At 64.3% G+C, this 42,552-nt stretch carries 41 protein-coding genes (1 of these 41 running past the window's edge); 18 read left to right on the top strand and 23 right to left on the bottom strand.

The genetic code is table 11. The features are described from left to right. Nucleotides 1–32: 32 nt before the first annotated feature. From B2W22_RS08050 to B2W22_RS08000, 11 genes are all read right to left on the bottom strand, one after another. Nucleotides 33–1,202, bottom strand: a complete 1,170-nt coding sequence (locus tag B2W22_RS08050; protein ID WP_175121169.1) for a CMD domain protein — start codon at nucleotides 1,200–1,202, stop codon at nucleotides 33–35. A gap of 24 nt (nucleotides 1,203–1,226) precedes the next feature. Beyond that, nucleotides 1,227–2,561: an acyl-CoA thioester hydrolase/BAAT C-terminal domain-containing protein gene (locus tag B2W22_RS08045; protein ID WP_286937112.1), complete on the bottom strand. Its 1,335-nt coding sequence runs from the start codon at nucleotides 2,559–2,561 to the stop codon at nucleotides 1,227–1,229. 4 nt (nucleotides 2,562–2,565) lie between these two features. Continuing rightward, the gene (locus B2W22_RS08040; protein ID WP_286937110.1) at nucleotides 2,566–4,137 is read right to left on the bottom strand and encodes an ABC transporter substrate-binding protein; all 1,572 of its coding nucleotides are present in this window, start codon (nucleotides 4,135–4,137) and stop codon (nucleotides 2,566–2,568) included. A 74-nt stretch (nucleotides 4,138–4,211) separates the two neighbouring features. Further along, nucleotides 4,212–5,231 (bottom strand): ABC transporter ATP-binding protein, encoded by a 1,020-nt coding sequence (locus B2W22_RS08035; RefSeq protein WP_286937108.1) that lies wholly within the window; start codon nucleotides 5,229–5,231, stop codon nucleotides 4,212–4,214. After that, complete coding sequence (locus B2W22_RS08030; protein ID WP_286937106.1) at nucleotides 5,228–6,241, bottom strand: ABC transporter ATP-binding protein; 1,014 nt, start codon at nucleotides 6,239–6,241, stop codon at nucleotides 5,228–5,230. Before B2W22_RS08030 ends, B2W22_RS08035 begins: the two co-directional genes overlap by 4 nt. Beyond that, the gene (locus tag B2W22_RS08025) at nucleotides 6,238–7,155 is read right to left on the bottom strand and encodes an ABC transporter permease (RefSeq protein WP_286937104.1); all 918 of its coding nucleotides are present in this window, start codon (nucleotides 7,153–7,155) and stop codon (nucleotides 6,238–6,240) included. Before B2W22_RS08025 ends, B2W22_RS08030 begins: the two co-directional genes overlap by 4 nt. Beyond that, a complete protein-coding gene (locus tag B2W22_RS08020; RefSeq protein WP_056566643.1) occupies nucleotides 7,152–8,126 on the bottom strand; it encodes an ABC transporter permease in 975 nt (324 codons plus the stop codon). The genes B2W22_RS08025 and B2W22_RS08020 overlap by 4 nt, the downstream gene beginning before the upstream one ends. Next, entirely contained in the window at nucleotides 8,123–9,598 is a 1,476-nt protein-coding gene (locus B2W22_RS08015) for a flavin-containing monooxygenase (protein ID WP_286937102.1), read from the bottom strand. Before B2W22_RS08015 ends, B2W22_RS08020 begins: the two co-directional genes overlap by 4 nt. Beyond that, entirely contained in the window at nucleotides 9,595–10,572 is a 978-nt protein-coding gene (locus B2W22_RS08010) for a LysR family transcriptional regulator (protein WP_286937100.1), read from the bottom strand. The genes B2W22_RS08015 and B2W22_RS08010 overlap by 4 nt, the downstream gene beginning before the upstream one ends. Before the next feature lie 256 nt (nucleotides 10,573–10,828). Then, nucleotides 10,829–11,131 carry a hypothetical protein gene (locus tag B2W22_RS08005; protein ID WP_286937099.1) on the bottom strand — a complete coding sequence of 101 codons (303 nt, stop codon included), beginning with the start codon at nucleotides 11,129–11,131 and terminating at the stop codon, nucleotides 10,829–10,831. Between the two features lie 67 nt (nucleotides 11,132–11,198). Beyond that, nucleotides 11,199–11,492, bottom strand: a complete 294-nt coding sequence (locus B2W22_RS08000) for a hypothetical protein (protein ID WP_175136209.1) — start codon at nucleotides 11,490–11,492, stop codon at nucleotides 11,199–11,201. 170 nt (nucleotides 11,493–11,662) lie between these two features. On the opposite strand from B2W22_RS08000, the gene B2W22_RS07995 reads away from it, so the two are divergent. Next, nucleotides 11,663–11,944 carry a hypothetical protein gene (locus B2W22_RS07995; RefSeq protein ID WP_254594126.1) on the top strand — a complete coding sequence of 94 codons (282 nt, stop codon included), beginning with the start codon at nucleotides 11,663–11,665 and terminating at the stop codon, nucleotides 11,942–11,944. Nucleotides 11,945–12,004: 60 nt separating this feature from the next. Here B2W22_RS07995 and B2W22_RS07990 read toward each other — a convergent pair whose 3' ends face one another. Together B2W22_RS07990 and B2W22_RS07985 are read right to left on the bottom strand one after the other, a co-directional pair. Next, nucleotides 12,005–12,970 carry a 2-hydroxyacid dehydrogenase gene (locus B2W22_RS07990; protein WP_286937097.1) on the bottom strand — a complete coding sequence of 322 codons (966 nt, stop codon included), beginning with the start codon at nucleotides 12,968–12,970 and terminating at the stop codon, nucleotides 12,005–12,007. A 57-nt stretch (nucleotides 12,971–13,027) separates the two neighbouring features. Continuing rightward, the gene (locus B2W22_RS07985; protein WP_286937096.1) at nucleotides 13,028–14,023 is read right to left on the bottom strand and encodes a Bug family tripartite tricarboxylate transporter substrate binding protein; all 996 of its coding nucleotides are present in this window, start codon (nucleotides 14,021–14,023) and stop codon (nucleotides 13,028–13,030) included. Between the two features lie 175 nt (nucleotides 14,024–14,198). Here B2W22_RS07985 and B2W22_RS07980 point away from each other — a divergent pair, with 175 nt between their 5' ends. Next, on the top strand, nucleotides 14,199–15,110 hold the full coding sequence (locus B2W22_RS07980; RefSeq protein WP_286937094.1) for a LysR family transcriptional regulator: 912 nt from the start codon (nucleotides 14,199–14,201) through the stop codon (nucleotides 15,108–15,110). Nucleotides 15,111–15,123: 13 nt separating this feature from the next. Here the strand turns inward: B2W22_RS07980 and B2W22_RS07975 are convergent, their stop codons facing one another. Next, nucleotides 15,124–15,507 carry a hypothetical protein gene (locus B2W22_RS07975; RefSeq protein ID WP_286937092.1) on the bottom strand — a complete coding sequence of 128 codons (384 nt, stop codon included), beginning with the start codon at nucleotides 15,505–15,507 and terminating at the stop codon, nucleotides 15,124–15,126. A 42-nt stretch (nucleotides 15,508–15,549) separates the two neighbouring features. Then, nucleotides 15,550–16,032, bottom strand: coding sequence for a DUF4189 domain-containing protein (locus B2W22_RS07970; RefSeq protein WP_175121183.1), 483 nt, complete (start codon nucleotides 16,030–16,032; stop codon nucleotides 15,550–15,552). Nucleotides 16,033–16,191: 159 nt separating this feature from the next. On the opposite strand from B2W22_RS07970, the gene B2W22_RS07965 reads away from it, so the two are divergent. From B2W22_RS07965 to B2W22_RS07955, 3 genes are all read left to right on the top strand, one after another. Next, nucleotides 16,192–16,614 (top strand): CopG family transcriptional regulator, encoded by a 423-nt coding sequence (locus B2W22_RS07965; protein ID WP_175121184.1) that lies wholly within the window; start codon nucleotides 16,192–16,194, stop codon nucleotides 16,612–16,614. Nucleotides 16,615–16,642: 28 nt separating this feature from the next. Further along, complete coding sequence (locus B2W22_RS07960; RefSeq protein ID WP_286937091.1) at nucleotides 16,643–17,740, top strand: alpha/beta hydrolase family esterase; 1,098 nt, start codon at nucleotides 16,643–16,645, stop codon at nucleotides 17,738–17,740. Between the two features lie 133 nt (nucleotides 17,741–17,873). Beyond that, entirely contained in the window at nucleotides 17,874–18,275 is a 402-nt protein-coding gene (locus B2W22_RS07955) for an Imm1 family immunity protein (protein ID WP_286937090.1), read from the top strand. On the opposite strand, the gene B2W22_RS07950 is transcribed toward B2W22_RS07955, so the two are convergent. The 4 genes from B2W22_RS07950 to B2W22_RS07935 form a co-directional block, all read right to left on the bottom strand. Then, complete coding sequence (locus B2W22_RS07950; RefSeq protein ID WP_175121186.1) at nucleotides 18,265–18,765, bottom strand: hypothetical protein; 501 nt, start codon at nucleotides 18,763–18,765, stop codon at nucleotides 18,265–18,267. The genes B2W22_RS07955 and B2W22_RS07950 overlap by 11 nt on opposite strands. A 123-nt stretch (nucleotides 18,766–18,888) precedes the next feature. Then, nucleotides 18,889–19,266 carry a DCC1-like thiol-disulfide oxidoreductase family protein gene (locus B2W22_RS07945; protein WP_286937087.1) on the bottom strand — a complete coding sequence of 126 codons (378 nt, stop codon included), beginning with the start codon at nucleotides 19,264–19,266 and terminating at the stop codon, nucleotides 18,889–18,891. Between the two features lie 125 nt (nucleotides 19,267–19,391). Continuing rightward, nucleotides 19,392–19,601 carry a hypothetical protein gene (locus B2W22_RS07940; protein ID WP_218344186.1) on the bottom strand — a complete coding sequence of 70 codons (210 nt, stop codon included), beginning with the start codon at nucleotides 19,599–19,601 and terminating at the stop codon, nucleotides 19,392–19,394. A gap of 100 nt (nucleotides 19,602–19,701) precedes the next feature. Then, the gene (locus B2W22_RS07935) at nucleotides 19,702–21,075 is read right to left on the bottom strand and encodes an HdeD family acid-resistance protein (protein ID WP_286937084.1); all 1,374 of its coding nucleotides are present in this window, start codon (nucleotides 21,073–21,075) and stop codon (nucleotides 19,702–19,704) included. A gap of 221 nt (nucleotides 21,076–21,296) precedes the next feature. Here B2W22_RS07935 and guaB point away from each other — a divergent pair, with 221 nt between their 5' ends. The 3 genes from guaB (at nucleotide 21,297) to B2W22_RS07920 (ending at nucleotide 26,048) form a co-directional block, all read left to right on the top strand. Then, the gene (gene guaB, locus B2W22_RS07930; RefSeq protein WP_175121189.1) at nucleotides 21,297–22,757 is read left to right on the top strand and encodes an IMP dehydrogenase; all 1,461 of its coding nucleotides are present in this window, start codon (nucleotides 21,297–21,299) and stop codon (nucleotides 22,755–22,757) included. A 100-nt stretch (nucleotides 22,758–22,857) separates the two neighbouring features. Next, a complete protein-coding gene (gene guaA, locus B2W22_RS07925) occupies nucleotides 22,858–24,450 on the top strand; it encodes a glutamine-hydrolyzing GMP synthase (RefSeq protein ID WP_286937082.1) in 1,593 nt (530 codons plus the stop codon). Nucleotides 24,451–24,908: 458 nt separating this feature from the next. After that, complete coding sequence (locus tag B2W22_RS07920) at nucleotides 24,909–26,048, top strand: hypothetical protein (protein WP_286937080.1); 1,140 nt, start codon at nucleotides 24,909–24,911, stop codon at nucleotides 26,046–26,048. A gap of 179 nt (nucleotides 26,049–26,227) precedes the next feature. On the opposite strand, the gene B2W22_RS07915 is transcribed toward B2W22_RS07920, so the two are convergent. Then, entirely contained in the window at nucleotides 26,228–27,025 is a 798-nt protein-coding gene (locus tag B2W22_RS07915) for an aminoglycoside adenylyltransferase family protein (protein WP_286937343.1), read from the bottom strand. 210 nt (nucleotides 27,026–27,235) lie between these two features. On the opposite strand from B2W22_RS07915, the gene B2W22_RS07910 reads away from it, so the two are divergent. The 3 genes from B2W22_RS07910 to B2W22_RS07900 all read left to right on the top strand — a co-directional run bounded on the left by B2W22_RS07910 (nucleotide 27,236) and on the right by B2W22_RS07900 (nucleotide 31,570). After that, nucleotides 27,236–28,048 carry an SDR family NAD(P)-dependent oxidoreductase gene (locus B2W22_RS07910; protein WP_286937079.1) on the top strand — a complete coding sequence of 271 codons (813 nt, stop codon included), beginning with the start codon at nucleotides 27,236–27,238 and terminating at the stop codon, nucleotides 28,046–28,048. Between the two features lie 140 nt (nucleotides 28,049–28,188). Beyond that, nucleotides 28,189–28,809 carry an imm11 family protein gene (locus B2W22_RS07905; protein ID WP_286937342.1) on the top strand — a complete coding sequence of 207 codons (621 nt, stop codon included), beginning with the start codon at nucleotides 28,189–28,191 and terminating at the stop codon, nucleotides 28,807–28,809. 58 nt (nucleotides 28,810–28,867) lie between these two features. Beyond that, nucleotides 28,868–31,570: an AAA domain-containing protein gene (locus tag B2W22_RS07900; RefSeq protein WP_286937076.1), complete on the top strand. Its 2,703-nt coding sequence runs from the start codon at nucleotides 28,868–28,870 to the stop codon at nucleotides 31,568–31,570. Between the two features lie 50 nt (nucleotides 31,571–31,620). Here the strand turns inward: B2W22_RS07900 and B2W22_RS07895 are convergent, their stop codons facing one another. Together B2W22_RS07895 and B2W22_RS07890 are read right to left on the bottom strand one after the other, a co-directional pair. After that, nucleotides 31,621–33,234 carry an NAD(P)/FAD-dependent oxidoreductase gene (locus tag B2W22_RS07895; protein ID WP_286937074.1) on the bottom strand — a complete coding sequence of 538 codons (1,614 nt, stop codon included), beginning with the start codon at nucleotides 33,232–33,234 and terminating at the stop codon, nucleotides 31,621–31,623. A gap of 104 nt (nucleotides 33,235–33,338) precedes the next feature. Continuing rightward, nucleotides 33,339–34,394, bottom strand: coding sequence for an MBL fold metallo-hydrolase (locus B2W22_RS07890; RefSeq protein ID WP_414631943.1), 1,056 nt, complete (start codon nucleotides 34,392–34,394; stop codon nucleotides 33,339–33,341). A 110-nt stretch (nucleotides 34,395–34,504) separates the two neighbouring features. Here B2W22_RS07890 and B2W22_RS07885 point away from each other — a divergent pair, with 110 nt between their 5' ends. After that, the gene (locus B2W22_RS07885; protein WP_286937070.1) at nucleotides 34,505–35,149 is read left to right on the top strand and encodes a TetR/AcrR family transcriptional regulator; all 645 of its coding nucleotides are present in this window, start codon (nucleotides 34,505–34,507) and stop codon (nucleotides 35,147–35,149) included. Between the two features lie 25 nt (nucleotides 35,150–35,174). Here B2W22_RS07885 and B2W22_RS07880 read toward each other — a convergent pair whose 3' ends face one another. Continuing rightward, nucleotides 35,175–35,966: an APH(3')-II family aminoglycoside O-phosphotransferase gene (locus B2W22_RS07880; protein WP_286937068.1), complete on the bottom strand. Its 792-nt coding sequence runs from the start codon at nucleotides 35,964–35,966 to the stop codon at nucleotides 35,175–35,177. A 342-nt stretch (nucleotides 35,967–36,308) separates the two neighbouring features. Here B2W22_RS07880 and B2W22_RS07875 point away from each other — a divergent pair, with 342 nt between their 5' ends. The 6 genes from B2W22_RS07875 to B2W22_RS07850 form a co-directional block, all read left to right on the top strand. After that, a complete protein-coding gene (locus B2W22_RS07875; protein WP_286937066.1) occupies nucleotides 36,309–37,022 on the top strand; it encodes a gluconate 2-dehydrogenase subunit 3 family protein in 714 nt (237 codons plus the stop codon). A gap of 3 nt (nucleotides 37,023–37,025) precedes the next feature. Further along, the gene (locus B2W22_RS07870) at nucleotides 37,026–38,801 is read left to right on the top strand and encodes a GMC family oxidoreductase (protein ID WP_286937064.1); all 1,776 of its coding nucleotides are present in this window, start codon (nucleotides 37,026–37,028) and stop codon (nucleotides 38,799–38,801) included. A 12-nt stretch (nucleotides 38,802–38,813) separates the two neighbouring features. Beyond that, a complete protein-coding gene (locus B2W22_RS07865) occupies nucleotides 38,814–40,133 on the top strand; it encodes a cytochrome c (RefSeq protein WP_286937060.1) in 1,320 nt (439 codons plus the stop codon). Nucleotides 40,134–40,224: 91 nt separating this feature from the next. Then, nucleotides 40,225–40,365, top strand: coding sequence for a hypothetical protein (locus B2W22_RS07860; RefSeq protein ID WP_175183730.1), 141 nt, complete (start codon nucleotides 40,225–40,227; stop codon nucleotides 40,363–40,365). Between the two features lie 37 nt (nucleotides 40,366–40,402). Further along, nucleotides 40,403–42,049, top strand: coding sequence for a VRR-NUC domain-containing protein (locus tag B2W22_RS07855; RefSeq protein ID WP_175183729.1), 1,647 nt, complete (start codon nucleotides 40,403–40,405; stop codon nucleotides 42,047–42,049). After that, nucleotides 42,046–42,552: the start of an ATP-dependent DNA helicase gene (locus B2W22_RS07850; RefSeq protein WP_286937056.1), read on the top strand. The gene runs 1,764 nt beyond the window's last position; the window shows 507 of its 2,271 coding nt (coding positions 1–507); the start codon lies at nucleotides 42,046–42,048; its stop codon lies off the right edge, out of view. Before B2W22_RS07855 ends, B2W22_RS07850 begins: the two co-directional genes overlap by 4 nt.

Raw genomic sequence — 42,552 nt, 5'->3', positions numbered from 1 at the left:
CCGGCGCCAGACACGCAGGTCAAAGGAGCGCCTCAGACCGTCACGAGGACAGGCTCACCCAGATTCAGCATCAACCGATTCGCCCACGCAAAGATCGCGTCCGAATGCAGCAGATCCAGGATCTCACCGTCATTCAATCCAACGTCCTTCAGCGCCTGGATGCTGGCCGCGTTCACGTCAGCCTGCGCTTCGGTGATCTGGATCGAGAACTTGCCAATCGCCTGTTCACGCTTGGTCGTGCCAGCCGTGATCGGATCCTCGAACACCTGCCCAATCACGTCATTGCGCTTGGCCAGTTGCTCGAACCGCTGCGCATGCACCGATGCGCAGTACACGCAGCCGTTGACGCGCGACACGACGGTGGCGCCCAGTTCGCGTTCGGCGCGCGACATGCCGCCCGGGGCGTACATGATGGCGTTGAAGGCCGTGGAGCGTTGGCGCAGGATTTCCGGCTGGTGGACCAGGAACAGGTAGTAGTCCGAGACCTTGGCCTTGGGGTGGCTTTCTTCCAGGACGGCGATCTGTTCGGGCGTGGCGGTGTCGACGTTGACGACGTCGAGCCAGGCCTTCCACTCCAGGACTTCGTTCGTGAAACCGTGGGCCTTGATGACGTCGCCGGGTTCGGTGTTGCCGGGGTTGATGACGGCAGTCGCTTCCGCGGCAGCAGAACCGGCGCCTTGACCCTCAGCGGCTTTCATCGCCACCAACCCCGCCACCAGACGCGTCTGATACGACAGGAAGGCGATGAGCTGCGACAGGGTGACGACAGCGGGCGTCGAAACCCCCGCCGCCGGCAGCGTCTTCAGCGCCGCCTCGTCGCCTTCGACAGGCTTTTCAATCAGTTTGCGCGTGAATTCCAGCACGGCGGCCAGTTGCGGGTTGGCGGCGTCGGCCGGTTTGCCCGATTCGGCGACGGCGATGTCCGCTGCCGCGGCGCCGGCTTCCACGGCGCGGGCACGATAGTGCGCAGCCAGCAGCGGCGACGGCGTGATGCGCGTGGCATACAGCGCGACCAGCAGCCGGTCGGCCAGCGACAGGCCGGGCAGGGCCGGGTCGAACAGGGCGTCGTAGCTGCCTTGCGTGGCGGCGGCGACCTTGTCGCGCTTGTGGCGCACGTCAAAGGTCTGGCTGCCGGGCGTCAGGCCCACGAGCTGGTCGACGAGGTCTTTGTTGATGTCGTAGACGATGGGTTGTTGTGCCATTGACGAATTCTCCTAAAGTTTCTTTCAGCCGGCGTTGCGCTTGTCGACCGCAGTCGCAACCGCCGCACCCTTGGCCTTCACCGCCGCATCCAGGAACGACGTCACGCCTTCCCAGGATTCCTGGTCGGCGCGGGCGTTGTCCTTGGGGTTGCCGCCGCTGGTGCTGATCTTGCCCGACACCGGGTGGGCGTACACAAGCTGCGTGGTGGGCACGTAGGGGAACAGGATCGAGTGGCCGCCGTTCTCGTAATCCAGCCACTTGACCGGGTACGGGTGCTGCACCTCGACCAGCTTGTCCTGCACCATCTTCGAATACAGGCTGGACGGCCACGAGCCGTCGTCGGTGCCGGACAGCAGCATGACCGGGCCTTCGATGTCTTCCACGCGGATGCGGGCGCGGGCGACGGCGTCGGGGTCTTGCAGCGCGGTCAGGATGGCCTTCTCGTGGCGATGCGGCGCGGGGCCTTCATCGAACGGGGCCCACGTGGCGGTACGGTTGTTTTCCCAGACGTGGGGAACGGGCTTGCCGCCCAGCAGCCACGTCGGGCCTTCGCGGCCGATCTTGGGATCGCAGGCGTTCTGGCCGCTGTGCACGACAGCGCCGGGCACGTAGGCCACGACCGCCGACACTTCCTTGGGGAAGGTGGCGCCCAACAGCAGCACCAGTTCGCCGCCGCGCGACTGGCCGCTGATGGCGACGAAGTCGTGCTTGGGCTGGACCTTCTTGCGCAGCCAGCGCAGTCCGGTCTGGAAGTATTCGAGCGGGGTGTTGGAAATGTAGTCCGACAGGCCCGGCGCCTTGAAGTACGCCAGCGCAAAGGCGGCGTACCCGCGCGAGGCGTACAGGGCGGCGCGCGGTTCGTTGATGCCGCCGCCGGAGCCATTCAGGATCATGACGGCGGGATGCGATCCCGGCGCGCTGCCGGCGGGCAGGTACAGGGTGCCGACCAGACCTTCCTCGCGGACTTCAACGCGCGTGACGCCGTCGGACGCCAGGCGTTGCGTGAAGCTGGCGCGCGCTTCGGCGCCTTCCACGCGAGCCACCACGTCGGTGACCAACGCGTCGGTCACCGGGTGGTTGAAGTATTCACGGCTCTTGCCGTCGTCGGGGGACTGCGCCCAGATCAGCCCCATCGGGGACAGGCCGGTGTAGTCGCCGGAAACGGGCGCTTCGCGGGTCAGGTCGACCACGCCGTCCTCGCCCGCCGTGTAGGCGGCCTGGGCTTGCCAGACCACGCCGTTGCGGCGGGTGAGGGCGGTGATCTCGACGGTCGCGCCGGGCGCCACGTGTTCGACGCGGATCTGGCGCGGGACGTCGATGAGGGCGTCCGCGGGGGTGATGGTCAGGGTCGGCGCCATGGCTTTACTTGTCCGAAACCTTGGTGACCATCATGGCGGCCGTGCGGTCGCTGGTCATCGGCGTGACCTTCAGGCCCTTCTTGGTTGCCCAGATGTTCTTGTAGTGGAACAGCGGGAAGATGCCGACGTCATCGGACACGAGCTTGACCGAGTCGCGCAGGATGGCTTCACGCTTGGCCACGTCGAATTCCGAGGTGGATTGCTCCAGCGCGGTGTCGACCTTGGCGTTGCTGTAGTGGCCCCAGTTGGATGCGCCCAGGCCCTTCTTGGCGTCGACCGTGGCCAGGATGTTGACCAGCGCGTAGCTGGCTTCACCCGTGCCGTTGCCCCATGCCAGCATGCTGACGGCGAATTCGTTCTTGTTGGCGCGGCCCGAGTACACAGCCCACGGCACGACTTCCACTTGCGTCTTCACGCCCACGCGGGTCCAGAACTGCGCCACCGCCTGGGCCGTTTCCGGGCCTTGCGGGTAGCGGTCGTTGGGGACGTGCATGGTCAGCTTGAAGCCATCCGGGAAGCCCGCTTCGGCCAGCAGCTTCTTGGCTTGCGCGACATCGTTCGGGATGTCCTTGATTTCGGGGTTGTAGCCGAAGGTGCCCTTGGGCATCCACTGGTTGGCTTCGGTGGCGGCGCCTTGCAGGATGCGGTCGGCGATGGCCTTGCGATTGATGGCCAGGTTCAGCGCCTGGCGCACGCGCACGTCCAGGAGCGGGTTCTTGTCCAGCGGCTTGCCGTTGTTGTCGGTGATGTACTGGTTGGGCGCGGGGTTGAAGCTGGGTTGCAGCAGCATGACGCGCAGGCCGTCGTACGGGTAGACCGAGATGTTCGAGGCCTTTTGCAGCTTGGCCAGGTCGGACACCGAGACCTTGTCGATCACGTCCACGTCGCCGGCCAAGAGAGCGGCGGTGCGGGCGGCGGCGTTGTTGATGTAGCGGTAGTTGACCTTTTCCCAGATCTGCTTGTCGCCCCAGTAGGCGTCGTTGCGTTCCATCAGGACGCGGTCGCCGGGGGTGTACGAGACGAACTTGTAGGGGCCGGTGCCGACCATGGCCTTGCCCGAGTTGTAGTCTTCGGTCGACGACTTTTCGCCGACGTGCTTGCTGACGACGTGGATGGACGCCAGGTTCAGGGGCAGGTCGGGGTTCGGGGCCTTGGTCTTGACGATGAGCGTCAGCGGGTCCTTGGCGGTCATCGTGTCGATGGTGCGCAGGTAGCCGGCGTAGGTGGCGACGCTGCCGGGCACGCCGCGCGCGCGGGTGTAGGAGTAGATCAGGTCGTCGGCGGTGAACGGCGTGCCGTCCTGCCACTTGACGCCTTCACGCAGCTTGAATTCCCAGGTGGTGTTGTCCAGCGGCTTCCAGCTCACGGCCAGACCCGGCTGCAGCTTGTTCCACTTGTTCTCGATCAGGAGGTCCCAGAAGTGCAGGGCCACCGAGCGGTCGCCGGCGTGGTTGTTCAACTGCGGGTCCAGCGACGACAGCGGGTCGGCAAAACCGATCGACAGGTTGTCGGCGGAAGCTGCGGCCGAGGCGCCCAGGATGGCGGCGGTGAGGGTCGAGAGAATCAGGCGTTTCATTGTCCGGGATCCTTGGTAGAGGGGGAACGGAGTGGGTCCATTGACCGCGGCGGTCGTGCCGCAGTCATTGATCGTCAGGCCATGTCGTTCAGGTGACAGGCGCTCAGGTGGTTGATGGCGATTCCCTTCAATGTGGGAACCTCGGTCTTGCAGCGCGGCATCGCGTGCGGACATCGCGGATGGAAATGGCAGCCGGTAGGCGGGTTGAGCGGGCTGGGGATCTCGCCCTTGATCGCGGTAAAGGTCTTGTGGCGCGACTTCAGGGTGGGAATCTCGGCCAGCAGCGCCTGGGTGTACGGATGGTTGGGACGCTGGAAGACTTCTTCCACCGTCGCCGTTTCCACGACGCGGCCCAGGTACATGATGACGACGCGGTCGGACAGGTGTTCGACCACGCCCAGGTCGTGGCTGATGAAGAGATACGTCAGGTTCAGCTCTTCGCGCAGGTCCATGAACAGGTTCAGGATCTGCGCCTGGATCGACACATCCAGCGCGGCCACGGCCTCGTCGCATACCAGCATGGACGGCTGCACGGCCAGCGCGCGGGCAATGCCGATGCGTTGGCGCTGGCCGCCGCTGAACTGGTGCGGATAGCGCTGGCGCAGGGCGGGGTCCAGGCCCGCGCGCTCGAGTTGCGCGCTGACGTAGTCATCGAAGTCGCCGTTGCCGACCAGACCATGAATGCGCGCCGCTTCGCCGACGATCTCGTCCACGCGCAGGCGCGGGTTGAGGCTGGCATAGGGGTCCTGGAAGATCATCTGCACCTTCAGGCGCGCGGCGTGGGCTTCGGCCGCGTTCATGTCGGCCGGGCGCACGCCGTTGATGCGGACCTCGCCGCCGGACGGCGTGAGCAGGCCGGCCGCGATGCGGCCCAGCGTGGACTTGCCGCAGCCGGATTCGCCGACCAGACCGACGACTTCGCCGGGGTTCACGATGAGATCGACATGGTCCACGGCACGCGTGATGGCGGGCGGCTTGGACAAGCCCAGCGATTGCATCGCGCGGCCGGTGGCGCCGATCTTGCGTTCGCCGAAGCGCTTGCTGACCTGGCGCAGGTCGATCAGCGGGGTGGGGGCGTTGGCGTTTGCGCTCATGCCGCCACCTCGCGGTGGATCTGGATGGAAGGATGGAAGCAGCGCACGTCGTGGTCGGGTAAGGCTTGGGTGATGCCGGGTTGCTGGCCGCAGGCGGCGGTGGCGCGCGCGCAGCGCGCCGCGAACGCACAGCCGGCCGGCAGGTGCAGCAGGTTCGGCGTCATGCCGGGAATCTGGCGCAGGCGCTGCCCGCGCTGGTTGTTGCTGGGCAGGCTGTCGATCAGGCCCACGGTGTACGGGTGCTGCGGACGGTCCAGCACGTCGTCGACCTTGCCGTGTTCGACGATGCGGCCGGCGTACATGACGGCCACGTCGTCGGCCAGGCCGGCCACCACGGAAAGATCGTGCGTGATCCAGATGAGGCTGGTGCCGTGCTGCTGCGCGAGTTTCTGCACTTCGGACAGGATCTGCGCCTGGATGGTGACGTCCAGCGCGGTGGTGGGTTCGTCGGCAATGATGAGATCCGGGCGGTGCAGCATGGCAATGGCAATGGCCACGCGCTGGCGCATGCCGCCGGACAGTTGATGCGGGTAGGCCAGCAGGCGTTCCTCGGGGCTGGGAATGCCCATCATGCCCAGCGTGTCGCGCGCCAGGATGCGGGCCTCGGCCTTGCTCATCCGGTTGTGGGCGCGCACGGTCTCGATCATCTGCACGTCCACCCGCAGCACGGGGTTCAGCGTCATCATCGGATCCTGGAAGATCATCGCGATGCGGTTGCCCTGCAGCTTGCGCAACTCGCGCGGCGCCAGCTTGGTCAGGTCGCGGCCCTGGAACAGGACCTCGCCGCCGGCGATGCGGCCCGGCGCATCGACCAGACCCATGATGGAGAAGCCCGTCACGGACTTGCCCGAGCCGGATTCGCCGACCAGGCCCAGAATCTTGCCGCGTTCCAGCTTAAAAGAGACGCCATCCACGGCGGGCAGCACGCCCGCGCGGGTATGGAATTGCGTGCGCAGGTTGCGCACTTCAAGCGTGGCCGGCGCGCCTGCCGAGGCGGTGCGGTCGGTCATTTGTGAGTCCTCGGGTTCAGCACGTCGCGCAGGCGGTCGCCCACCAGATTGATCGCCACGATGGTGATGAGCAGCGCGATGCCGGGGTAGAAGCTGATCCAGTATTCGCCGGACAGCATGTATTGGAAGCCGTTGGAAATCAGCAGGCCCAGCGACGGTTCGGTCACCGGCACGCCCAGGCCCAGAAAGCTCAGCGTGGCTTCCAGCGTGATGGCGCGCGCGATCTGCAGGGTGCCGATGACGATCAGCGGCGGCAGGCAGTTGGGCAGGATGTGCTTCAACATGATCCGCCAGTTGGGAATGTCCAGGCAGCGGGCAGCTTCGACGTATTCGCGGCGGCGTTCGACCAGGGCCTGGCCGCGCGCGGTGCGGGCGTAGTAGGCCCATTCCAGGATCACCAGCGTCAGCACCACGTTGCCCACGCCCTTGCCCAGATAGGCCAGGATCATCATGGCTACCAGGATCGACGGGAACGACAGGATCAGGTCCACGAGACGCATGATGAAGGCGTCGACCTTGCCGCCGGCGTAGGCGGCCAACAGACCCAGCAGCGTGCCGATGACGCCCGCGATCAGCGCCGAGCCTACGCCCACCACCAGGCTGATGCGCAGGCCGTACAGGATGCCGGACAAGAGATCGCGGCCCTGGCCGTCGGTGCCCAGCCAGTAATGAAAGGTCTCCAGGCCGTTCATGGTGCCGGGCGGCAGGCGCGAGTCCAGCACGTCGATCTGCAAGAGGTCATACGGGTTCTGGGGCGAGATCCAGGGCGCCAGCACGGCGGCCAGGATCAGCAGCGTGGCCACCACCAGGCCCAGCACCGCCGTCTTGGACGACAGGAACTCGGTCAGGTTGCGGCGCCAGGGCGACTCGCGGCGCAGGGCAGGCGCCTGCGCGGTATTGGATACGGAACTCATGCCGTGGCCTCCAGCCGCACCCGGGGGTCCAGCACTTTGTACAGAATGTCGACGATCAGGTTCAGCGTCACGAACAGGCACACCACCACGATCAGGTAGGCCACGATCACGGGGCGGTCCAGCGCGTTCAGGCTGTCCAGGATCAGCTTGCCGGCGCCGGGCCAGGCAAAGATGCTTTCGGTGATGACGGCAAAGGCGATGGTCGAACCGAGTTCCAGGCCCAGCACGGTCACCAGCGGAATCATGGTGTTGCGCAGCACGTGCACACAGACCACGCGGAACGGCGACAGGCCCTTGGCGCGCGCGAACTTCACGAAGTCCAGCGGCATCACGTCGCGCACGCCGGCGCGGGTCAGGCGGATCACCAAAGAGATCTTGAAGAGCGACAGGTTGAACGCTGGCAGGATCAGGTGGCGCCAGCCGTCGGCCGTCAGCCACGACCACTGAAAGCCCAGGAACTCCACCGTCTGGCCGCGGCCGCTGGCCGGCAGCCAGCCGAGCGAAACGCTGAACGCCATGATGAGCATCAGCGCCACCCAGAACGTGGGCAGCGAGAAACCGACGATGCTGCCCGCCATGATCATCTTGGACGCGCGGCTGTCGGGGTACAGGCCGGCGAACAGGCCCAGCGGCAGGCCGACGATGACGGCAAACGACAGGGCGGTGATCGCCAGTTCAAGCGTGGCCGGCAGGCGCTGAATCACCAGTTCGATCGCCGGGATGTTGTAGACGAAGCTATTGCCCAGGTTGCCGTGCAGCGCGCCGTTCAGGAAGGCCAGGTACTGCTGCCACAGGGGCTTGTCCAGGCCGAGTTCGGCGATGATGCGCGCGCGGTCCACCTGGTCCACGTCCTGGCCGATCAGGATGTCCACGGGGTTGCCGATGGCGTGCAGCCCCACGAAGACGATCAGCGTCATCAGGAACACGACCACGGCGGCTTGCGCCACGCGGCGTAGCAGCCATGCGGTCATTGCGCGGTCTCCGCCTGCGAAGCGGTCGCCGGCGCAGGGGCTGGGGTCCATTCATCGCCGAACACTTCGGGCTCAGCAAACGCTTCCATGTTGGCGTAGTGCGTGGCCACGTCTTCGCGGTAGAACAGACCCGCGATGCCTTGCGCCAAGCGCTTGGCGCCTTCGCTGATGGCGGGGATGTCGCCCGAGATCGTGCCTTGCGTCAGCGCGGCGGGGTACGAGAAGCAGTGCACGCGATCCAGACCGGGGCAGGCGCCGGGCACTTTTTCCTGCAGTTCGAAGACGGCGCCCAGGTCGGGCGAATCATGCAGTTCCTGGTCTTCCTCGCCGGCGGGCGGCGTGTAGCGGTCGCCCCAGGCGCGCACGTGAGGCGCGAGCGGCGCGAATTCCGGGCGCACGGTCCAGTCGATACGAAAGCCCGTGGAGAAAATCAGGAAGTCCAGCACGAACACGCCCTTGGGCGTGGTGACGTGAATCTCGTCATCGATCAGCGCCAGGTCCAGCACGCCACAGCCCAGGTTGAAGAAGGCATTGGGGTGGCGCGACACGCGCAGCGTGCTGCCGCGCGGGGGCGGCACTTGCGCGGCGTTGATGTAGTGGCGGATCTTCCACTTCCATTCGTCGGGCAGCGTCAGGTGGCCGTGGGTCAGGCCTGGGTTGCCCGCGCCCTTGCCCTTGTTGATGCGGGGAATGTCGTTGCGGCGGATCAGCAGGTCGACGCTGGCCGCGCCGGCTTCCAGCGCGGTCGCCGCGCTGTCCATGGCGGATGCGCCCGCGCCCACGACGCCGACGCGCTTGCCGGCCAGCGTGTTGTAGTCCATCAGGTCGGACGAATGCGCCCAACGGTCGCGCGGCAGTTTCTTTGCAAAGTCAGGCACATAGGCGCCGCCCAGGCCGTCGCGGCCCGTGGCCAGCACGACACGGCGGGCCAGGACGGTGCTGCGCCCGGCGGGCGACTGGATGTCCAGTTCCACCAGCTTGTCGGCGCGCGGCTGCACGGACAGGATGCGGTGTTCGTTGCGCACGTCCAGGTTCAGCACGCGGCGGTACCAGCGCAGGTAGTCCATCCATTGCAGGCGCGGGATCTTGTCCAGCGCTTCCCACGCGTCCAGACCGAATTGCGCTTCGAACCAGGCGCGGAAGGTCAGGGCGGGCAGGCCGAGCGCGGGACCGGTCAGTTGCTTGGGCGAGCGCAGCGTCTCCATGCGAGCCGTCGTGGCCCACGGGCCTTCGAAGCCTTCGGGCGCCTGATCGAAAATCGGCGCGTCGATGCCCAGATGCTTCAACGACGCGGCCGCCGCAAGACCGCCCATGCCGCCGCCGATGATGGCCACGTCCAGAACCTGCTGGCCATCGACCAGCCGGGGCGTCACCCAGTTCTTGGCGGGCAGTTCCAGCCAGGACAGATCTTGCCGAAGGCGCGCCTCCAGGGCGGGCAGGCCTTGCGGCGGGGTGGCAATGGGCAGATTCATGATGCGGGTGTTTCCATAACAGGGGCGTCATCGCCGTAGATCGACTGCAACAGCGCCGAATGCTCGCAGGCGTCGTGCAGCACAAAGCCCGGCAGCAGGGCTGCGGCGGCTTCGGCCAGTGCGTCCGCCATGGCCTGACAGGCCGGCGTCAGCGTTTGCGACTGCGGGGTGATGACCCCAAAAAAGAAGGGGATATCCAGGTCGATGGGCCGGATCGCCACGCCCGCCACCGGCGAGCCGTAGGCAGTCACGGGTTCCAGCAGCGACACGCCAAGCCCGGCGCGGACCGCGGCCAGGGCATTGACGGACGAATTGGTTTCAATGGTGCCCAGCGCCTGTACGTTGTGCGAGAGGGCCGCGTCCAGACGGCGGCGCAGGCGATAGGGATTGGCCATGGTGATGAGACGGCGGCCGGCAAGGGCCGACACCGGCACCACGGCATGCTGCGCCACAGGATCGTCTTCGGGCAGGGCGACGACGCAGGGGGCCTGGGCAATCCAGTGCACGGTCAGGCCGCGGTGTTCCAGCGGCAGGCTGGTCACGCCCAGTTGCGCGGCGCCCGACAGCACGGCGTGCACTACGCGTTCAGGCGAGGCGCTGCGCAACTGCACGCGTGCGGCGCCGAGGCGGTCTTCGATGCGTTTGAGGGCAGCGGGCACCAGACCGGCGGCGAGGGCGGACGTGGCGGTCACCAGGAGCGGCTGCGCCTGGCCGCGCGCGATTTCATCGGCCCGGCCGCGGATCTGCTGCAGGCTGGTCAGTGCGCGTTCAACGTCGTCATACAGCAGGAACCCCTGTTCGGTCGGCGTCACGCGGGGACCGCTGCGCGCGAACAGGGGATAGCCGATCTCGGCCTCCAGTTCCTGCAACAACCGGCTGATCGCCGGCTGCGAGCGTCCCAGCAGCCGTCCGGCCGCGGTGACGCTGCCGGTGGACATGACGGCCGCAAAGGCCTCGAGTTGACGGAGTTCCATTGGTCTTGATTTATGCCAAGGACGAATTCTGGCCGCTCGAGTATGCACCCTACAAATACTAAAAAGGCATAAGTAAATTCCCTAGATGCGAATGACCGCGCATTTTTAATTACCGCGAGTTATTTCAAGGACTTAGGGTAAGTCCGGAGGTGGGCCCGGTCCGGCGCGCCAAGAGAAGGCGCAGCCGCTGAAGGACGATTCAGCGCCGCACAGGCTCGATTCCAGCGATGGAAATGGGGTAGGCCGGGGAAAAGCGCTAGGACCCGTCGGGTCCGGCTTGCGCGCCCTGAAGCGGCGCATGGGAGGCCAGAAGCGCACGGCCTTTTTCCGTCAGCACCAGGACGGCTTCGCCTTTCACGGTGCTTTGCTCCTGCGTCATGTCGATCAGGCCATTCGCCGTGGCGTCTTCCCAGGCCGACAGCCTGGGGCAGTGGGTACGCCACGCTTCCATGGTCTCTGCGTAGGTGCGAGGACGCGCCGCAATCCACAGCAGGAATTGCACGAGGTTGCCCTGTTGTGACGCGCCGGATTCCAATTCTGTTTGCGAAGGGGCAGACATGGGACATCTCCGTTCTGGGCCAGGATGCGCCTTTGACGATACTCCCGCGCCCGTCTGCGCTCCAGCGCTATCTGGGAGCCATCCCCTTGCGCAACCGGTTGGAAGGTTCCAGCAGCGCGTCTTTCATGTCGTCGCGCTCCAGCACGCAGGGTTCGCGGTGCAGGTCGCGTATGAAATCGTCGTAGAGCTCGCCGGTGATGCCGGCCGGGCGCTTGAAGTCGCCGGATAGCTGATAAGCGCGCAGCAAGATCGAACGCAGCCGCTTGACCTCCCAAAGCAGGGTGATCACATCGGGGTTCCAGGGCTGACGCTCGCGGATGCACCGCAGGTCGGCGTGGGAAAGGGGGTTTTTGAACGGCATGGCGGAAAATACTGTTTATTTATCCAGTATATTCCGCCGGGATGAAAGGCAGGCGTCGGTGTTTACAGCAATGGCGCCCACTTCGTGGGAACGGGTAACTCCGCAATACCGAATGTGAGAATTGTTGAGCCTTTGAAGCCCCGTCGTCCGTACCATTCCGTGAAAGCAAAATGAAAGGGAGTGGAGCGATGCTGTGCGGCCAATGTGCGGCCATCACCGTGGATCAGGCGGGGGCGCCGGGGCATGAAAACCTGATCAGCCTGGGCCATGTCCGGTCGTTGCCCCTGGTGCAACGCGGCGTCACGCACGAGGCATTCACGTGCGGCGAATGCGGCGCCAATTGGGATTATCTGCACGATCGGCGCAACCCGGCATCGGGATGGGCACTTTGTGATCGCACCATGCCCGCCCCGCAACGGTCCATCGATCCGCCGGCCGTGGAAGCGGCCTGAAAAATGGCCTGCCGGTCAATCCGGCAGGCCGCGCAAACCTCAGTAGTCAGCTGTTGCGCGTTACACCACGCGCGTATGCACCTGGCCTTCGCGGAACCACGAATCCAGATTTGCGCGCATCAGGTCCGCCATCGCGCGGCGCGTTTCGTGGGTGCCGCTGGCAATGTGCGGCAGCATCACCACGTTGTCCATGGCGTTCAGTTCCGGGGGCGTGGCGGGTTCGTGTTCGAACACGTCCAGGCCGGCGCCGGCAATGCGTTTGTTCTGCAGCGCCGCTACCAGCGCGGCTTCGTCGACCACCGTGCCGCGCGCAATATTGATCAGCCAGCCGTCCGGACCCAGGGCGTCCAGTACCTGCGCGTTCACCATGTGGCGCGTCGCGCCGCCGCCCGGCACGGCCAGCACCAGAAAGTCGCATTGCGCGGCGAGCTCGAGGATGTCCGGGCAATAACGGTAGCCCTCGGGCGCGTCGGGGCGCGGTTTGCGGTTGGTGTACAGGATCTCCATGTCGAAGGCCTGCGCGCGGCGGGCGATCTGCAGGCCGATGTTGCCCAGGCCGACGATGCCGCAGCGTTTGCCGGTCATGCGCGAACCCAGGCCGAACCCTTCAGTGGGCCAGCGGCCCGCGCGCACGAAGCGGTCGGCTTCCGCGATGCGGCGCGAGACGGCCAGCATCAGGGCCAGCGCGGTATCGGCCACGCAGGCGTCCAGCACGCCCGGCGTGTTGGTGACCACGACGTTGCGCGCCTTGGCCGCCGCGATGTCGATGGTGTCGTACCCCACGCCAAAACTGAAGATGCCTTCCAGGGCGGGCAGGGCGTCGATCAATTCCTTTGTCGCGCCGAAGCGGCCGCTGGTGGCAATGCCGCGGATGGCGGCGCCATGTTCGCGCAGCAGCGCCGCCGGGTCCTGGGCCTCCCAGAGGCGATGAACGCGGTAGCGCGATTCCAGGTCGGCCACCAGTTCAGGCAGCAGGGGACCGACCATCAGCAGATCGGCGGCGGAGGCGGGAAGGGATGCAGTCATGGATACGGCTTATGTAGGTAAGAAGGAAAGGCCCGCCGGGGCGGGCCGGGACCGGAATCAGTTGGTCTGGATGTTGCGGGACTTGATTATCTGCCCATAGCGTTCGCGCTCGCTAGCGGCCAGATCCTGCAGCTCCTTGGGTGTCGATCCGTGGGCGACGGCGCCCTGCGATTCGAGCTTGGCCTTGACCGCGGGATCGGCCGCCACGGCGCGGATCGCCTCGGACAGCTTGTCGATCACGGCCTGCGGCGTGCCGGCCGGCGCCAACACTGCCGTCCACGAGCCGCTCTGCGCGTTCTTGACGCCGGCTTCGTCGATGGTGGGCACGTCCGGCATCGCGGGCGAGCGAGTCGCGCCGGTCACGGCCAGCGCGCGCAGCTTGCCGGCCGTGACATACGGCATGGTCTCCAGGACTGACGCGAACAGCATGTCGACGCGCCCGGCCATCAGATCGGTCATCGCCGGGCCGCCGCCCTTGTAGGGCACGTGCACCAGATCCACGCCGGTGGCTTCCTGGAAGATCTCGCCGGACAGGTGGGGCGCGCCGCCCGTGCCCGAGCTGGCAAAGGTGTGTTTGCCGGGCTGGGACTTGGTCAGCGTCACCAGCTCCGCGACGTTCTTGGCCGGCAGGCTGGCGGGCACCACCAGCACGAACGGCAGGTCCGAAAACAGCGACACGGGCGCAAACGCCTTCACCGGGTCGGAATGCAGCTTGTAGATCCAGGGGTTGATCGCCAGCATGCCCGAGTTTGCGAACAGCAGCGTGTAGCCATCGGGCTGCGAACGGGCCACCAGGTCGGCGGCGATCTGGCCGCCGGCGCCCGGGCGGTTGTCCACCACCACCGACGACGAGAATTTTTCACCCAGGGCCGCGGCCAGCAGGCGCGCCGAGATGTCGGTGCCGCCGCCGGGCGAGAAGGGGACGATCAGATTGATCGGGCGGTCCGGATACCCTGCGGCGCTGGCCGCGTGCGGCAAGGCGGCGGTGGCAGCCAGGGCCAGCGCCGCGGCGAGGAGCCGGACGCGAATCCGGGCGGTGTTCTTTGTCTCCATGGATTTTCTCTTTTATGGCGTTGATGGCGGCGAGGCCGCAAAAAAATGGTGCTGCGGGTAAGGCTCCTGATGCTACGCGGGCCGGAATCCAGCCCTGCAGCCGAGTATAGGGATGCCTGTCCATGGATAGCCGTTCGAGCTATAAATAGCATCAATCAATTCAAGGATTGAATCGATGGAATTCCGCCAGCTCGAGTGCTTCATTGCGGTTGCCGAAGAATTGCACTTCGGCCGCGCCGCCGAGCGCCTGTGCATGACGCAACCGCCGCTGTCGCGCCAGATCCAGCTGCTGGAGCAGGACCTGGGCGTGACCCTGTTCGAGCGCAACAGCCGGCAGGTGGTGCTTAGCGCCGCTGGCCGGCGCTTTCTGCGCGATGCGCGCCATTTGCTTGAGTTTTCGGCGCAGGCCGCCGCCACCGCGCGCCGCACGTCCGGCGGCGAAGCCGGCCACATCAGGCTGGGCTTCACGGCCGTGGCCTCGTATCGCCTGATGCCGTCGCTTATCCTGCAGGCGCGCAAGCTGCTGCCGGGCGTGGAGATCCAGTTGCGCGAAACCGTGACGACCGAGCTGAGCCGCCTGCTGCTGGCCCACGAACTGGACGCCATCCTGGCGCGCAGCGTGCCGCAACAGGCAGGCATCGAGTCGCGCCTGCTTGAGCGGGAACCGCTGGTGCTGGCGCTGCCCGCCGATTCGCCCTTGTGCGAGCACGCCATCGTGCCGCTGCGGTTGCTGCAAGGGCAGCCATTCGTGCTGTATTCGCCGCGGGAAGGCAAGTACTTCTACGACCGCATCGTGGGCGCTTTCGGCCTGGCGGACGTGCAGCCGCAGTATGTGCAGCGCGCCGGGCAGACGCATACGTTGCTGGCGCTGGTGCGAGCCGGGCTGGGCGTGGGCCTCGTGCCGGATTCCGCGCGCGAGCTGCGGTTTGAAGGCGTGGTGTTCCGGCCGATCGGCCAGCGCGATCTTTATGCGGACATGTACCTTGCCTGGCACGCGCAGCACGATAATCCGGCGCTGGATGCATTTCTGCAGCGCGTGGCCAAGCGGACCAGCCCGGAAACTGTCGGAAGCCCCGGACAGGCGTGAGCCAGACTTCTATCTAGCGGCGCTTGGGGCGATTCGGCGCGGACAACGGCGCGCCGACGCGGCTGGCCAACCAGTGTTCGATCTTGTCGTCCCGGCGGGCGGCCCAATCCTTGCCGATTTCCAGGATAAGCAGGTTGCGCGTGTCGCCATAATCCTGTCCCGGCGCCTTCTGGAACATCTCGCGCCAGATCTCGGAGGCGACCAGGTCCGTCGTCACCAGCACGCCGATTCCCTTCGCGTCGATCCACAAAGGCGCGGCGCGCTCATCCACGTGCGTCTTGATGTTTTCCAGGATTTTCTGCGCGAGGGCGGCGTTGTCTTTGGATGCCGCGATCAGGACCAGATATTGCCGATGGTCGCTGGACGGCTCGTCGGAATCGCCAAACGGATTTTCCATGATGCTTTCCTTTCGGGTGAGTATTGCCCGACAGACTGTAATTCATCGGACAAGTCGGGCGGCGTGATGGACTTGGAAATCCGCCCTGATCACCCCGTCCGGGCCCGCGCGGACGCTTTGGTCCTCCGCCTGCTGCGCGTGGGTCGAGCACGCGCTAAGCACCAGTCTGCACCCGGAACCCGTCTGGTGGCGGCATAACCCCAGGCTGTAATCGCCAGTCCGCTGCCGGTCCCACGCCTTGTCGCCGAGGGCGACGAAGTGCTGCGCGCCGTTAGCGGCCACCGCCACGCATTGGTTCCTGAAGCTGGCGTACACCGCGCAGGTGGCGCGGGGTTCATCTTCCTGGCAAGCGGTGAGCGCGCTGCGGCGGGCCGCGGCGTCGGTGCCATACAGGATCGAGGCGTAGTAACGATAGGTTGAAGAGACGATCAGGGCGCCATACAGGTCGGGCGGAACCGGCTGGGCGACCGCCGCCGCGGAGCAGGCAATTGACACGAGCAATCCCGATGCAAGGCGTGGCGCCATGAGAATCCCCTGGGGTTCACGACGACGGTAGCGGACCGGCGCCTGCCCTGCCAGCGTCAATAAGACCGGCATCCGAAGACCAGCACCGCGTCGAGCAGGCAGATCTATCAAGTTGAAACATCCATAGACCATCCAAGTGGATGGTTTATTATTCGATCCATGCCGCCTCGCACCTCTCAACTCGCCTCCACGCCAAAGCCTGCGGACGAAAAAATCACCATCAACCTGGGTTATGTCGACCTGGGCCAGATTGATTTGCTCGTCCAGGAAGGGTTCTACGCCAACCGCACGGACCTCATCCGCACGGCCATCCGCAATCAACTTGCCACCCACGGCGACGCCGTGCGCCAGGCCGTCAGCCGCAAGACGCTGGTGCTGGGCATCCAGCACTACACCGCCCAGGATTTGCTCGCGGTACAAACCGCGGGCGAAATGCTTCAGATCCGGGTGCTGGGCCTGGCAACCATTGCCTCCGACGTCACGCCCGAGCTTGCGCTCGCCACGATCGAATCCCTGACGGTATTGGGGGCGCTACATGCCAGCCCCGCCGTCAAAGCCGCCCTGCGTCAGCGCATCCGCTGACCCTCGCGGCGCAAACAAAGGTCACGCTATGCACCCTGATTTCCAGCACCTCATGCACCGGGCTACCCAGCTCACCCAGGCCGGCGATCTGACGGCAGCAACTGCCGCCATCCAGGCCGCCCTGCGAAACGGCCTGGCTGCCGCGCCTGCCCGGCAGGACGATGCCGACGTCATCGACGTGGAGGCTTGGGAAGTTCCGGATTCCGTCCAAGCCTCCAGCGCGGCGCCGCACGTTTCCGGCGACGCTGCGCAGTCCGTCCCAAAACCCGCCGGCGCGGGCGATACGTTCACGGCGGGGTCATTCCGCAATTCGTCCGGGCAGCGCGCCTACAAGCTGTATGTGCCGCCCAACCCGGATGGCACGCCGCGTCCGCTGGTGGTCATGCTGCACGGATGCACGCAGGACGCAGACGATTTCGCCGCGGGCACCGCCATGAATGCGGCTGCGCGCGAGCAGGGCTTTCATGTGCTGTACCCCGTGCAATCGCGCGACGCCAATCCGCAGAAGTGCTGGAACTGGTTCAAGCACAACCATCAGCAGCCAGGCCGGGGCGAGCCGTCCATCCTTGCGGGCATGACGCGCGAGGTGATCGCCGCCCACAACATTGATCCCACGCGCGTGTATGTCGCGGGACTGTCGGCGGGCGGGGCGATGGCAGCGATTCTGGCGGGCGCTTATCCCGAACTGTATGCGGCGGCAGGTGTGCATTCGGGGTTGGCCGCTGGCGCGGCGACGGACCTGCCTTCGGCGCTGTCCGCCATGAAGGGCGTGGGCCTGAAACCCGCCGCACCGGCCGGCAACGGCGTGCCGGTCATCGTGTTCCATGGCGATCGCGACGCCACCGTCAATCCCGCCAATGCCGGCAACGTGATCGCGGCCAGCGTGGGGCCCAACGCGCGTGTCGAAACCGTTCGCGTGGCGGGCGCGGGCAGCATGCGCGATAGCACGCAGCATGTATACCGCGATGCGGCGGGCAACATCGTCGCCGAACGCTGGGATGTCCACGGCGCCGGCCATGCCTGGGCAGGCGGCTCGGAGCAAGGGTCCTACACGGATCGGACCGGTCCGGATGCGACGGCCGAGATGCTGCGATTCTTCTTCGCGCGCACGTCGCGCGCTCAGTGATTCGCTAACGTTCCAGCGTGGTCAATGGCGGCTTGGATCGCGGCCAATGTAGTATCGGCCGTGATTCCCCTTGCATGTGATCCCTTGCATGCGACCACCCCTCAACGCGCCGCTAGCCGGCGAATGGAGCACCGTGAAAATCGTCAGAATCATCGAAAACATGCGTCAAGGCGACCAGGAACAGACCCGCGCGCATGAATCCCCGACCGAGGGCGACCTGCTCGCCGCCCTGGACAGGCTGGATGGCGCGGTCTTCAGCTCGACCGCCTTCGTGATTGACGACGACACGGTCATGTCGATCGGCGGCGGTGATGGCGCCTATGTCGTGTTCATCTCATCCGGCGGCGACACGCGGATCCACACGCTGATCGACCCCGCCAAATCCGAAGACCACGACCAGGACCTGGTGGCGGGTGGCCAATCAGGCAGTTATCCGCAGTACCAGTGCGTAGACCGTTCCAAGGCGGCGTCCGCGCTGTTGTACTTTCATGCGCACGGCGCCGCGTCGCCGGATTTGAATTGGGCTAGCGAATAGCCACCGGCTTGCCGTAGAACACCCGCGCGCACAGCAGACCGGCGACTGCGGCGGGCAGGGCGCCCATGAACAGCGGAAATCCCAGCGCTGCCAACGATCTGTCGCGGCTGCCAAACGTCAGCAAAAAGACAAAGGCATACGCCGCGCCAATGAGCCCCATGCGCAGGATGGCCAGCCAGGACGGCGCGACGGGCTTGAGCGCGCCCGCCGTCAACCCGCAAAAGAGCGCCGGCACACCGCCAAACAGATACGCCCACGGCAGTCCATAGAGACCGAACAGGAGCAGTTCCGGATCCTGGGCGCCGATCGACATGGTCACAGCGATGAGCACTATGGCGACGGCCGGTCCCATGAATGCGAAGATCGCGGCGCCCGACAGCATGTCGCGCGACATGGCGCGGCCGGAGTCCTCGGGTCTGCGCTGCATGCGGCGGTAGACGGCAGCGGCCAGCGTAGACGCGAGAAGCAGGGCGCCAAAGAAATAGATCATCAGGTCAGTTCCGGTTGTCAGGGTGTATAGGCTTGCGGGTGGCCGGCCTGCTACTGGCGAACGAGCGTTCCGCAGGCGTGCGCCTGGCCGTCAGCATTGTGCGGAAATTGCGCCGCAACCGCGTCAAGGCATCTTTTTTTTGCCCAGCAACGTCAACGTCAGGCTGCGGCCGGTGCGCATGAAGGGATAGAGCGCCTTGGACAGGCACGCGTTGCTGAATATGGTGGCGTTCAGGCGATTGAACACATCGCTGCCCGTGCTGAGCAAGGCCAGCCGGTGGATGGCGTCCGCGCCCCAGTAGTCGCGGCCGTCCAGTTGCAACAGCATGCCCTGGTTCAAGTCATAGCCTTGCGCGCGATGGTGCGCGGCCAGGTCGGGATGGTCGCGCATGTTCAGCATGGCGATAGGCCCAGCGGCCTTGCGCAGCCGCATCATCCGCACGTAGTTCGAGCAGAAGGGGCAATCGCCGTCATAGAGAAGGTAGTTTTCGTCGGACTGCATCGTCGGGATCCGTCGGGGTTTGCAGAAACATACCGCAAAAACCCGTTCGGGCGGTCCGCGGGGCGCGTTGCCGACGAGCGCGCTGTCGAAATGCGCGCGGCCGGCAAGCGCGGGAACCGGCGCCTTCAGCCGCCCCGATGTCCGTGATAGCGCGGCGCCGCCACGGCGCGCGTGTTCTCCTTGTGCTGGGAACCGACCAGCGCCTTGCGCCGGGCTTCTTCGTGCTGGTGATCGGACTTTGCGCGCTCTTTTTCCGCATGCGGCGGCGCATGCGTGTCGGGTGCGGCGGCCGGGGCCGCTTGGTGGGGATCGGGGCGGGAAGTCGTGGGCGTCATGGTGCGCACCTGCAAAGGCAACGCGGCATATGCCGCGTTTTCACGTTACGCCCGCGGTCCGCGATTCTCCAGGGTTCAATTGCAACAGCGTGCGCGCGGCTCAGGTCCGCGGTCGGCGAGCCGGCGATTCCCGGTCCTGCGACCGCCATCCCGCGCGCAATTCGGCAATCCGGCGCACCGCGTGTTGCGACATCTTCCACCACCCGAATGGCCGCGGGTCCGCCAGCATGCTCATGGCACGGGCGTAGTCCAGCGTCAGGCCCGGGGTCCAGGCCATCGTGAGGGCACGCTTGCGGATTTGCGCGGCCACCCAGAGCTCGGGCGTCAGCAGCAGCCGGAGCAGCACCCGCCAGCCGGCCTCGCCGCCATGCAGGCGTCCCACGACGCCATCCAGCGCGGCGTCCAGCGCCCGTGACACGGTGCTTGAGCAGTTGCGGTGGGTGAGGTTGTAGGTGGCGTTTTTGCGGTACTCCTGCCAAAACGCCGCCAGCTTGTCCGCATCGTAGTTCCGGATACGCACGCGTACGTTCGACGGGCACCAGGCGTTTGACTCGGTCGCGTAATCGGGTTGATAGACCCCCGGTATGTCGTTGTCGGCCGTGGCGCGAAGCAGGGCGCCGAAGTCGTCGGGCGACCGGTCGATTTCCTCCTTCGGGTACAGGCTGATGTAGATGCCTTCGGGTGACTCCAGCGCCGCGTGTCCCGTTGAGATGACGCCGTTGACGTCGACCGCTGCGATGTAGCGGTCCACCAGCGGATAGCTGCGGGTCTGCGCCTTGGCCGAGCCCGATGGCGTCCAGACGTGGACGGTCAGCGCGCGCTCGGAATCGGCAGGCGGGCCGTCCCAGATTTGCGGCTTGGCCTGCTCCGGCGCGGCAGGTGCAAAGCCCATCGACTGCGTGGCGGCGAAGGCGGGGTTCGAGGCCAGATGCCGGACGCGGCGCGCCAGCCACAGCAGCTTTGCGCCCGCAATGCCGAGGAATAGCCCAAGGCAATACGGCACGGTACCCACGTAATTCGTGGGGTACGGCTGGAAGAAAAAGATCGCCAGCAGAATTTCCGCCACGCCGCCGGCAAACGCGTAGCGCCAGCGCTCGTAGCGCACGACGTACCCCGCGATGCACTGCAGCAACCCATCCACCAGGAACAACGCGCCGAAGATCATCGACAGGACAAAGTGTCCGTGATGATGCCCCGCGAGAATCAGCCCGCCCGCCACGAGAACGAACAACCCTTTCGCATAGCGCAGCACGCGCTGGCCCCCGACGCCGCTGGAAGCGATCAGCAGCGTGCCCAGACCTTCGATGATGAAGAGGACGGCAAAGGCGTTGAGCGGAAAGTAGAGGGCGTCGTCCAGGGCATCGATGAACACGACGATACCGGCCACGAGGAACACCGCGCCGGCGATGGCCAGCGCGCGCCATCGCTGGCGCAGGTAGGGGACTCCCAACAGAAGCAAGACCAGCTGCGGCATGGCGGAAAACCCCGCAAAGTCGATAACGTGTACACGAACATAAGAGCAGCCGGGCGGGCGCGTCAACGCGCGGGATGAATTGGCGGGCGGCCCAAGGCCAGGTTCGCAGTCCGCAAATTGGGGTCTGATCAAGTGTCATAAATATCCACCCGGACCTATGGTTAACACCTAGTCAAAACATGCCGACGGCGTATAATCTCGCTTTGCGCCCGGAGTTACCCATGCGTCTCGTTCAAAAAGCGCTCACCTTCGACGATGTGTTGTTGGTGCCTGCGTATTCCGAGGTGTTGCCGCGCGACACCTCCCTGGCCACGCGCCTGACTCGCAACATCAGCCTGAACATCCCCCTCGTGTCCGCCGCCATGGACACCGTCACCGAATCGCGTCTGGCCATCGCCATGGCGCAAGAAGGCGGCATCGGGATCATCCACAAGAATCTCTCCGCTGACGCGCAAGCGCGTGAAGTGGCTCGCGTCAAGCGTCACGAATTCGGCATCGTGATCGATCCGGTCACCGTCACCCCCCAGATGAAAGTGCGCGACGCCATTGCGTTGCAGCGCCAGCATGGCATCTCGGGCCTGCCGGTCGTTGAAGGCCGCAAGCTGGTCGGCATCGTCACCAACCGCGATCTGCGCTTCGAAGAAAACCTGGATCAGCCCCTGCGCAACATCATGACGCCGCAGGAACGCCTGGTCACCATGAAGGAAGGCGCCACGCTCGACGAAGCGCAGGCCCTGATGCACAAGCACCGTCTGGAACGCGTGCTGATCGTGAACGACGGTTTTGAACTGCGTGGTCTTGCCACCGTCAAGGACATCGTCAAGAACACCGAACACCCGATGGCCAGCAAAGACGCCCAAGGTCAACTGCGCGTTGGCGCAGCGGTGGGCGTGGGCGGCAACACCGAAGAGCGCGTGGAAAAGCTGGTCGCCGCTGGCGTCGACGTGCTCATCGTCGACACCGCGCACGGCCACTCCAAGGGCGTGCTCGAAGGCGTGCGCTGGGTCAAGCAGAACTACCCCAAGGTTGAAGTCATCGGCGGCAACATCGCCACCGCAGCCGCCGCGCGCGCGCTGGTCGAGCACGGCGCCGACGGCGTCAAGGTCGGCATCGGCCCGGGCTCCATCTGCACCACGCGTATCGTGGCCGGCGTCGGCGTGCCGCAGATCCACGCCATCTCCGAAGTGGCCAAGGCGCTGGAAGGCACGGGCGTTCCGCTCATCGCCGACGGCGGCATCCGCTACTCGGGCGACGTCGCCAAGGCGCTGGCCGCTGGCGCGTTCGCATGCATGATGGGCGGCATGTTTGCCGGCACCGAAGAAGCCCCCGGCGAAGTTGTGCTGTTCCAGGGCCGGTCGTACAAGTCGTACCGCGGCATGGGCAGCCTGGGCGCCATGACGGAAGGCTCGGCCGACCGCTACTTCCAGGACCCGGCCAACAACGCCGACAAGCTGGTCCCCGAAGGCATCGAAGGCCGCGTCCCCTACAAGGGCAGCGTGCTCGCCATCATTTACCAACTGGTCGGCGGCATCCGCGCCTCCATGGGTTACTGCGGCGCCGCCACCATCGACGACATGCGCACCAAGACCGAGTTCGTGGAGATCACCTCCGCGGGCGTGCGCGAGTCCCACGTGCACGACGTGCAGATCACCAAGGAAGCGCCCAACTACCGCGCCGACTGATCCGCACAGTCAACTACAATGTCATGCATCACGCACCGGCAGATCCGCAAAGAACAGCGGGTCTGCCGGTGCGGTTTTATTTCCAACGGGTAGAGTCTCCATGCACCAGCGCATTCTTATCCTCGACTACGGTTCGCAAGTCACCCAGCTGATCGCCCGCCGCGTCCGCGAAGCCGGCGTCTATTCCGAAGTCCACCCTGGCGACGTCGACGACGCCTTCGTGCGCGAACAGCAGGCGCAGGGTCTGAAGGGCATCATCCTGTCCGGCAGCCACGCTTCGGCCTACGAAGAGGGCTCCATGCGCGTGCCGCACGCCGTGTTCGAGCTGGGCGTTCCCGTGCTGGGCATCTGCTACGGCATGCAGTCCATGGCGCAGCAACTGGGCGGCGTGGTCAGCTTTTCCGACCACCGCGAATTCGGCTACGCCGAAGTCCGCGCTCACGGTCACACCAAGCTGCTGGAAGGCCTTGAAGATTTCAGCACGCCCGAAGGCCACGGCATGCTCAAGGTCTGGATGAGCCACGGCGATAAGGTCACCGAACTGCCCCCCGGCTTCAAGCTGATGGCCTCCACGCCGTCCTGCCCCATCGCCGGCATGGCCGACGAAGACCGCCGCTTCTACGCCGTCCAGTTCCACCCCGAAGTCACGCACACCGTTCAGGGCAAGGCCATGCTGGCCCGCTTCGTGAACGAAATCTGCGAATGCACGGGCGACTGGAACATGCCCGACTACGTCTCCGAAGCCGTCGCCCGCATCCGCGAACAGGTCGGCACCGACGAAGTCATCCTGGGCCTGTCCGGCGGCGTGGACTCCTCGGTGGCCGCGGCACTGATCCACAAGGCCATCGGCGACCAGCTCACCTGCGTTTTCGTCGACCACGGCTTGCTGCGTCTGGACGAAGGCAAGCAGGTCATGCAGACCTTCGCCGAAAACATGGGCGTGAAGATCATTCACGTCGACACCACCGCGCAATTCATGGGCAAACTGGCCGGCGTTGCCGACCCCGAAGCCAAGCGCAAGATCATCGGCCGCGAATTCGTCGAAGTCTTCCAGGAACAAGCTGGCAAGCAGAAGAGCGCCAAGTGGCTGGCCCAGGGCACGATCTACCCCGACGTCATTGAATCCGCTGGCGCCAAGACGGGCAAGGCCACGTCGATCAAGTCGCACCACAACGTGGGCGGCCTGCCGGACACGCTGAACCTGCAACTGCTGGAGCCCCTGCGCGAACTGTTCAAGGACGAAGTCCGCGAACTGGGCGTGGCGCTGGGTCTGCCGCCGCAGATGGTCTACCGCCATCCGTTCCCGGGTCCGGGTCTGGGTGTGCGCATCCTGGGCGAAGTGAAGCATGAGTATGCCGAACTGCTGCGCCGGGCCGATGCGATCTTTATTGAAGAACTGCGCAATACCAAGGACGAGGCCAGCGGCCTGACCTGGTATGAGCTGACTTCGCAGGCGTTTGCCGTGTTCCTGCCGGTGAAGTCGGTGGGAGTGATGGGCGACGGGCGTACGTATGAGTATGTCGTGGCGCTGCGTGCGGTGCAGACGTTTGACTTCATGACGGCTGATTGGGCGCCGCTGCCGCATCCGTTGTTGGCTCGCGTTTCTTCGCGGATTATCAACGAAGTGCGCGGGATCAATCGGGTGGTGTACGACGTGTCCAGCAAGCCGCCGGCGACGATTGAGTGGGAGTGATCCTGCGGCCGGCCTACACCGGCATTAAGCAGTAAGCATGACGCCGAGAGCCCGCTTAAACGCGGGCTTTCGGCATTTTTGACCGGACGGCGGATAGTGTTTCGTTATCTCTTGCTCTGTGACCATCCCCAGCAAAAGCCATAGAAACCCAAGGTGAATATGGGTGCCGTTACTGCGGCGGACGCCAGACTTCTGTCGAACGGAAGCAGCCTCACGTAGTGCGCAACCAGAAACACCGTTGCGGAGCAGATCAGGAACACTCCAATCGCAGTCCGTCTAACGTTTGGTTTGGAAGATAGCGCGCTCCTCCTGGCACTGGACGAGGCAATGAAGATCGGGGCGGTGTACGTCGCAATCATGAGTGCTTCATCGGCCGCTCATCGGGGCTCCATAAATGGTGACCGACCATTGATATACTGCCCGATCTCATTTAGGTAACGCCCCACAGGAGATATCGGATGCGCTTAAAGGCCCTTGCACTTGGCTTGATGACTGTTTGTGGCACGTCGGTGGCTGCACAGGACAGTACGCAAACCTTACAGCAGGCCTTGAAGCAAGTACCGCAGGTGGTGTTGAGCGCCCCTGAAGCAATACAGATATCTTTCCTGGACGTGCAAGTGTGGCGGGGCCTTGAAAAGACCGGACCCACCGCCGACGCCATGCGTCGGTTGTCCATTGCCCAGGCAATCACGCCGCTTCAATCCATCGGTCACGGTCTGGACAAGTGGTCCGATAGCGCGCATATCCCGTTCGATGAGTTGTCCTATTTCGCCGGATTTGGCCAGTCGCCCGGCAATGTCACCTACTGGGGCCTGAAGGACAAACAAGCCGCGGCGAAGTTTGTGGATCGACTGAAGCAGGCTGAGTTCAAACCGGTGGCCGGCGATGTGGCTGGCCTGTTGGCAAACGGTGAGCCCAATAAGCCCGACCTGACCAACGCCACCGGGCAACAGCCATGGCGGGGCACGATGGGCATGCCTACGTTTGTCTTGCCGCTTGATACGGCGTTGGTGCAGGCGGCAGGGCCGGCGGGAATGAAGACGCTGTCCCAGACTGCGCCGTCCGTTGCGGACAGCGAGATCGTGGCGGCTGCCGTGGCCGGGTTGAAGGAAGCCGTGCCTTCGGAAGGCGGCAGGATCGTGCAAGCGGCCGTCATCTCGCCGGTGTTTGGTCTGCAAGGGGTCGATCCGGCCAAGGTGTTGTCGGGATCGCCCGGCGATCTGGATAGCGCGAAGCAGAATCTTCAGGCGGCCGCGGCGTCCAGCGGGCGCGGCATTCCGCCTTACTTTGGGGGCATCATCGCGGACGTGCAGGTCAAGGATGTACCTGCCGTTGTGATTTCTCTGTCCTACGCCGATTGCGCCGCCGCTCAGCAGGCGGTCGACGGTGTAGGCGCTGCGTGGAAGCAGGGCACGGCCGCTACCGTTCAAGCTGATGTGAAGGGACATACCGTCCAGGCCGGCAAAATGTGCGCGGCGGTCGTCAGCTTGACTGCGCCAAAGGCGGAGACTGTGGGCAATCCGATTCTTAGCCAGATCATGAACCGCTATATGCAGCGCGACGCTTCGGTCCTGCAGATCGGTTCTTCGCAGCAGTAACTGACCGGCTTCCGAATCAGCGACTTGATGTGCAGGTTTGGCAGTCGCTGCACCGAGCATATGGGGCAGGCGGCGCGCCGTGCTGCGTGCCCCCGCCGTGCGCTTTAGCAGCGATGTCAGCGGCCAGGTGGGCGCCCTATGATGCGCGGTGCAATGAAGGTCATGCGCCAGTTCCGCCGTCAATCGCTTGAACAAAGACCCTCGATGACTCGACGCGCGTGAATGATGAACGCCTCGGTTTCAATCGCATGCCGTTGCGCCAAATCGTCCTGCGCTTGGCCAAGATAGATCGCCCGCGCGTGGCCGAGAACCGGTCGATACGCCGGTTCGATCCGCTCCAGCAGCCAAGTCGCCGCGTCCGCCTTTGAAGCGATCTCTCCAGTCACAGCGGTGTACCAGATGCGCGCCAGCGCCAGGATGATGTTTCGTTCTTCGTCTGCCCAGTCCTCCGGCTGGTTCCATTGGGCGACCGTGTCGAGCAGTGCGCGCGTCAGGTCTTTATGCGGAACCGCTTCAAAAAGCTGACGGGCGGGCGGGCCGACGACCGGGATGCTGTCTCCTAGCACCTTGGTCAACATGATGGCGAGGTCGTGGTCCAGCATCGGCGGCTCCACGATGCCCGCCAGCAAATCCTCACGCAGCCATTCGCCAAACTGCAGCTCACGGCGGGCCGGGTGGCGCCAAGGCACGACATGCTGAAGCGTCATCACGGTGACTTCAAGTGCGCGCAAACTGGGCGACTGGCCCGGTGGCGCGGAGACCGTCAGCAGTTCTATCGCCAAAGCACGGAGCGTGGCCGAGTCGGGCGGATCAGTTACGGTGACGAGCAGGTCGATATCGCTTTCGGGTTGCAACCCGCCGTCGACAGAGGAGCCGAATAGATGGATGGCGGCCAAGCCGGATCCGAGATGGTGTTCGATAACGCGTCTGGCGTCGTCGATCTGCGCGGCGATTGCGATAGGCGGGGCTTGGATCATGCAAGGATAATAGCCAAGCGTCCGCGTCTTGGGCAGTCGGATGGCCTCGGCCAGCGGTCCGTATCCTTTTTTCGCGATCTGACGTTCGCGGCGAGCGATCCTTATCGTTGGGCTGTCCGACCGGCGCGAGGAGTAATTGGCATCCCGCACAAGTAGTCCGATAGCCGCAACGGGCCAGTCCATATCCATAACACTCCTCACCGAAGCTTCATGACCAACTATCCCCAACTTTTCAGTCTTCAAGGCAAGATCGCCGTCGTGCTGGGCGCGGCGTCCGGCATCGGTCAGGCGTCGGCGCACGCGCTGGGCGCGATGGGCGCTTACGTGATGTGCGCGGACCGCGACGAGAGCGGCGCGCAAATCACGGCGCAGCAGATCATCGACGGCGCCGGTGCGGCCAACTGGATGCAGACCGATGCCGCCAGCGGCGAGTCCATCGCGCAATTGGCCGCCAGCGTTCTGGATGAAAAAAACCGGATCGACATCGCGGTGGCAACCCCGGCGCTGAACATTCGCAAGCTCATCATCGATTACACGGAAGAAGAATTCGACCAGGTGGTGAACCTGAACCTGCGCGGCGCCTTTCACTTCATGCGCCACTTTGGCCGACCGATGATGAAGCAGGGCACTGGCAGCCTGATCCTGTGTTCGTCGATGCGCGCCGTGACGATCGAGCCGGGGCTCGGCATTTATGCGGCCACCAAGGCGGGCATCGAGCAGATGGTCAAGGCGTTCGCGGCCGAGGTCGGCAGCTACGGCGTGCGCGTCAACGCGGTGATGCCTAGCATCATCGAGACCCGTCTGACCGAGCCGCTGAAGGAACGTCCCGAGATCTACAACACCTACGCCGGCCACACGGTATTGAACCGCTGGGGCCAGCCTTCCGAGGTGGGCGCTGCGGTGGCGTTTCTGGCGTCGGATGCCGCGAGCTACATTTCGGGCAGCAGCCTGGCGGTGGATGCGGGATGGACGGCGATCGACGGGCCGCCCACGGGGCTGACGCAGACGCGGCCATCTGCATAATCGCGGTGGCGCTTGTTGGCGTTACGATTGTGAGCCTTGAGTTCCCTCGCACGCCGGCCTGACTGGCCGATTTGCCGCTACCGACTTCCAACGCCTGGCCGTTCAGACGCGCGAGGCTTGCCCCGGAGAATGCTCACGTGATGACGTTTGAATCGCAAAAGGGAAAATACTTCGTCCTTAGCGCAAGCATCTGGAGCGATGGCATTGGCCCGGGCCTGGTAATCGCCAACGAGGAAAAGCTGATTCGGCCCGGCATGTACACGATGGAAGCGCCCGACGGCGATCCTTCGCAATATTGCGAACGGCCGCACATCGTCCATGTGCCGGAAGAAGGCGGAGCGCTTCGGCAATTCGAGCAGTGGTGCGGCATCTGGATCGTCTCGGAGCCGTTGAGGCAGGTCTTCGAGTCGGTCGATCCTGAGGCCTTTGTGTTCAGTGCTTGCGACTATACGCAGGCCGACGGCTCGCCGGGGCCGCAATACTATTTTTGTAATGTGATGCGCACGCTCGACGCGCTGGATGTGGACGCGTCGCGGGTCAAGAAAAAGTACGACCGGAATTTCCTGACTGGCGAAGACGAGCTGTATTACAGCGTCGTGGGCGGCGCCAATCTCGTATTTCGAGACGAGCGCGTCGGCAATGCGCACATATTCCGCCAGACGCTGATGTCGATCGACCCGGTGGTCGACCGGGAGATGTATGACGCGCTGTGTGCCGCGGATTTGGATGGCGTGCGGCTGCGGGACGCGGCGGATTTGTGATCATTCAGATCGGCGTTGTTAAATCGACAGTTGGCTTGGAGCGCTGGGTAGCAAAGCTATGGCATCGGTATTCGTTCTTGGTGAAGATAAAACGCGTCAGATCCGCGACTGGACACTCCACTGGAGCGACAAGCACCAGAGCCTGGTGCTGACGTGTCAGTTTCCTTCGGGCAAGTCCTTCAGCCGGCCCATCAGCGATTGCCGGGTGGAGCCGACCCGTGAGCTGAACGACGTGTTACGCATGAAGAAGGGAAGTGCCGTGGCCAAGCCTGTCGAGAGGGCTATGGTCTACGGTGAAAAATATGTCGCCATCGAATACCCGGGCGCTTCCAAAATCTATGTGGAGAAGCTTGCGGACATCGAACTTGTTCCACAGGCGCCGTTGCACGGCGGGGACGTTTTCCTGTATTTCGTCTCGGTGGCGAAGGGTCGAGAGGACGCCGCAACTGGGGACCAGAAGATGGTTGCGGCGAATGTGACCTGCCAGTTGGACCGGTTGCCGCCGCGCGCGGACACGGCGTTGCATGCCTACTGCACGGGGCAGAACGCGCGGCGACAGCCCGCGGACAACATGATCTTTCCCTTTGGCGTCAATGAAAGCCAGTTGGCGGCAGTGAACCGCGCGTTTGAAGCGCAGGTAAGTGTGATCGAAGGGCCGCCAGGAACGGGCAAGACGCAGACCATCCTCAATATCATCGCGAATATCCTTTTGCGAGGCCAAACGGTAGCCATCCTTTCCAACAACAATTCGGCCGTGGGAAACGTCTTTGAAAAGCTCGGAAAGTGCGGGCTGGACTATCTGGTGGCTTGCCTTGGAAGCAAACAGAACCGAGAGGATTTTTTTGCGGCTCAGCCTGCGGTACCGGCGGGGGAGCCAGCGTTGCCGCAAAACATGGAGTCGTTGCAGAAGACGCTAGCGCAGCTAAAGCGGTTCTTGGCCGCGCACAACGCCGCGGCAAGGCTCAGGGCGGAAATCGACGAGGTGTCGGTGGAGCAGCGTTACCTGAAGCAATGGCAGGAGGAAAACCCAAGCCTGCGCGTCGAATCCCTGCGTAAGCTCAAGCTGTCTGCGCAGAAGATGGCGGATCTGATGGCCTATCTGAGGCACATTGGCGACGGGCGCATCGGGTTAAGGAATCGGTTTGACCTGTTTGTGCACTTCAAGATAATTCGCGTCAAAGCCTTTGAGAACGGTGAACTGCGCCGCGCAGCCGTCCACGACTTGCAGATGCGGTATTACGACCGATTGCTCAACGAGAAGAACGCGGAGTTGGCCGCTTGCGAAGCCGTATTGGCCGGCGGAAACTTCGATGCGCTGCTAAAGGACATGACCACGGGGTCGATGACATATCTGAAAGCGCATCTTCATCAGCAGGTGCAAGACACTGCGCCTTTTGAACCGGATACGTACCGCCGCCACTTCGACGCCTTTCTCAAGCGCTTTCCGATCCTTACCAGCAGCACGCATTCAATCGTCAATTCCATCGAGTCGGGCGCGGTCCTTGACTACGTCATCATTGATGAGGCCTCCCAGCAAGACATCGTGCCGGGAATCTTGGCGCTGGGATGCGCGAAGAACGCCGTCATCGTTGGCGACAGCAAACAGCTCGCGCACATCCCGTCGGGTGTTGCAGTAGCAGCTCCCGCGGCCGCTTACGACTGCGAGAAGCACAGCCTTCTGAATTCGGCCATTGATGTGTTCAAGGGGACGTTGCCCAGGACGCTGCTGAAGGAACACTATCGCTGTCATTCAAGAATCATCCAGTTCTGCAATCAGCAGTTTTACGGCAACGAACTCATACCGATGAACAGCGACGCAAGCGACGGGGCGTTAAGGCTTGTCGTTACCGCCAAGGGAAACCATTCGCGCGGAAATACCAATCTTCGCGAACTGGATTCCCTGATGGCGTCCCTGGAAGCGCCGAGCTCGGATGGCGCGTGGCAGGATGAAGGAAGAGGGTTCATCGCACCGTTCAGAGCCCAGGTTGTCTTGTCCGGATCGCATCTGCCCAGCGATTTTGTGCGAGACACCGTACACAAGTTTCAAGGTCGGGAGTGCGACGAGATCGTCTTTTCCACAGTGCTTGATAAAAAGCGCGAGAACGAAAAGCGGATCAATTTTGTTGACGATGCGCGCATGGTCAATGTGGCGGTGTCGCGTGCCAAGAAGCGGTTCACATTGGTGACGGGAGACGATGTCTTTACGGCTGGGAATGGTCCGATTGCTGCATTGATCCGCTACATGGAGTACTACGCAGACGAAAAGCAGATCCTGCGCGCGCCCGTGGTGTCGGCCTTTGACTTGTTATATAGCGAATACGACAAGTCGCTTGATCGGCTTGCCTCTCGCTTGCAGCAGAAAGATTCCGCATACCGCTCCGAGCGCATCGTGGCTGCGTTGCTGCGGGACGCGCTGTCTGAACCAGCCTGCGCCGCGCTGATGTGTCATTCGCAGGTCCCGCTGAATCAAGTCGCGGCGATGTCCAATCCAGGCCTGACGGCCCGCGAACGCGAGTTCATGCGACGGGGCGCAAGCTGCGATTTCGTGATTTATTTCAGGGTGGGTAAAACGCCCGTCGGCGTGATCGAAGTCGACGGCGGGACGCATGGCACGCTCGAGCAATCGGAGCGGGATGCGTTGAAGGACAGCATTTTGGAAAAAAGCGGCGTTGCCGTGCTGCGGCTCAAGACGGTGGAGAGCCGCATCGAAGAACGGATTGGACAGTTTCTCTTGCCCTGGGCGATGCGCGAGGCTGCGTAAGTCAGGGTAGGGTAGCCGGCCCGGGGGCCGGCTGGCGGTTTGGTCGCGACTTAACCCGCCCGCCCCATAATGCTCAGCGCCACAGCCTCAGCAATCTTGATCCCATCCACCCCCGCCGACAGAATCCCGCCCGCATAACCCGCGCCTTCACCCGCGGGAAACAAGCCCTGCGTATTGATGCTTTCCAGCGTCTCGTTATCCCGCTTGATGCGAATTGGCGACGACGTCCGCGTTTCTACGCCCGTCAGCACGGCATCGGGCATGTTGAAGCCCTTGATGGTCTTGTCGAACGCCGGCAATGCCTCGCGAATCGCAGTGATCGCAAAGTCGGGCAGGGCGGTGGCCAAGTCGGTCAGGTGGACGCCGGGCGTGTAAGACGGCTGCACCGCGCCGAATTCCGTCGAGGCCTTGCCTTCCAGAAAATCGCCCACCAACTGACCGGGCGCGCTGTAGTTGCGGCCGCCCAGTTCGAAGGCCTGAGATTCCCACTTGCGCTGGAAGTCGACACCGGCCAGCACATGCTCCGGGTAATCGACCTCGGGCGAAATCCCCACAACGATGCCCGCGTTGGCGTTGCGTTCGTTGCGCGAGTACTGGCTCATGCCGTTGGTGACGACGCGGTTCGGTTCAGACGTGGCCGCGACTACCGTGCCGCCCGGGCACATGCAGAAGCTGTAGACGGAGCGGCCGTTGCTGGCGTGGTGCACCAGCTTGTAGTCGGAGGCGCCCAGGATCGGGTGGCCAGCATTGGGGCCGAAGCGCGCCCGGTCGATGAGGGACTGCGGATGTTCGATCCGGAAGCCGATGGAGAAGGGCTTGGCTTCCATGAAGACACCCTGGTCCAGCAGCATCTGGAAGGTGTCGCGCGCGCTGTGGCCGATGGCGAGGACGACGTGGTCCGCTTCGATGTGTTCGCCGTTTGCCAGTGTGACGCCGGTGACCTTGCCGCTTTCGCGGTGCAGCGTTTCAACGCGGCTGGAGAAGCGGACTTCGCCGCCCAGCTTGGTGATGGTGTCGCGCATGACTTCGACCATGCCGACCAGGCGGAATGTGCCGATGTGAGGCTTGCTGACGTAGAGGATTTCCTCGGGCGCGCCGGCCAGGACGAATTCCTTCAAGACCTTTTCGCCGTAGTGCTTGGGGTCCTTGATCTGGCTATATAGCTTGCCGTCCGAGAACGTGCCGGCGCCGCCTTCGCCAAACTGGACGTTGGAGTCCGGGTTCAGGACGCGCTTGCGCCACAGGCCCCACGTGTCCTTGGTGCGCTCGCGCACGGCCTTGCCGCGTTCCAGGATGATGGGCTTGAAGCCCATCTGCGCCAGCACGAGGCCGGCAAAGAGGCCACAGGGGCCGGTGCCGATGACGATGGGGCGCTTGGTGAGCGTGGCGGGCGCCTGGGCGACGAATTTGTATTCGGTGTCCGGAGACGGCTTGACGTTGCGGTCGTCATGAAAGCGTTTGAGGATCGCGGCTTCGTTGGCGACGTCGACATCCAGCGCGTAGATGAGCAGGATGTTGTGCTTTTTGCGCGCATCGTAGCTGCGCAGGAAGATGGTGAAGCCGTTCAGGTCGCTGGCCGGAATGCCCAATTTCTTGAGGATTGCCGCGGGCAGTTCCTCGGGCGTGTGGTTCAACGGCAGCTTGATTTCAGACAGACGCAACATGCTTGGGGTCCAGACAGAGGGGCGATCACAACGTCGCCAAACGCGGATTGTACTGGACGGCCGCCATGGGTAAGCCCGGCTTGCGCAACCGGGCCGGCCCGTTTTTACCGCTGCGCCTGCCCGGCGCGCCACCAAGCCGTTCCCGCTTGCGGCGCCCCGATATCGACGCGCTCTCCCATGACCGGTGTGGCCAGATCGACGCCATGGTCCCGTGCCAATGCCGTGATGCGCTCGAACGGCTGTTCCCACGGGTGCATGGCCAGGTCGAAGGTGCCGTTGTGAATCGGCAGCAGCCAGCGGCCGCGCAGGTCCAGGTGTGCCTGAAGGGTCTCTTCGGGCCGCATGTGGACGAAGGCCCAGCGCGCGTCGTACGCGCCGGTTTCCATGAGGGTCAGGTCGAAGGGGCCGTAAGCGTCGCCGATGGCCTTGAAGCCGTCGAAGTAGCCGGTGTCGCCGCTGAAGAAGACGCGCAGGTCGGCGTCCTGGATGACCCACGAGGCCCACAGGCTGCGGTCGCTGTCGGTGAGACCGCGGCCGGAGAAGTGCTGGGCGGGCGTGGCGGTCAGTCGCAGGCCGTCGACCTCGGTGGACTGCCACCAGTCCAATTGCTCGACGCGGGCGGGGTCGATGCCCCAGGCTACCAGTTGGTCGCCGACCCCCAGCGGCGCGATGAAGTGCGCGGTCTTGCTCGCAAGCTGTGCAATGGCGGCGCGGTCGAGGTGGTCGTAATGGTTGTGGGACAGGATGACGCCTGCGATCGGAGGCAGGTCGTCGATGCTGATGGGCGGCGCATGAAAGCGGGCGGGGCCGGCCCATTGCACGGGCGAAGCGCGTTCGGAGAAGACCGGGTCGGTCAGCCAGAAGCGGCCGCGCAGTTTCATGAGGATGGTGGAATGTCCAAGCCGGTAAAGGCTGCGGTCCGGGGCGGCTTCCAGGGCTGCGCGGTCCAGCGGGCGCACGGGGATGGCGATGTCGGGAACCGTGCCGCGTGGTTTGGCAAAGAGGACGGTCCAGGCAAGCTTGGCGCCTTTCCAGAAGCCCATGGCGGGGCGCGGCCGCGGATTGCTGAAACGTCCGTCGCGCTGTTGGGGGGATTGCGGATAAAGCGGCAAGGCGCGGCGGTTGCAGGCGGAGAGGACGGTCACGGCGGGTGTTCCCATGAGATTCGAAAAATGGCGCGATCGCGGCAAACCGCTCGCGCCAAAAATTACACTGCACAGTGTAGTTTCCAAAATCGGAAAAGTACACCGCCTGGTGTAGAATTTCGCCCATGTCGACGAAAGCTCCCGATTCCGCCAAGGAACGCCCGCCCAAACGCCTGACCGACCGCAAGCGAGAGGACATCGTGCGCGCGGCGGTGGAGGAATTCCGCACTGCGGGGTTCGAGGCCACCAGCATGGACCGCATCGCTCAGACTGCTGGCGTGTCCAAGCGCACGGTCTACAACCATTTCCCGAGCAAGGAGGCGCTGTTCGCGCTGATGCTGGAGCAGTTGTGGGCCAGCAGCGCGGCCAGCGTCGACATGGCCTACCGGCCCGATCTTCCGCTGGCGCAGCAATTGCGACAGTTGTTGATGCAGAAACTGGAGTTGCTGGGCGACGCCAGCTTCATTGATCTGGCGCGCGTCGCCATGGCGGAGATCATTCATTCGCCGGACCGCGCGCAGGACATCGTGTGCCGGATGGACGAGAAGGGCAGCGGGGTGACGGCGTGGATTCAGGCGGCGATTGCCGATGGTCGCCTGGCCGAGGTGGATCCCGTATTTGCGGGCCATCAGCTCGAGGGACTGGTCAAGGGCTTTGCGTTCTGGCCGCAGGTCACGCTGGGGCAACCACCGTTGAAAAAGGCGGAGCGCGAGCGCGTGGCGGATTCAGCGGTTGGGATGTTTTTGGGGTATTACGGCCGAGGCGCGTAGCCCGCCGCGCGTGCGCGCCCAACTCTTAGAAGAACTCGTCCAGCAGGCAGTAAAACGCAAGACGGCGGTCATCCGGTTCGACGCCATAGCCGCGAAAGAACGGTTCGATCCACTCGCGTCCCAGGTTGCGTTCGATGCTGCGCGCAGCCAGCGCAAGATCCTGGTGGCGGTCGCTTACACCGAGGCGGCCGCAGTCGATGTAGCCGGTGAACACGCCGCCATCGGCCATGAAGTTGGGCAGGCACGCATCGCCATGCGCCACGACGAGATCGTGCGTGGTGGGCCGCGTCGCAAGGAGTTCCGCAAACGCGTCTTCGGCGGTTCGTCCAATTCTCTCGTCATCGAAATCCGATTCGTCCACCAGGCCGGCGTCCAGCGCCCGTCTGGCCTCGGCGATACGCCGTTCAAGGGTGTGATCGAAAGGGCATTGGTCGATGGGAATGCGGTGCAGACTATGCAGCGCATCGGCCATGATGGCGATCACCTGCGCAGGCGGCAGACCCGCGCTGGCCAGATCCTGGCCAGCTACGGCGCTCATCAGCAGCCAGTGCCGCGTGGGTGTGGCGGCCGCGTCGATCACGGTGGGGCACGGCTGGCCGTGCGCGGCCATCCATTGCAGGCGCTCGATTTCGTCTGGCAGTTCGGGCTGCGTGCCCGTGTGCTCGGATTTGAGATAGCGATCAGGCTGATTTGCGCTGCGAATGCGATAGACGTCCGCGCGCGACTCACCGATGGATTGCTGCTCGAGGCGCGCTCCGGCAAGGCGCGGTTGCCACTGCAACGGAAGGCTGTCGTGAATGCTGTATTGAGCGTGCATCGGGTTCATTTCAGGGATTGCGCGCGGTACACCACGCGTCTGCGGGCCGCATGAATCAAGGGTTTTCGTTCACCTTGCTGTCAGAAAGCGCGGCATTTTGAAGGTTCTTACGTTGTCCTTAATGCAAAAGACTTTCCCACGTCAAGAAATTCCATCTGATACGGTCGAATGAGCAGATCAGAAGCGCATAATGCCGACACCTGCTCTTACGTCCCTTTTCAAAGAGCAGTGTTGATTTTGAGCAAGAAAAGAGCGTGTTGTCACTAGCTCGGGCAGTTCGTGTTTCCAGGTTTCATGTTCGGTAGCGCGCTAGGACAACTTGGAGTATTCACGGAGATGTCCATGACTGATGACGCACAGCCGCGCCGGCGGTTTCTGCAAACGATGGCTATTGTGCCAGCGTCGACGCTGGCGATCGGCGGCCTGACTGTCGGCTGTACCAACGCCGCCGACGGCAACGCCGCAAAGGCGGCCAAGCCCTACGAGCCCACCTATTTCACCAAGGCCGAATGGGCCTTCATCGTTGCCGCGGTGGATCACCTGATTCCCGCCGACGAGTACGGCCCTGGCGCCATCGAGGCCGGTGTGCCCGAGTTCATCGACCGTCAGATGGAAACGCCTTTCGGCCACGGCAAGCTGTGGTACATGGACGGGCCGTTCCACACCGATCAGGTGCCGGAACTGGGTTACCAGCTCGATCAGAACCCCCGCCAGGTCTATCGCAATGGCATCGAGGCCTGTGATGCCTGGTGCGTGAAGACGCACGGCAAGGCGTACGCCGAACTGGACAAGGCCTTGCAGGAACAGATCCTGAAGGACCTGCAGTCGGGCAAGATCGCATTCGAATCCGTGCCGTCCAAGACGTTCTTCAGTTTCCTCTTGGCCAACACCAAGGAAGGTTTCTTTGCCGATCCGATCTACGGCGGCAACAAGAACATGGTGGGTTGGAAGATGGTGGGCTTTCCCGGCGCGCGCGCCGATTTCATGGACTGGGTCGACCAGCCCAACGTGAAGTATCCCTATGGCCCCGTGTCGATCTCTGGGGAGAAGGGTTAAATCATGGCGATCAAGAAAGACAAAGTTGATGCGGTACTGGTCGGATTCGGCTGGACCGGCGCGATCCTGGGTCAGGAGCTGACCGAAGCGGGGCTGCAGGTGCTGGCGCTGGAGCGCGGCGGCATGCAGGACACGCCCAAGGACGCCGAATACCCCAAGGTGATCGACGAGCTGAAGTACTCGGTGCGCGGTTATCTGTTCCAGGACTTGTCCAAGGAAACCGTGACGATCCGCCACGGCGTGGATGACGTGGCCGTGCCGTACCGCCAGAACGGCTCGTTCCTGCTGGGCACGGGCGTGGGCGGCGCGGGCTTTCACTGGAACGGCATGCACTACCGTGTGCTGCCCGAAGAGCTGGAACTGCGCACGCGGTATGAAACGCGCTACGGCAAGAAGTTCATTCCGGAAGGCATGACGATCCAGGACTTCGGCGTGACCTACGACGAACTGGAACCGTACTTCTCGAAGTTCGAATACGTGTGCGGCACGTCGGGCAAGGCCGGCAACCTGAACGGCAAGATCGTCGAAGGCGGCAATCCGCTGGAAGGCAAGCGCAGCAAGGAATTTCCGCTGCCGCCGCTGGCCACGACCTACGGCGCTTCGCTGTTCGAGAAGGCTGCGCGCGAAGTCGGCTTCAACCCGTATCCCACCCCCGCGGCCAACGCGTCGGGTCCGTACACCAACCCGTACGGCGTGCGCCTTGGCCCCTGCAATTTCTGTGGCTTCTGCGAGAACTACGGCTGCTACATGTATTCGAAGGCCTCGCCGCAGACCACGATTCTGCCGGTGCTGCTGAAGAAGCCGAACTTCGAGCTGCGTACGCGCTCGCAGGTCATCAAGGTCAATCTGGATTCGACCGGCAAGAAGGCCGTTGGCGTGACGTACATCGACGCAGACGGCAACGAGGTCGATCAGCCTGCCGATCTGGTGATCCTGTCGGCTTACCAGATGCACAACGTGCGTCTGCTGCTGCTGTCGGGTATCGGCAAGCCGTATGACCCGAAGACCAACGAAGGCGTGGTCGGCAAGAACTACGCGTACCAGATGAACGGCGCGGTCAACGTGCTGCTGCCCAAGGGTACGCAGTTGAACCCGTTTGTCGGCACCGGTGCCGGCGGCGTGGGTATGGACGACCTGAACGGCGACCAGTTCGACCACGGTCCGCTGGGCTTTTTGGGCGGCGCCAGCATCCGCCACGTGCGCTACGGCGGCCGTCCGATCAAGCAGACGCCCACGACGCCGGGCACCCCGACGTGGGGCACGGCCTGGAAGGCGGGCGTGCAGGATGCGTATCAGCGCTTCATGACGATCGGCATTTCCGGTTCGGTGATGTCGTACCGTGACGCCTACCTGTCGCTCGACCCGACCTACAAGGACGCGTATGGCCAGCCGCTCTTGCGCATGACGTTCGACTGGCACGACAACGAGTTCGACATGCTGGGCTACATGGGCAAGCGCATGGAGACCGTGGCCAAGGCCATGAATCCTGAAAAGCATTTCGTGGCCGTGCGCAAGAAGGGCGCGCGCTACGACACGCGCGTCTACCAGAGCACGCACAACACGGGCGGCGCCATCATGGGCTCGAACCCCAAGGAAAGCGTGGTCAACAAGTATCTGCAGAGCTGGGACGTGCCGAACGTGTTCGTGATGGGCGCCTGCGTGTTCCCGCAGAACATGGGCTACAACCCGACCGGTCTGGTCGGCGCGCTGGCCTACTGGGCGGCACAGGCGATCCGCGAGCAGTACCTGAAGAACCCCGGCCCGCTGGTCCAGGCTTAAGGAGACGGAACAATGATCAAGCAAACCATTGTTGCGGCCTTCTCGGCCCTCGTTGCCAGCGCCGCGTTCGCGGCCGACGGCACGTCCGCATCGACCGACGCGCAGATGATCAAGCAGGGCGAGTACCTGTCGCGCGCCGGCGACTGTATCGCCTGCCACACGGCCTCGGGCGGCAAGCCCTTTGCCGGCGGGTTGGGCATCGATTCGCCGCTGGGCATGATCTATTCGACGAACATCACGCCGGATAAGGAAACGGGCATCGGCAATTATTCGTACGAGGACTTCGACCGGGCCGTGCGCCACGGCGTGGCCAAGGACGGACATTCGCTTTACCCGGCCATGCCGTACACCGCGTACGCCAAGGTCACGCCGGAGGATGTGAAGGCCCTGTATGCCTACTTCATGCACGGCGTCGAGCCCGTGAAGCAGGAAAACAAGGACACCGACATCGTCTGGCCGATGTCGATGCGCTGGCCGTTGACGGTGTGGCGCTGGATGTTCGCGCCGGATGTCGCGACGGCGCCTGTTACGGTGAACACGAGCGGCGCGGACAAGCAGGCGCTGCTGCGTGGCCAGTACCTTGTCGAAGGCCTGGGGCATTGCAGCACCTGCCACACGCCGCGTGGCGTGGCGTTGCAGGAAAAGGCGCTGACGGACGCGGATGGCTCGGCCTTCCTGTCGGGCGGCGTGGTCGAAGGCTGGCTGGCCAAGAACCTGCGCGGCGACGCGACCGACGGCCTGGGCGCCTGGAGCAAGGAAGACATTACGGCCTTCCTGAAGTCCGGCCGCAACGGGCATTCGGCGGCGTTCGGCGGCATGGCGCAAGTGGTCGAGGAAAGCACGCAGCACCTGACCGACGACGACCTGAACGCCATCGCGGTGTATCTGAAGAGCCTGCCGCCGGTGAACAAGGACGCCACCAAACCGCTGGCCTATGACGAGTCCGTGGCCCAGGCGCTGCGTACCGGCAAGGACAAGAGCGACGGCGCCATGGCCTTCCTGAACAACTGCGCGGCTTGCCATCGCAGCACGGGCAAGGGCTATACCGAGACCTTCCCGCAGCTCGCGTTGAGCTCGACGGTCAACTCGGCCGATCCGGCCTCGTTGATCCACATCGTGCTCAAGGGCGCGCAGATGCCGGGCACGGCGTCGGCTCCGACCGCGTACGCGATGCCGGGCTTTGACTGGCGCATGACCGACAAGGAAGTCGCCGACGTGGTGAGCTTTGTGCGGTCGAGCTGGGGCAACAAGGGCGCGGCAGTCAGCGCGTCCGACGTGGCCAAGGTGCGTAAGGACATCGGCGCGGCCCCGCAGCCGGTGCGCGCGCAGTGATGTGACGATGTCGTGATCGACGGTCCCGCCGCTTTGCCGGCGGGATGGCAAACGGCGCCGGAGAGCTTGAGGCTTTCCGGCGCCGTTTTTCATGCGCGGGTTTCTTGCGGGGCTCACCAGCGACGCCGAGTACGACGACATCACGGCGTATTTCGTGGAGCCCGAAGAAGAAGAGGGGATGACCATCGTCAGGCACGCTTCGACAGAATCCGGACAGGCCGGCCTGCTATGATTACTGGATAAATAAACAGTCCGTCCGGCCGCCGCCGATGTTGCCCGCCCACCGTTACTACTATCTGCACAATTTCCAGCGCGCGCTGGCGTGGGTCTCGGACCGCTACGCCGACCTGCTGGACGATGACGATTGCCGCTTTCTGGCGGATTTCGCGGCGTTGCCGCAGGCGTCGCAGGCGTTGATGGTGCGCATGCTGATGCGGCGCGGGCCGTGGTTTCGGGCCAGCCGGCTGGTGTACGAAGAGATCCCGGTCGTCGAAGAGGCGGCCGCGGCGTTGGAAGCGCTAGGGTGGCTGGACACGCGGGCGCCAATGTCGCTGGATGAACTGTTTGCACTATTGACCAAGCCCGAACTGTGCCGCGTGTTCGCATCGCAGGCGGCAGCCAGGCCGGGCCTGCGCAAGGCCGACATGCTGGCGACGCTGCGGGCGGACATGCCCGACGCCCGACCGTTCTGCGGCTGGGCGCCCGATTCCTTGGAAGCCGTCTGGCGCGTTATGGTGGCGGACCGCTGCGAACGGCTGCGCCTCATGTTTTTTGGCAATCTGCATCAGGATTGGTCGGAGTTCGTGCTGGCGGACCTGGGCGTATTTCAATACGAGACCGTGCCGTTCGATGCGGCGTCGCGGGCGTTTCAGACGCGGGCGGACGTCGACTGTTATCTCGCGTTGCATGCGTGCAGGCAGGCGCTGGACGACGGCGCGGCCGTGGACGACCTGCTGCGCGCGGCAGAGGATTGCATCAGTGGCAACGCGTGGCTGGAAAAGCGCCGCGCCAAGGTGTTGCTGCGCATCGGACAAGCCTGCGAGCGCGCGCAGGATTGGGAAGCCGCCCAGCGCGTGTACGCGGCCTGCGGCTATCCCGGCGCGCGGCATCGGCGCATCCGGGTGTATGAACGGATGCAGCGGTTTGAAGACGCGATGGCGCTGGCCATGACGGCGGCGAACGCGCCCGAAAGCGAAGAGGAAAGCCAACGCGTAGCGCGCATGATGCCGCGGCTGCGTCGCGGGCTGGGGCAGGGCGCGGCGGCGCGTGCGGCAGCGCCCATCCTGCCGCGTACGGAACTGGCGCTGGTCCGCCCGGCGCATCCCTCCTCGGTCGAATACGTGACGCGCGATCACCTGCATCACGACGACGCGCCGGTGCATTACGTCGAGAACGCGCTGATCAATTCGCTGTTCGGTTTGCTTTGCTGGCCGGCCGTGTTTGCGCCGTTGCCGGGCGCGTTCTTTCATCCGTTCCAGCGGGGACCCGCCGACCTGGAAGCGCCAGATTTTCACGCGCGGCGGCAGGCGCACTTCGCGGCCTGTCTGGCGCAGCTGGATACCCCCGCCTATCGCGACGTCATTCTTCAACGGTACGCCGACAAGGCGGGTTTGCAGTCGCCGTTCGTGTTCTGGGGCGCCTTGTCCGAAACGTTGCTGGCACAGGCGCTGGACTGCCTGCCCGCTGCGCATCTGAAGCTCTTCTTTACGCGCCTGCTGCGCGACGTGAAGGGCAACCGGACCGGTCTGCCGGACCTGGTGCGGTTTTGGCCGGCCGAGCGCCGTTATGAACTGATCGAGGTGAAGGGACCCGGCGACAAGCTGCAGGACAACCAGATCCGCTGGCTGCAGTACTGCGTGGCGCACGGCATGCCGGTGCGCGTGTGTCACGTGAGCTGGTTGCAGGAGGCCGCATGAGCTACGCGGTGGCAGTGCGGGCGTTGTGCGAGTTCACGGCGCGGGCCGGCGATCTTGACCTGCGTTTTACGCCTGCGCCCAGCGGCCTGGAAGGCATGGCGGGGCACGCGGCAGTGACAGGGCGGCGCGGGCCGGACTACGAAACCGAAGTGTCTTTGTCGGGCGTGTTTGGCGATCTGCTGGTGCGCGGGCGGGCCGACGGCTACGACCCGGCGGCCAATCAGCTCGAAGAGATCAAAACCTACCGCGGGCAGTTCGACAGCGTGCGCGAGAACCACCGCGTGGTGCATTGGGCGCAAGCTAAGGTGTACGGCCATCTGCTGTGCCAGGCGCGTGGTCTGGCGAACGTGCGGGTGGCGCTGGTGTACTACAACGTCGCGACCGAGGAAGAAACCGTGCTGGTGGAAACGCACGAGGCTGCGGACTTGGCTGCGTTCTTCCAATTGCAAGGCGAACGGTTTCTGGCGTGGGCCAAGACGGAACTGGCCCACCGGCAGGCGCGC

Source organism: Achromobacter sp. UBA4530, from assembly GCF_002388205.1.
Lineage (GTDB): Bacteria > Pseudomonadota > Gammaproteobacteria > Burkholderiales > Burkholderiaceae_B > Achromobacter > Achromobacter animicus.
Note: the sequence above shows the minus strand (reverse complement) of the source record. Positions and strands in the feature narration are given on the sequence as shown.

Bases quoted from the DNA above. Each gene is read 5' to 3' on its own strand.
- B2W22_RS07890 (WP_414631943.1), bottom strand. From the start codon at position 34,394: ATGGGAACACCCGCCGTGACCGTCCTCTCCGCCTGCAACCGCCGCGCC.
- B2W22_RS08015 (WP_286937102.1), bottom strand. From the start codon at position 9,598: ATGAATCTGCCCATTGCCACCCCGCCGCAAGGCCTGCCCGCCCTGGAG.
- B2W22_RS08005 (WP_286937099.1), bottom strand. From the start codon at position 11,131: ATGTCTGCCCCTTCGCAAACAGAATTGGAATCCGGCGCGTCACAACAG.
- B2W22_RS08025 (WP_286937104.1), bottom strand. From the start codon at position 7,155: ATGAGTTCCGTATCCAATACCGCGCAGGCGCCTGCCCTGCGCCGCGAG.
- B2W22_RS07970 (WP_175121183.1), bottom strand. From the start codon at position 16,032: ATGGCGCCACGCCTTGCATCGGGATTGCTCGTGTCAATTGCCTGCTCC.
- B2W22_RS07985 (WP_286937096.1), bottom strand. From the start codon at position 14,023: ATGGAGACAAAGAACACCGCCCGGATTCGCGTCCGGCTCCTCGCCGCG.
- B2W22_RS08050 (WP_175121169.1), bottom strand. From the start codon at position 1,202: ATGGCACAACAACCCATCGTCTACGACATCAACAAAGACCTCGTCGAC.
- B2W22_RS07945 (WP_286937087.1), bottom strand. From the start codon at position 19,266: ATGCAGTCCGACGAAAACTACCTTCTCTATGACGGCGATTGCCCCTTC.
- B2W22_RS07920 (WP_286937080.1), top strand. From the start codon at position 24,909: ATGCGCTTAAAGGCCCTTGCACTTGGCTTGATGACTGTTTGTGGCACG.
- guaA (WP_286937082.1), top strand. From the start codon at position 22,858: ATGCACCAGCGCATTCTTATCCTCGACTACGGTTCGCAAGTCACCCAG.
- B2W22_RS07935 (WP_286937084.1), bottom strand. From the start codon at position 21,075: ATGCCGCAGCTGGTCTTGCTTCTGTTGGGAGTCCCCTACCTGCGCCAG.
- B2W22_RS07950 (WP_175121186.1), bottom strand. From the start codon at position 18,765: ATGATCTATTTCTTTGGCGCCCTGCTTCTCGCGTCTACGCTGGCCGCT.
- B2W22_RS07880 (WP_286937068.1), bottom strand. From the start codon at position 35,966: ATGCACGCTCAATACAGCATTCACGACAGCCTTCCGTTGCAGTGGCAA.
- B2W22_RS07980 (WP_286937094.1), top strand. From the start codon at position 14,199: ATGGAATTCCGCCAGCTCGAGTGCTTCATTGCGGTTGCCGAAGAATTG.
- B2W22_RS07905 (WP_286937342.1), top strand. From the start codon at position 28,189: ATGACGTTTGAATCGCAAAAGGGAAAATACTTCGTCCTTAGCGCAAGC.
- B2W22_RS07855 (WP_175183729.1), top strand. From the start codon at position 40,403: ATGTTGCCCGCCCACCGTTACTACTATCTGCACAATTTCCAGCGCGCG.
- guaB (WP_175121189.1), top strand. From the start codon at position 21,297: ATGCGTCTCGTTCAAAAAGCGCTCACCTTCGACGATGTGTTGTTGGTG.
- B2W22_RS07975 (WP_286937092.1), bottom strand. From the start codon at position 15,507: ATGGAAAATCCGTTTGGCGATTCCGACGAGCCGTCCAGCGACCATCGG.
- B2W22_RS07960 (WP_286937091.1), top strand. From the start codon at position 16,643: ATGCACCCTGATTTCCAGCACCTCATGCACCGGGCTACCCAGCTCACC.
- B2W22_RS08000 (WP_175136209.1), bottom strand. From the start codon at position 11,492: ATGCCGTTCAAAAACCCCCTTTCCCACGCCGACCTGCGGTGCATCCGC.
- B2W22_RS07865 (WP_286937060.1), top strand. From the start codon at position 38,814: ATGATCAAGCAAACCATTGTTGCGGCCTTCTCGGCCCTCGTTGCCAGC.
- B2W22_RS07885 (WP_286937070.1), top strand. From the start codon at position 34,505: ATGTCGACGAAAGCTCCCGATTCCGCCAAGGAACGCCCGCCCAAACGC.
- B2W22_RS07900 (WP_286937076.1), top strand. From the start codon at position 28,868: ATGGCATCGGTATTCGTTCTTGGTGAAGATAAAACGCGTCAGATCCGC.
- B2W22_RS07910 (WP_286937079.1), top strand. From the start codon at position 27,236: ATGACCAACTATCCCCAACTTTTCAGTCTTCAAGGCAAGATCGCCGTC.
- B2W22_RS07860 (WP_175183730.1), top strand. From the start codon at position 40,225: ATGCGCGGGTTTCTTGCGGGGCTCACCAGCGACGCCGAGTACGACGAC.
- B2W22_RS07995 (WP_254594126.1), top strand. From the start codon at position 11,663: ATGAAAGGGAGTGGAGCGATGCTGTGCGGCCAATGTGCGGCCATCACC.
- B2W22_RS08045 (WP_286937112.1), bottom strand. From the start codon at position 2,561: ATGGCGCCGACCCTGACCATCACCCCCGCGGACGCCCTCATCGACGTC.
- B2W22_RS07875 (WP_286937066.1), top strand. From the start codon at position 36,309: ATGACTGATGACGCACAGCCGCGCCGGCGGTTTCTGCAAACGATGGCT.
- B2W22_RS07870 (WP_286937064.1), top strand. From the start codon at position 37,026: ATGGCGATCAAGAAAGACAAAGTTGATGCGGTACTGGTCGGATTCGGC.
- B2W22_RS08030 (WP_286937106.1), bottom strand. From the start codon at position 6,241: ATGACCGACCGCACCGCCTCGGCAGGCGCGCCGGCCACGCTTGAAGTG.
- B2W22_RS08020 (WP_056566643.1), bottom strand. From the start codon at position 8,126: ATGACCGCATGGCTGCTACGCCGCGTGGCGCAAGCCGCCGTGGTCGTG.
- B2W22_RS07990 (WP_286937097.1), bottom strand. From the start codon at position 12,970: ATGACTGCATCCCTTCCCGCCTCCGCCGCCGATCTGCTGATGGTCGGT.
- B2W22_RS08010 (WP_286937100.1), bottom strand. From the start codon at position 10,572: ATGGAACTCCGTCAACTCGAGGCCTTTGCGGCCGTCATGTCCACCGGC.
- B2W22_RS07915 (WP_286937343.1), bottom strand. From the start codon at position 27,025: ATGATCCAAGCCCCGCCTATCGCAATCGCCGCGCAGATCGACGACGCC.
- B2W22_RS08035 (WP_286937108.1), bottom strand. From the start codon at position 5,231: ATGAGCGCAAACGCCAACGCCCCCACCCCGCTGATCGACCTGCGCCAG.
- B2W22_RS08040 (WP_286937110.1), bottom strand. From the start codon at position 4,137: ATGAAACGCCTGATTCTCTCGACCCTCACCGCCGCCATCCTGGGCGCC.
- B2W22_RS07895 (WP_286937074.1), bottom strand. From the start codon at position 33,234: ATGTTGCGTCTGTCTGAAATCAAGCTGCCGTTGAACCACACGCCCGAG.
- B2W22_RS07940 (WP_218344186.1), bottom strand. From the start codon at position 19,601: ATGACGCCCACGACTTCCCGCCCCGATCCCCACCAAGCGGCCCCGGCC.
- B2W22_RS07965 (WP_175121184.1), top strand. From the start codon at position 16,192: ATGCCGCCTCGCACCTCTCAACTCGCCTCCACGCCAAAGCCTGCGGAC.